This window comes from Aeromonas aquatilis, assembly GCF_054052405.1.
Genome location: NZ_JBSTYP010000008.1, coordinates 1 through 57,671 on the forward strand (window position 1 = coordinate 1; position 57,671 = coordinate 57,671).

Below are 57,671 nucleotides of genomic sequence, written 5' to 3' on the forward strand. Positions count from 1 at the left end.
CCCGGCGTCCGCGGGCGTCCCTTTCCCCCCACACCCCCGCCGGCCCCGCCGGCGGCCCCCCTCTTCTTTAACACCGAGCTCAATGCCGGTTAACGCTGACGCTTCTTGGCGTACTTGCGACGGGCCCGCGCCTGGCGCTCCTCTTCCCGCTCCGCTTTCTCTTTGGCTTTCTGCTCAGCCTCGGCATCAGCCTCCATGATTTCAACGCTCACCATCTCCGGCGTCTCCAGCGAGATGAGGCCCAGCAGGCCGGAGCGGAACTCGTTGATCAGGATCTCGGACGCCTTGTGCAGGTCGGCCAGCCCCCCTTTGCGCATAAACGCCCGCTGGCGGGCGATCATCTCCAGCAGCTCGATCTCGGTCTCGGGCAGCTCGTCAATCTGGTAGCGCGCCTTGATCCGCTCCGGATAGGCCTTGATGAAGTAGTCAGCGGCGAACATGGCGATATCGGCATAGTCGAACACAGTGTCTTTAATGGCCGCGGTGATGGCCAGACGATAACCGCAGGAGGGCGGATTGAGCTTGGGCCAGAGGAAACCCGGGGTATCGGTCAGGATGACGTTGTTATCCAGCTTGATCCGCTGCTGGGACTTGGTTACCCCCGCCTCGTTGCCGGTGCGGGCGATGATGCGCCCGGCCAGGGTGTTGATCAGGGTGGATTTGCCCACGTTGGGAATACCCATGATCATCGCCCGCACGCCGCGCAGCTCCAGATTGCGCTCTGGCAGCATCTCGTGACAGAGGGTCAGCAGTTGCTTGATCTTCTCCGGCTCTTGTTGCGTCAGCGGCAGCGCCTTGATCCCCTTCTCTTTTTCCATGTGCGCCACCCACAGATCGGTGATCGCCGGATCGGCGAGGTCCGCCTTGTTCAACACCTTGATCACCGGGGTATCACCACGCAGCTCGGGCACCAGCGGGTTTTCGCTGGAGAAGGGGATGCGGGCATCGAGCATCTCGATGATCACATCGACCTGGGGCATGACCTCGGCAATCTCTTTGCGGGCCTTGTGCATGTGACCGGGGAACCAGTTGATGGACATATCCGTTACTCTCTGTGGGGGCTGCGGGCGCGCGCATGAAACAACAGGCGCTCTGCCGCGGGCATCGAACGAAGGGGGCGCATTTTACCTGCTGCGGGCCTCTTTTGACAGGTCATTCTAACCATCACCTCATCAAATCAGCAAACCGCCGAGGCGAAGCAACCTTGCCGGAAACAACCGGGCCAACTTGCTCAATTGATAGATAACACATTGATATAGTGTAACATTTTTATCATCTTTTCACACAACCGTCACCGATAGTCAGTAAAAGTGTCATCTGCCCCCTCTAGGCTGCGCTCAGGTTTTACAAGGAGCGAACCCCAATGAGAAAAATGGCAGGACTTGCAGTGATGATCGGCGCCGCCCTGGCTGCCGGCTGCAAATCAGACAATGACACGGTGGCGACCAAGCCCGCAGCCCAACCCACCAACGTCATCTTCTTCCTCGGTGACGGCATGGGCCTCAACACCCTGACGGCCGCCCGCATCTACGGTGTCGGCGAAGAGGGTGATCTCACCATCGATACTCTGCCAGAGACGGCCTTTATCAAGACCTTCTCCCACGATGCTCAGGTCACTGACTCGGCCCCCTCCATGGCGGCCTACATGACCGGGGTCAAGAGCAACAACGGCGTCATCAGCATGGACGGCGACGCCACCTATGAAAGCGACTGCAGCAAGAGCGCCGGCAAGCCGGTGACTACCCTGCTGGAGCTGGCCAAAGCCGATGGCCGCGGTACCGGCGTGGTAACCAGTACCCGGGTGACCCACGCCACCCCTGCGGCTACCTATGCCCATATCTGCAACCGGGATCTGGAGGCCGATATCGCCGTCCAGCTGGTGCCGGGCGGCAAAGGCTACAACAGCACCCTCAAGGAGGGGCTGGATGTGGTGCTCGGTGGCGGCAGCAGCTTCTTCCTGCCCAAAGCTGACAAGGGCAAGCGGGAAGATGGCCGCAACCTCATCAGCGAAATGCAGGCCAAGGGCTACCAGTTTGCCAGCAATCTGGATGAGCTGAACAAGGCCGATGCGGGCAAACCGCTGCTGGGTCTGTTTGGTTCCAGCCACATGAAATATGACCTGGACCGCCCTGCCAGCGAGCCGTCACTGGCCCAGATGACCCTGGCTGCCATCAAGCAGCTCAAGGGCAAAGAGAAGGGTTACTTCCTGATGGTGGAAGGGGGCCGCATCGACCACGCCCTGCACGACACCAACGCCAAGCGGGCGCTGCAGGACACCATCGCCTTCGACAACGCCATCAAGGCCGCCATCGACGAGGTGAAAAAGAGCGACCCCGAGCTGAAAAACACCCTGATCGTGGTCACCGCCGACCACGACCACACGCTCGTGCTCAACGGCTATGCCAAGCGCACCGGCAAGACCACCGCCGACAACCCCGGCGTACTCGGGCTGGTGAAGAACTACGAGACGGGCGAGCCAAGCAAGGATAGCGAGGGCATGCCCTACACCATCATCGGTTTTGGCAACGGCTACAACCGGGTGGATGGCCCGCGCAGCAGCGTCGCTCCGCTCGACGATGCCACCGTCTCCGCCAATGACTACCACCAGGAAGTGGTGGTCAAGGTGGGCGAGATCGGCAACGAGACCCACGGTGGCACCGATGTCTTCCTCGGCGCCATCGGCAAGGGGGCTGACAGCTTCCATGGCTCACTCGATAACACCGCCGTGTTCGGCAAGATCAAGGCTGCGGCCAAGCTGTAAGGAGCACTTTCATGAGCAAACAGATGAACACATCCATCAAGTACACGCTGGTCTGCGCCGCCCTGTTCAGTGCGCTGGGCTCAACCTCCCAGGCACAGGCCGGTGATGCCAAAAACGTCATTCTCTTTATCGGTGATGGCATGGGCCCCACCGTGCTCACCGCCACCCGCCTGTTCAAGGTGGGGGAAGAGGGCAATCTGGAGATGATGAAGCTGACTCGCAGCGCTCGCATCAAGACCTTCTCCAACGATGCCCAGACCACCGACTCGGCCCCCTCCATGGCGGCCTACACCACCGGGGTCAAGATGAACAACGAGGTGATCGCCATGAGCAGCGACACCAAAGCCGTCGCCCCCGGCAAAGACGTCAATGGCAACAAAACCGTCAACAATTGCAGCAGCGATAACGGCAAACCTGTGCCCACCATCCTGGAGCTGGCCAAGGCGGCAGGCAAATCGGTTGGCGCCGTCACCACCACAGAGCTGACCCACGCCACCCCGGCAGCCACCTACGCCCATATCTGCCATCGGGATGCCGCCTATGCCATCGCCGCCCAGGCTGTACCGGGGGGCGCAGGCTTCAACCAGGCGCTTGGGGATGGGGTCGATGTGCTGATGGGCGGTGGTGCCAACCACTGGACCCCCTACAGCGCCAGCAACAAGGGCGGTCGCAATGACAACCGCGACCTGACCGCCGAGATGAAGGCGCAGGGATACAGCTATGTCACCACCCAAAGTGAACTGGCCAAGGTCACCAGCGGCAAGGTGCTCGGTCTGTTCAGCAGCAAATCCCACCTCGACTACGAGCTGGATCGGGTCGCCAAGGGGGCTGCCAATACCCAGCCGTCCCTCTCCGAAATGACCGCCAAGGCGATCGACCTGCTGAGCAAGAACAGTCAGGGTTATTTCCTGATGGTAGAAGGCGGCCGGATCGATCATGCCCTGCACGGCACCAACGCCAAGCGCTCGCTCACCGACGCGGTGGCACTGGATGAGGCGGTCAAGACGGCGCTGGGTAAAGTGGATCTCAATAATACCCTGATCGTGGTCACCGCCGACCATGACCACACCATGACCATTAACGGCTACTCCGCCAAGGGTAATCCGGTGCTGGATCTGGTGAAAAATGGCGACGGCTCGACCCAGAACGACGTGGATGGCAAGCCCTTCACCACCCTGGTGTTCGGTAACGGCCCCAATCGTGCGGCCGTGCGCCCGGTCCTCACCAGCGATCAGGTGATGGCCAATGACTACCTGCAGGAGACCGGCGTCAAGCTGGCATCGGAAACCCACGGCGGCGGCGATGTGATGCTGTTTGCCGATGGCGCCGGCAGCAACCGCTTCAAAGGCACGCTGGATAACACCAAGGTGTTTGGCAAACTGCGGGAGGCGCTCGGCCTGTAAGCAACAGGGGCCCGGGTGCATCTGAGCAATCGACTCAGCGGCCCGGGCCCCGCTCTTTCGAGCGACAGATGATGATGCGACTTTTGCTTTCGTTATGGCTGCTTGGCAGCACCCTCGCCTTCCCCCTGCATGCTGACGACACGCCCCCGGATCTCGCCGCCCGGATCAGCTATCACGACCGGAACACCGGCAGCGATGGCATCGCCAGAGAGAGCGTCTGGCAAGAGAAGTGGCTGCGGGTGGGCAATCAGGTGTGGAGCCAGCGGCTCATTCCCCTCCCCCTTGCCCGTGCCTATCACGCCACTCACGACGCCCCCCCCGGCCACAAACACTTTACCCACCAGATGGCGGCCCGCTGGGTCAGCCGCAGTGATGAAGGTGAGCTGCAACTGCGTTATGCCGACAGCTGGCACAACCAGCTGGTTGAGGTGCCGGTGGAAGAGTATGGCCAGGTGGCCTTCAAACCCGACTGGCTGCGGATCCGCCATCTCGTCAACCCGGCGCTGATCGAGGGAATGACCCCGCTGGATGAGGCCGCCCCCGAGCAGGCCCGCTGGTATGAAAAGCGCGAAGGGCAGCAACGAACCCGGATTCTCTGGTCGAGTCAGTGGCATATCCCGCTGGTGGTCGAGTCGGCCAGCCTCGATGGTTATCGCAGCTACCGGATGGAGGTGACCCTGCGCAAGCTACCCGCTCAGCTCCCCTGGCAACAGCTCGCTGATTACGAAGTGCGCGATCTGCGGGATTTCTTCGACTGAGATCCCAACCCTTCATCGGGCACAACGACAACACAGGCAGGAATGTTACACTCTGACCATTCGACTCTGGCTCACGATCTTGATGCGCGTTCTCTGCCTGCCCTTTTTTACCCTGCTGTTATTGCTGGTACACACCGGCGCGCAGGCTATTGTGCTGGTGGCGGCCGATCTGCCCCCCTATATCATTCGTACCGCCCACGGCAAGCCAGGCGGGATCGCCATCGAAATCATGGAAGAGGCCGCCCGTCGCCTTAAAGAGCCGCTGACCATCGAGCTGATGCCACTGGCCCGGGCCCTCACGCAGACCACCCATCGCAAGGATGTACTACTGATCCCGCCAGTGCGCAGCTCCCAGCGGGAGCACCTCTACTACTGGGTGACCCCGATCCTCGATGAAGAGTTCGTCATCGTCAGTGATCGCCGCTTTCACCCCATCCCGCTCAGGGTGAAGGATCTTCCTGCACTCAGGGTCGGCACCCTGCGCTACTCCTTCGGGCAATACTTATTGCAACAGCGGGTCAATCTGGCCAGCCAAACGGTAGCGACCGAAGATCTCAATGCCCACAAGCTGCAACGGGGACGCATCGATGCCTGGGCGGCCGCCTGGAATGCCATTCTCTATAGCCAGCAGCAAGAGGGCTTCTCTCCGACGCTGCTTGTACCCGGTGAAACCCTGATGCGTACCCAGCTATTTGTCGCTGCCCACAAGGATTTCCCCTTCCAGCAGGCGCAGCGCTGGCAAGCCGCCATCGACGAGATGCGCCGTGACGGTACCCTGGCGCGGATCATCCGTCAGAACAATTATCAGGCTCCTGAGTAGTCACTCAATCACGGTTGCCAAGGCTGGCCAGAATAGTTATGGTAGGCCTATGAAAATACTCGCTATTTCCTCGCATTTGCTCACACCCTGCTGAGCCCCCGCCTCGCTCCTTCGGCCGCGAGTCGCTTGGGGGCATGGCATTTTCAATCGATTGAACCTGTTGAATCCATTTTTGTAACACTTTGCGTGATGGCCAACCTGCACCCGCCGGTATGGGCCTATCCGCTATTGATAAGGAATATCTTATGAAACAACCTCATCTGGTTATCTCCAGCCTTGATCTGGATCGTATCGAACAACTGCTCGGCAACCACCCGCAGCATCTGGCCCTGCAAGAGGAGCTGGACCGCGCCGAGATCCGCGAACCGGCCGATATGCCGCCCGATGTCGTCACCATGAACAGCAAGGTGCGCTTCAAGATGCAGAACAGCGGCACCGAGTTCTGCCTCACCCTGGTCTACCCGCGCGATGCCAAGGGTGACGAGAGCAACATCTCGGTACTGGCACCGGTGGGTAGCGCCCTGCTCGGTCTGAAAGTGGGCGACAGCATCGCCTGGCCGGGCCCGGCCGGTCGCACCATCGAGGTCGAAATTCTGGAAGTGGTCTATCAGCCGGAGCGCGCCGGCGAGCTGCACCGCTGAGTCCCCCGGGCTGGTCATCCCCTGTTGATCAGCCCGCTTGCTCGCCCTTGCCAGCTGATCCCGATCAAGCTTTGCGCACCTTGCCCCCCGGTTTTTAGCCCCTTTTCCTGCTGCTGCTTGAGCCTGACTCGGGGGGCAGGTATCTTGTTGGCCGCGTCATGGTCATGACGCACCGAATTTCAGGCTGACATCATGATAAAAATTGCCCTCATCGACGATCACCAGATCGTCCGTTCCGGTTTTGCCCAACTGCTCAATCTGGAGCCCGATCTGCAGGTGGTTGCCGAATTCGGCTCCGCCAGCGACGCCCTTGCCGGTCTACCCGGCAGTGGCGCTCGGGTCTGCGTCTGCGACATCTCGATGCCCGACCAGTCGGGGCTGGATCTGCTCAAACAGCTCCCCTCCGGCCTTGCGGTGGTGATGCTCTCGGTTCACGACAGTCCGGCCCTCATCGAGCAGGCACTGCAGACCGGTGCCAAGGGGTTTCTCTCCAAACGCTGCAGTCCGGACGAGCTGATCGCCGCCGTGCGTACCGCCGCCCAGGGGGGGTGTTATCTGACACCGGACATCGCCCAGAAACTGGCCAGCAGCAGCCGGGATCCCCTCACCAATCGGGAACGGGAGATTGCCCAGTTACTGGCGCAGGGGCTGGAGGTGAAGGCCATCGCCGAGCAGCTCGGCCTCTCCCCCAAGACGGTTCACGTCCATCGTGCCAACCTGATGGACAAGCTCAAGGTCAGCAACAACGTCGAGCTGGCCCACCGCATGCTGGATAGCTGGTGATCTCCCGTGTTGCCAGCTATGTCGCCATCGCGCTGGCGGCCTGCTTCATCTTTGCCGCCGGCTGGTTTTGCCTCTGGAGCATCAGCCTGCATCTGGCGGGCGGCCCGGCGCTGGCGGTGCTGCTGTTCCCCTTCGGCCTGCGCCTCGGCTTGCTGCTGCAAAGTCCCGGCCACTACTGGCCGCCGCTGTTGCTGTGCGAAGGACTGCTGCTCTACTGGCTCAATCTGGAGGTGGGGCTGCCCCACTGGCCGTGGCTGGTCGCGGGCAGTCTGCTGACCCTGTTGCCGCTGCTGATTGCCCGTCGCCAGCAGGTGCGCAACGACTGGCAGCAACTGTTGCTGCTGCTCGCCACCGTCACGGCGGCGGCGCTGCTGCAAGCCCTGCTCTGGCATCTGGCGGGGGAAGATGGCCTCTCGGCCCTGCTGCTAAGCCTCACCGGCGGGCTGACGCTGACCTCCACCTGCATGCTGATCTGGCACTACCTCACCCGCGCCACCTGGGTGCCGCTCGGTCCTGCACTGGTGGATCAGCCGGTAGAGTGGCGCTTTCGCCATCTGGTCTGGTATCTGCTGCTGTTCGTATTGAGCCTCTGGCTGCAACTGGGATTGCCCAACTCGCTGGTACGCTTCACCCCGTTTTGTCTGGCCATCCCCATCATCGCCATGGCGTGGCGCTACGGCTGGCAAGGGGCGCTGCTCGCCACCCTAATGAACACCATCGCCCTGCTGGCCAGTCAGGCCTGGCACGATCACCCGCTGGATCTGCTGCTCTCCCTGCTGGCCCAGAGCCTCACCGGCCTGCTGCTCGGCGCCGGGATCCAGCGCCAGCGCGAACTCAATCAGGCGCTGACCCGCCAGCTCGCCCACAATCGCCAGCTCACCGAGCGGCTGCTGGAGACCGAGGAGAGCATCCGCAAGGAGGTGGCGCGCGAGCTGCACGATGACATCGGCCAGACCATCACAGCCATTCGTACCCAGGCCGGCATAGTGCGCCGCCTCGCCCCCGACAATACCGGGGTGGTCCAGAGCAGCGCTCTGATCGACACACTGTCGCTCGGGATCTACGACGCGGTGCGCGGTCTGCTCGGGCGGCTGCGCCCGCGCCAGCTCGACGACATGACTCTGGAGCAGGCGGTACGGGCGCTACTCAGAGAACTGGAGTTGGAGCGTCACGGCATCGTCACCCGGCTGGAATGGCAACTGGCAGATGGGGATCTCTCGGATGCCCAGCGGGTCACCCTGTTTCGGGTCTGTCAGGAGGGGCTCAACAACGTGGTCAAACATGCCAACGCCCACTCGGTCACCATTCGCGCCCGGGCCAGCGGCGAGCAGTTGCAACTGGTGCTGGAAGATGATGGCCGCGGTCTACCGGAAAGCCGCCCGCAACAGGGCTATGGCCTGCTCGGTATTCGCGAGCGGGTACAGGCCCTCGGGGGCAGTCTGCAACTCTCCTGCATCCACGGCACCCAGCTGACGGTCAACCTGCCCAGTCGCAGACGGGAAGAAAGTCATGGCTAATCACCACCAGAGGGCCTGCCTGTGCTGAGTTTTATGAGAAGCGCGCCGCCCCGGCCCCTTATCCGGGATCAGGCCGAGATCGATGCCACCTATCGCCACTGGCGGCTGCACCTGCTGCTGACCATGTATCTGGGCTACGCGGTCTTCTACTTCACCCGCAAGAGCTTCAACTTCGCCATGCCTGACATGCTGGCGAGCGGCATGCTGGACAAGTCCGACATCGGCATGCTCTGGACCCTGTTCTACATCACCTACGGCTGCTCCAAGTTCTTCTCCGGCATCATCAGTGACCGCGCCAACCCGCGCTACTTTATGGGTGTCGGACTGATGGCCACCGGCGTTATCAACATACTGTTCGGCCTCTCGTCGGCACTCTGGATGTTTGCCGCCCTCTGGGTCGCCAACGCCTTCTTCCAGGGCTGGGGCTGGCCCCCCTGCTCCAAGCTGCTCACAAGCTGGTATTCGCGTACCGAGCGCGGAGTCTGGTGGTCGGCCTGGAACACAGCTCACAACGTCGGCGGCGCGCTCATCCCCCTTATCGTCAGCACCATCGCCCTGCAACATGGCTGGCGCTACGGCATGATAGTGCCCGGCCTTATCGCCATCATCGCGGGATTGTTCCTCTGCTGGCGGCTGCGCGATACCCCGAGTGCCATGGGACTACCGACAGTGGGTGAGTGGCGCAAGGATGCCATGGAGCTGGCCCAGCAGACTCAGGATGCGGGGCTATCCCATCGCCAGATCCTGCGCAAATATGTACTGGGCAACCCCTATATCTGGCTGCTGGCCTGCTGTTACGTGCTGGTCTATGTGGTTCGCACCGCCATCAATGACTGGGGCAATCTCTACATGACCGAGCAACGCGGCTTCAATCTGATGAGCGCCAACTCGGCCATCTCCATGTTCGAGGTGGGGGGCTTTATCGGTGCTCTGGTGGCGGGCTGGGGATCGGACAAGCTGTTCAACGGCAACCGCGGCCCGATGAACCTCATCTTTGCGGTGGGGATCCTGCTGGCGGTGGGATCGCTCTGGCTGATGCCCTTTTTCAGCTATGTGATGCAGGCGGCCTGCTTCTTCACCATCGGCTTTTTCGTGTTTGGCCCCCAGATGCTGATCGGCATGGCGGCGGCGGAGTGCTCCCACAAAAATTCGGCGGGGGCGGCCACCGGCTTTGTCGGTCTCTTTGCCTATATGGGGGCGGCGCTGTCGGGCTATCCGCTGGCCAAGGTGATGGAGATCTGGCACTGGAACGGCTTCTTCGTGGTGATCTCGGTGGCGGCGGGTGTCTCGGCCCTGCTGCTGCTCCCCTTTCTCAAGGCGCAGGCACCGAGAACAGCTCAAGCAAATTCAGAGTAACGGATGGCATCTGACACGTCATAGCCGGCAAGCAGAAGCAGCAGGGCGCGGATCATCGCGCCCTGCTGTTATCCCTGAACCTATCCCTGCCTCAGGCAGCCTGACAGACCCGGTTCTTTCCTTCCCGCTTGGCCCGATAGAGGGCGTCATCCGCACAGCTGAACAGGCTGTCAAAGTGCCACTCCCCCTGCCAGTGAGCAATACCCATGCTGACGGTGATATGGATCCCCTCTACCTCGCTGGCCGCAAGCTGAACCCGCAGTGACTGACAACGGGCGATCGCCTCCTCTGCGGTGGCATGGCGAAACAGCAGCACAAACTCCTCTCCCCCAAAGCGACTGGCCAATACTCCCTCCAGCTCGCGCAGTGCCAACCCGACCCGCTCCAGCACCCGATCACCTACCTCATGACCATGCCGATCGTTGATCTGCTTGAAGTCATCCAGATCGAGCACCACCAACGCCCCCTGCTCTGCAGGGCGTCCCCGGGCCAGACGCTCCATAAAACCACGGCGATTGAACAAGCCGGTCAGCGGGTCATGACTGGCCTGATAGCGCAGCTCCAACGCCCGGTGCTGGTTACAGAGCAGCAACACCCCGAAGGTGAGCATGGAGCTACCCACCAGCATGGAGACATAGGGCAGCACGTTGAACAGCTGACGCTGGAACGGGCTTTCGATCACCTCGCCCCACACGGTAAACATCCGCATCAGGGTCATGGCAATCAGCACCAGATTGAGACCAATCAGCACCCAGACCGCCACCTGATAATCGGGTCGGCCGTGACGCCAGAGCTGCCAGATGATAAGCGTACTGAGCACGAGGAAGGTGGCGCTGCTGATCATCACCCGCACCGCAATCCGGCCATCGATGGCGACCGACCAGGTCATGATGATGGCAAACAACAGAATGGTGCCACAGCAGGCACGCCAGCCAGGCGATTGACCGAAGAAAGATCGTTGGGCAACCAGCAGCAACGACACATGAAAAATCAGGAAGACATTGCCCACCCAGGAGCCGTAGGGAGTGGGGGTCAGCAGCAGACTGACAAATCCCGCCTGACCCAGCATGGCAAACAGGCTGGACCACCACCAGACCCCGACGCCGGGAATATCGTTGTGGGTAACACGAATGATGGTGAGCGTGAGGAAACCGAGACAATAGCCACACAAGGCCATGATCATCAAGGTAAAAATATCCAGCTTAAGCAGTAGTGAGGCGTCCATACCAAAGCCATGCAGAGAGGGTAACTGAGTATATGAGAAGCCTTTGCCAAGACCCAGTGGGAATTGATGGTTTTCACAATAAAGCCCGTTCATTTGCTGTCAAACAGAGCAATAAGTGTTATATCCCACCAATGCATATTCGTATCAGCCCCACGAAAAGCCTCTTACGGAGCCCACTAGCACAATGAGAGCTGCAAGCGGCACCCAGGCTTTGTAACAAAATGTCTTGGGGATAATTTGGGCTTGAACCCACCCCATTAGATAGATATGTTGTTTTCGTGTGATTTTATGAATGAAGCCATGAGCAATAAATGTCTCTAACCTGTTGAGTCTTCTGACACAATCTGTTTTTGGTACATTTTTCACTCAACCACTATTCATAGCATCTCATATGGGGCTTTTGTCCCGCTCAAGACATTCATCCTGTCTTGCCTGTTGCCGGATGCAGCAGTCTCTTGTGCCACGGAGTCGCACGGGATCAGGTTCAAGGCCGAACACACCACCGACAGAGACGTCACTTATGATCAAAAAACTGATTCTTTCTACCCTGCTGTTTTGCGGGATCGCCACGGCGGCCCCGACACCTGCACCCACGTCCACCCTGGATGCCGTGCTCGAACGCGGCGTGCTGCGAGTCGGCTTCGACGCCGGCTATCAACCCTTCGAGATGACCAACAAGCAGGGCCAGTACATCGGCTTTGACGTGGATCTCGCCAAGATGGTCGCCAAAGAGATGGGCGTGAAGGTCGAGTTCGTCAATACCGCCTGGGATGGCATCATTCCGGCACTCTTGACCAACAAGTTCGACGTCATCATGGGCGGCATGACCGTCACTCCCCAGCGCAACCTGCGGGTCAACTTCGCCGATCCTTACATCGTGGTCGGGCAGACCATCGTCCTGCGCAAAGAGAAGGCCGGCGAAATCAAATCCTTCAGCGATCTCAACGATCCCAAGTACAAGATCGCGGTCAAGCTCGGCACCACTGGCGAGCAGGCAGTCAAGCGCCTGATCCCCAAAGCGACCCTGCTGCAGTTTGAAACTCAGGATGACGCCAAGCTGGAAGTGATCAACGGCAAGGTCGATGCGTTCGTCTATGACCTGCCCTACAACGCTATTTTTGCCTCCCAGAATCAGGGCGCCGTGGTGCACCTCGACCAGCCGTTCACCTTCGAGCCGCTGGCTTGGGCCATCCGCAAAGGGGATCAGGACACCCTCAACTGGTTCAACAACTACCTGCGCCAGATCAAGGGCGATGGCAGCTACGACCGTCTCTACAAGAAGTGGTTCGAATCCAACGCCTGGCTGAACCAGCTCAAATAACCTCAAAAGGGGGCGCCTTGCCGCCCCCTCTCGCAACACCCCACACAATAACGAGAAGAGGTTGTGACTGTGCACACACCCAAACCGACAAGACAGATGGAAAAACAGCCTAATCAGCTCCTCTGGCAGGGCGTCTTCCTGCTGATGCTGCTGGTTGCCGTATTTGGCATCTACAAGGCGGTCCAATCCGTGGATTACACCTGGCGCTGGGAACGTATCCCCCAATACATCGCCTATCAGGCCGAACAGAAGAATTACGCCGAGTTTGACGGCACCGTGATGGCGGGCACCAGCGAGGCCGAGAAGGGCAAGCTGTTCCTGCAAGACGATCTCGACCCCAATGTGCGGCAAGCCATCGCCAGCACCGGCGTACAAGTCGCCGAAGGGGATACCGTTTTTCGTGGCGATACCCTCGACACCCAACTGAGCTGGACCGCAGGCCCCATCGCCTGGGGCGTCTGGGTCACCGTCAAGCTCTCGCTGGTGGCGGGCATCTTCGCCATCCTGCTCGGCACCCTGGCCGGGCTGGCGCGTCTCTCCCCCAATCCCGCCCTGCGCAATCTGGCGGTCACCTACGTTGAGCTGATCCGCGGCACGCCGCTGCTGGTGCAGATCTTCATCGTCTACTTCTTTATCGGCACCGTGCTGAACCTCGACCGCTTCACCGCCGGGGTCGCCGCGCTGGCGGTCTTTACCGGCGCCTATGTGGCGGAAATCGTCCGCGCCGGTATCAGCTCCATCCACAAGGGGCAGATGGAGGCGGGCCGCAGCCTGGGTATGACGTCCGCCCAGACCATGCGCTATGTCATCCTGCCGCAGGCGTTCAAGCGGGTGCTGCCACCGCTGGCAGGCCAGTTCATCAACCTGATCAAGGACTCCTCGCTAGTCTCGGTCATCTCCATCACCGATCTGACCAAGGCGGGGCGCGAGGTGGTGAGCTCCACCTTCAGCCCGTTCGAGGTATGGTTCACCGTGGCCCTGCTCTATCTGGTGCTGACCGGCACCCTCTCTTTCCTGGTACGCCGTCTCGAGGTGAAATATGCACGCAGCAACTGATCCCATCATCAAAGCGACCGGCGTTGAGAAGTTCTACGGCAGCGAAGTGCATGCCCTGAAAAATGTCAGCACCGAGGTAGCCGAAGGGGAAGTAGTGGTGATCGTCGGCCCCAGTGGCTCGGGCAAGTCCACCTTCCTGCGCACCCTCAACCAGCTGGAGACCATCAACGACGGCAATATCGTGGTCGACGGCATCTGCCTGACCGAGCCGGGCGATGTCAACAAGCTGCGGGAAGAGGTGGGCATGGTGTTCCAGTCCTTCAACCTCTTCCCCCACCTGACGGTGTTGGATAATATCTGCCTCGCTCCGCAGAAGGTGCGGGGGCTATCGCGCAAAGAGGCCGAAGACAGAGCCAAGGCACTGCTGCTGAAAGTGGGGCTGTCGGTGAAAGCGGCCAGCTATCCGTCCCAGCTCTCCGGCGGTCAGCAACAGCGGGTAGCCATTGCCCGGGCGCTCGCCATGCAGCCACGCATCATGCTGTTTGACGAGCCCACCAGTGCGCTCGACCCCGAAATGGTGGGCGAAGTGCTGGATGTGATGAAGGGGCTCGCCCGCGAGGGGATGACCATGGTGGTGGTGACCCACGAGATGGGCTTTGCCCGGGAAGTGGCGGATCGGGTGCTCTTTATGGAGAGTGGTGAGCTGCTGGTGGACGAGAAGCCAACGGAGTTTTTCGACAATCCCCCCTCCCCCCGCCTGCGCCAGTTCCTGAGTCAGGTGCTATAGCCAACACTCACAGTCGGATAAACAAAGAGGGATGCCCAGATCCCTCTTTTTGTGCGCCACGCGAGAGCAGACTCAACCCTGCTGAATCCTAGCACTCACTTTATCGGCTCAGCGCGGGGTCTTTCCCAGATAGCGTTCCACGATCACCTTCACCCCGTCACGCTTTTTGAGCTGATAGAGTCCCTTGTCAAACTGTTCGATGAAGTCTTGCTTGTAGGAAAACTCCCCCTTGCGGCTATAGCCGATAAACCCCTGCTCCTTGCTGAGCACAGGCCCCTGTTTGAGCAGTGACATATCGGCCACCGCCAACTGCTCTCCCTTGAGCATGCTGAGGAGCTCATAGAGCAGGGAGAGGCGATCGTTGATGGTGCAATCCACCCGCCCCCGCACAATTTTGAGCAGATTTTCCCGATTGCTCTTGACCTCTTCCACATCGATCTTCTTCTCTTTCACCGCCTGCCAGAAGGCATCGCCACCGATGGCAAAACCGGCATTCATACCAAAACGCAGGCCGCCATAGTCGGCTGGGAAGTTGGCCTGCGGCGTATTGGCTGCCACCGCGGTGCCACACATCACCACCAGCTCTTCATCGAGCATCGGCTGGGAGTAGGGCCAGATATAAGGGCGGGTATCGGGCAGGTAGTAGGGTGGAAAAATGGCGAAGGCACGGCCCTGCTCCACCATGCTGAGGCCGCGGCGCCATGGCATCGGTTTAAGCACTACCTCATAGTCAGACATAGCAGAGGTTACCTCGCGGATGATGTCAGCATAGATCCCCCTGACCTCCTCCCCCTCCTGCCAGGAGTAGGGGGGGTAGGCGGCATCCGCCACTATCTCCACCCGGGTTTTGGCCTGTGCCAGCAGGCAGAATCCCAGCAACAGATAAACACAGATACGCATCGTCGAATCCTCTGACAGTCAATCTGCATCAAGCATAGTCTGCGGCCACCATCCATCGGATTGAATTGCGGCCTCACTGTAAACCCGCCAGCAGCCATCGGGTAAGAGGCTTGAAAATGTTAATGAAATATTGCTTTCATCCTTTATGCTGGAGAGCAATTGCTCTGAATGGATGGCCGCATATGGATGTGCAACTGCTTTTGCTTTACCTCTCCCCGATTTTTCTGGCCTTTATCGGCTGGGAGATGCTCTACCTGCGCAAACATGGCGCTGCCTTTCCCACTGCCACCTACCAGTGGAAAGATCTGCTGGCCAACGCCACCCTGGCTCTGATGCATCAGGGGGGCGATGCATTGGCAGCCATCACCATCGCTTACCTCTACGACACCCTCTGGGGCTGGCGACTGTTCTACATCGAGCTCACCTTCTGGAGCGTGCTGCTGCTCTTCCTGTTGCAGGATCTCTGTTACTGGCTGTTCCACTTCACCAGCCACCATGTGCGCTGGCTCTGGGCCTCCCACGTGGTGCATCACAGCTCGGAGCGACTCAACCTCTCCACCGCCTTTCGCCAGAGCCTGATGTATCCTATCTCCGGCATGTGGCTGTTCTGGATCCCGATGATTGTCATCGGCTTCCCGCCCGAGGCGGTGGTCGCCACCGTGCTGCTGAGCCTGGGCTTCCAGTTTTTCGTCCACACCCAGGTGGTGGGCAAACTCGGCCGGCTGGAGTGGATCTTCAACACCCCCTCCCACCACAGGGTGCACCACGCCAGCAACGCCAAATACATAGACCGCAACTTCGCCGGGGTGCTGATCATCTGGGATCGGCTGTTTGGCACCTTTGTCGAGGAAGACCCGGCCGAGCCGTGTCGCTTTGGCATCACCAAGCCGATCCACAGCTTCAACCCCCTCACTCTCACCTTCCACGAGTGGCGCGATATGCTGCGCGACGCCCGTGGCTTGCCGTGGCGACAAAAGCTCGCAGTGCTGTTTGGCAAACCGGCCGGGCCCGCCAGCCGTTGACCCCCAGCCCCGGATAGCAAGGCGGCAATCAGTATCCATAGAAATCCGCATGCAAAAGCAGAAATGCAAGAGGCCACCCGAAGGTGGCCTCATCACTATCTTGATCCGCTGGCAACTTAACGCCCGGCCAGCACTCGCTTGATCTGCTTGACCCAGTCGGAGACCCGACCCTGCTGCGGCAGGCCACGCCAGATCTGCTCCCACTGGGCAGGGCTGAGCGGACGACCGAGGCGACGCTGTACGCCGGCATAGAGGTAATCATGGGCCGTGGTGGCCGCATGCTCGGAGGTGAGGAATTTGGAGACCGGATCGGTCAACCGCACATCCCGCATGCCGAGCAGCGGATAGTCGTTGTGCACCGCCGCCAGCATGGTCTCGCGCATGGCGGACTCGATATAACCACGGGCAAACAGAGCGGTCACCGACTCCAGCGAACCCTGATCCGGGCCGTGATACTGCTCGTCAAAGACCGGGCTCGGCTCGGCCATGCCACTTTGTACCACCGCATCTGGATCCGGCTGCGGCACGACCACGGCAGGCTTGGGGGCAACCGGCTTGGCTGCCACTGTGGCTTTGCGCGGCGCACTCTGACTACAGGCACCCAGTGCCAGGGCGAGCGCGACACAGGCCAGCGCACGGGAATGAGACTGCATCTTCATGACTCTTATGTCGCTCCTTTTACGATTCCTGAGCTGGCTTCTCGGCCATAGCCGGTTCGACCCGGGTAACCAGCAGCTGATCAATTTTGTAACTGTCGATATCCACCACTTCGAACTTGTAACCGGCGTATTTGACCGAGTCAGTGCGCTTGGGGATCTTGCGCAGCATATACATGATAAAGCCGGCGATGGTCTCGTAGTTCTGGTTCTCGGGGAACTCTTCGATATCGAAGGCGCGCATCACGTCGGAGATGGGGGTGACCCCGTCCACCAGCCAGGAGTTCTCGTCGCGCTGGACGATCTGCTCTTCCACCACGTGGGTCGCCCACTCGCCCATGACGGTGCTCATCAGGTCGTTCATGGTGACAATCCCCACCACCAGCGCGTACTCGTTCATCACCACGGCAAAGTCGCCACGATGATTCTTGAAGTACTCCATCGCCTCATAGAGGTTCAGGGTATCGGGGATGATGATGACGTTCTGCACCAGGTTGCCACCGATAAGGTCAATGCTCTGGCCGCCGATAACGCGGATCAGCAACTCTTTGGCATCGACAAAGCCCTTGATGCTGTCGAGGTTGTGGTCACAGACCAGAAACTTGTTGTGGGGATGTTCGGCGATCTTCGCCTTGATGCTCTCTTCACTCTCTTGCAGGGTGAAGTAGATGAGGCTCTCGCGGGCCGTCATGGCAGAGGTGACACCAAGGGACTGCAACTCGAATACGTTCTCGATGAGCTGATGCTCCTCGCGCTGGATAACCCCCGCCTCGGCACCGGCATCCATCACCGCATAGATATCGTCGGAGGTGATCTCGTCGTTGCGCACCGTGGAGACACGCATCAGACGGAACAGGGAGTTCGCCAATCCGTTGAAGACCCACACCAGCGGCATCAACACGGTGACGAAGAAGAGCATGGGGCGCACCACCACCACGGCAATCTGCTCGGGCATGGTCATGGCCAGACGCTTGGGCATCAGGTCGGCGATCAGGATAAACATACCGGTGACGAACACGAAGGAGGCACCGGAGCTGATCTCGCCAAGCCAGGGGCCCTGGTAGAACTGGGAGACAATCCCCTTGATGGCGGGGTTGAGGGCAGACTCACCCAGGATACCGCCCAGAATGGCGACGGTATTGAGGCCAATCTGCACCACGGTGAAAAAGTTGCCCGGCTGGGCCTGCAGGGCCAGCACCTTTTCGGCCTGGCGATTACCTTCATCCGCCATCACCTGCAATTTGATTTTGCGAGACGCGGCGAGAGAGATCTCGGAGAGGGAGAAGAACACACTGCCGCCAACCAGCAGCATTAAAAAGAACAAACTATCGGCAAAACTCATGATTAACCTATTGCTACACCCGCCTTAGCACAAGACGGCAAACTGGGCCCGGGAGACCGGACCGTGAGCCCATCCGGGACTCACACAGGGGGAGTATTCTATCAGAAAACAGCCAGTTGGGGGCTTTATCTTACTCCGACCAGTTATGCAACAAAAAAGGCGCTTCACGCGCCTTTTTATTCACTTCCGGTTAGCCCTTGCCCAGCAAGGTGCCCAGATCATCCGCCTTGGTGTGGCGCACATCCTTGCCTTTCACGTAGTAGACGATGTACTCGCAGATGTGCTGGCAGCGATCGCCAACCCGCTCGATAGCCCGCGCCGCCCACAGCACGTTGAGGACCTGGGGGATGGTACGGGGATCTTCCATCATATAGGTCATCAGCTCGCGAATGATGGACTCGTATTCGCGGTCCACCTTGTCATCTTCCTTGTAGACCGCCAGCGCCGCATCCAGATCCATCCGGGCGAAGGCGTCGAGCACATCGTGCAGCATCTTGATGGTGCGACGGCCCATGTTCTCCAGCGACACCAGCGGCGGCTGCGGCTTGTTGGCGTTGTCGGTGAGCATGCGGGCGATCTTGTCGGCCACGTCGCCAATGCGCTCCAGATCAGTGATGGTCTTGATGATGGCCATCACCAGTCGCAGGTCGGAGGCGGTCGGCTGACGCTTGGCGATGATGCGGGTGCACTCCTCATCGATCGCCACTTCCATCGCGTTGACCTTGTGGTCGTTGGCCACGATCTTGCGCGCCGCATCGAGATCCTGATCGTGGATCGCCGCGATGGCGTCGGTGAGCTGCTGCTCCACCATGCCGCCCATCACCAGCACCTGGTTGCGCACGCTCTCTAGCTCGGCATTGAATTGACCGGAGATGTGTTTATTGAGGTTCATATTGTCCATACAAATAATCCTTGATTGCTCCGATTATGCCTTAGCCGTAACGACCGGTAATGTAATCTTCGGTCTTTTTCTTGGCCGGGGTGGTGAAAATGGTGTTGGTATCCGAGTACTCGATAAGCTCGCCCATATACATAAAGGCGGTCTGATCCGACACCCGCGCGGCCTGTTGCATGTTGTGGGTCACGATCACCACGGTGAACTGGCTCTTGAGCTCATTGATCAGCTCCTCGATGGTGAGGGTGGAGATGGGGTCGAGCGCCGAGGTCGGCTCATCGAGCAGCAACACTTCCGGCTCGATGGCAATGGCGCGGGCAATCACCAGACGCTGCTGCTGACCACCGGAGAGACCGAAGGCGTTGTCGTGCAGACGATCCTTCACCTCGTCCCACAGGGCCGCACCGCGCAGGGAGCGCTCGGCCGCTTCATCCAGAGTGCGACGATCGTTGATCCCCTGCAGGCGCAGACCATAGACCACGTTTTCGTAGATGGACTTGGGGAAGGGGTTCGGGCGCTGGAACACCATGCCCACCTGACGGCGCAGGGCGGAAACATCGACGCTCTTGTCATAGATGTTATGGCCGTGCAGTTGGATTTCTCCCTCGATGCGGCAGATCTCCACCAGATCGTTCATCCGGTTGATGCAGCGCAGCAGGGTCGATTTGCCACAGCCTGACGGGCCGATAAAGGCGGTCACCTGCCCTTTGGGGATCTTCATGTTGACGTTGAACAACGCCTGCTTGCTGCCGTAGTACAGGTTGAGATCCTTCACCTCCAGCGCGGTCTGCTCCGGGGTCAGGTTGAGCAGGTCCAGCGCGGTGTGCTGGGTAGACGTGGTCGTTACGTTGATCATCTGTTACCTCAAAATCTATCTGGAGTGGCCGGACAGCTGCCGGCGCCCCTCACGTATTGGTGCAGAGAGATGGCGGCTCGCGCTCGGCCGCCCCTCTGTTATCTCACTCTTGTATCACTCATGCGGTGCCGGATTAATGCTCCAGCGACCGGAATTTCTCGCGCAAGTGGTTACGAATACCGATAGCGGTCAGGTTCAGACCCACGATCACCGTCACCAGCAGGAAGGAGGTGGCGTAGACCAGCGGGCGGGCCGCCTCGACGTTGGGGCTCTGGAAGCCGACGTCATAGATGTGGAAGCCCAGGTGCATGAACTTGCGCTCCACATGCAGATACGGGAAGTTGCCATCCATCGGCAAGGTCGGTGCCAGTTTCACCACCCCCACCAGCATCAGCGGCGCCACTTCACCGGCTGCACGGGCAATCGCCAGAATAAGGCCGGTCATGATGGCCGGGCTCGCCATCGGCAGCACGATGCGCCACAGGGTCTCGGCCTGGGTGGCACCCAGTGCCAACGAGCCCTGACGGATGGTGCTCGGTATCCGCGCCAGCCCCTCTTCGGTGGAGACGATCACCACCGGCAGGGTCAGGATAGCCAGGGTCAGCGCCGACCAGATCACGCCGGGTGAGCCAAAGGTCGGGCTCGGCAGCGCTTCCGGGTAGAACAGCTGGTCTAACGAGCCACCGAGTGTGTAGACGAAGAAGCCCAGACCAAACACGCCGTATACGATGGAGGGCACGCCCGCCAGGTTGATCACCGCGATGCGGATGATCTTGGTCAGGCTGTTCTTGCCCGCGTATTCGTGCAGGTAGACTGCCGCCACCACCCCCAGCGGGGTCACGATGATCGCCATCAGGAACACCATGAACACGGTGCCGAAGATGGCCGGGAACACCCCGCCCTCGGTGTTGGCTTCACGGGGATCGTCAGAGACGAACTTGCCGATCTGGTGGAACCAGTGACCCACCTTGGCCAGCAGGCTCATGTCGTTGGGCCATACCACGTCCAGTACCTTGGACATCGGCATGGTCACCAGCTCGCCACGCATATCCTTGACGGTGATGGCGTCGCGATCGGCTTGGCTACGCAGGGAGAAGAGCTCTTTTTCCAGCACCTGATAGCGATCGTTGAGGGCCTGACGCTCGCTGGCCAGTTCGGCTTTGAGCTGATCGGTCAGCTTGTCATCCAGCTCGGCCTTGCGCTCTTTCAGGCGCAGCCGCTCCAGTTGATAGTTGATGCTGCCGATGTCCCCTTTTTGCAGATCGTTGGCCTGTTCGGAGAGGGCATTGGCTCGCGCCAGCACCCGCTGCAGGGCAGGATGCAGATCAGAGGTGAGCTCGCGGCCATCCTCTTTCACCCCGACGATATAGCCATAGAAGTTGCCGTTGGTGGCACGCTCAACCATGGCCAGCTCGGCTGGCTGGCTCTGGGACTTGATGTCCGTCTCCAGCACCCAGCGAAAATCGAGGTCAACGAACTCGCGGTTGCCGGTCTTGACCAGGTAGCGAGTCAGCAGCTCGCGCTCTTCCCCTTCCAGCGCCAGACCTGCGGCGCGTAGTCGCTCCACCGGTACCTGCTCGCGATCGTTGATTTCGCCGATCAGTACGCTCTTGTTGCCGCTGGCATCTTCCAGCTGCCACTCATAGATGGGGTGCGGCCAGAAGTAGACCAGACCACGCCAGCCGATCAGCAGCAGCAGACCCAGTACCGCCACCAGACTCAGGCTGACGGCACCGCCGGTCATCCAGATCCAGGGGGCCCCTGATTTAAACCACTTACCCATTGTCGATTCCTTGTCCATTACAGAGTAGCCCCTTACATCGAGCTGTATTTTTCACGCAACCGCTGACGGACAAACTCGGCCAGGGTGTTGAACAAAAAGGTGAACACAAACAGGACGAAGGCCGCGAGGAACAGTACCCGATAGTGGGAGCTGCCCACTTCCGATTCCGGCATCTCCACCGCGATGTTGGCGGCGAGGGTGCGCAGCCCCTGGAACATGGAGAAGTCCATGATGGGGGTGTTGCCGGTAGCCATCAGCACGATCATGGTCTCGCCCACGGCGCGGCCAAGACCCATCATCACCGCAGAGAAGATGCCCGGGCTCGCGGTGAGGATCACCACCCGGCTCAGGGTCTGCCACGGGGTGGCCCCCAGCGCCAGCGAGCCCTGGGTCAGGTGCTTGGGCACCGAGAAGACCGCATCTTCAGCGATGGAGAAGATGGTGGGGATGACCGCAAAGCCCATGGCGATACCAACCACCAGCGAGTTGCGCTGGTCAAACTTGATGCCCATTTCGTGAGTCAGCCAGATGCGCGAATCGCCGTGCATAAAGGCATTCTCGATGAGCGGGCTCAGGGCGAAGGCACCCCAGCCAATCAGCAGCAGCATCGGGATCAGCAGGATGGCGTGCCACCCCTCCGGCAGCCAGGACTTGCCGCGCTCCGGCAGATAGTTCCAGAGCAATGCAGTCAGCAACATTCCCATCGGCAGCAATATCAGCAGCAGGATCACCCCGGGCAACGCACCCTCGATGATGGGCGCCAGCCACAGACCCGCCAGGAAGCCCAGGATAACGGTCGGCAGCGCCGCCATGATCTCGACCGTCGGCTTGACGTATTTGCGCAGCCCCGCCGACATGAAGTAGGCGGTATAGATGGCACCGGCCACGCCGAGCGGCACAGCAAATACCATGGCGTAGAAAGAGGCTTTCAGCGTACCGAAGACCAGCGGCACCAAACTCAGCTTGGCTTCAAAGTCGTTGCTGGCGGAGGTGGATTGCCACACATACTGGGGCTCCGGATACCCTTCGTACCACACCTGTTGCCAGAGGGCAGACCAGGTCACTTCGGGGTGTTCGTTCTCCACCGAGAAGAGCTTGAAGGTATTCCCTTGCTGCATCAGCAACAGATTGTGACGGGGGGATATGGCCAGGGCAGAGAGTTCGCCACCTTCCACCGTCTCGGTCAGCAGCTTGGTCTCGCCGGTGGCGTGGAAGAAGCTGATGATGCCATCCTTGTCGGCACTGATGAAGCCTTTGCGAAAGTGCTCGGGAGTCAGCAGATCTACCGCACCATCACCCTTGAAGTCACGAATTTGGGTGAACTGGCGTTTGCCATCCTTCGCCACTTCGAACCACTGGGAAATCACGCCGTTGTCATTACCCACCAGCAGTGAAGAGGCGCCGGAGAGCAGCTGAACCCGGGTCACATTGGCGTTGGGGGCATTGATCTCCAGCACGTTGCGCAGGGAGATTTCACTCAGGTTATGAATGTCATAGACGGAGAGGCGATTGCCCTCGCGCACGAACAGGATCCGCAGATTGGGGGTCAGCAACATCTGATCCACATGGCGCGGCAGGGAGGGAATCGTGTAGTTTTCACTGCTCCACTCAATCTCCCCGGAGATGAAGTTCTCCTCACCGCTCATCACCGTCATCACACCACGACCATCTTCGGTCACGGCGGCGGTCGCCATCTTGTCCTTGGTGGCTTCGAACACCATCAGTTGCAGCGCCTTCCCTTGCGGGTCGATCACCACAGGTTCTTCGCCGAAGGGATATTGCAGGCTGGGCTCAATCACCCGAACATCGTTGGGATAGGAGACCTTGAATGCTGGCTGGACGACCTGCGCCTTGCCATCGGCAAAGCCGTAGGCGATCAGCCGCTGGCCCGGTGCCGGGGTCGCTACCGTGGTGATGTCACCAGCAACCTGGGCCTGACCCAGTGACTGGCCGACCTTGATCTTGTCATCTCTCTGCACCGCAAAGAAGTTGACCTGCCCTTTATCGCTGAAGCGATAGCCGATCTCGTTCTGCTCTTCCACGCCGAGCCAGGCGGTCTTCCCTGCGGCAGGCAGGGTAAACGAGGCGGTCGGCTCCATGGAGGCGCCATTGAAGATGGGTTTCACCACATAGAGCAGATAAAAGAAGATAAGCAGCAGCGCCACCAGTACCAGGGCTCCGCCTGTGGTGACGCCATATTTGGCCAATTTATCCTTGATCCGGCGTTTTCTACTGCCCGCCATGACCAGGTTTAACGATTCCGATGACATGCAAGACCTCAATGTAAGCTAGGCTTCGCGGCATTATATGGCGGTTGCATGACAGTTTTGTTACATCGAGAACGCTTTAACAGCGGTTGTTAGCGGAAAAAAGAACGGGGATTCCTTCGAAGGCAGACGAGCGTAATATATTGTTTATAAAGGGATATTTATGCTGACAATCTGCAAGGGCAGCCTGCGCTGCCCCCGAATGATTCAGGAAAGGGTATCGTTTGATTGTTGCAATGCCAGTTTGACCGCCTTTTTCTCGGCGCGGCGACGCTTGAAGAAGGCCGACAACTGGGCCGAGCAGGCATCGGCCAGCACACCGCCGGTCAGCTCGACACTGTGGTTGTGGCGCGGGTCCTGCAAGATCTCGAACACCGACCCCGCAGCACCGGTCTTGAAATCACGTGCGCCGTAAACCACCCGCTTGACCCGGCTATGGATCAGCGCACCGGCACACATACAGCAGGGCTCCAGCGTCACATAAAGAGTGGTGTCGAGCAGGCGGTAGTTCGCCAGCTGTTTGCCCGCCGCCCGGATCGCCATCACCTCGGCATGGGCACAGGCATCGTGTTCGCTGATGGAACGGTTCCACCCCTCGCCCACTACCTGACCATCCAGCACCAGTACGGCACCGACCGGGATCTCGCCAATCCCTTCGGCCCGGGCAGCCAATGTCATGGCATGGCGCATCCACTGTTCGTCCTGCTCGGTTTGACTCGATATATCTGGGACCTCTGATGGTTTCACGCCCATCCCCTCTTTATATTGTTCAATTGTGCTTTTTACATTCCAGCTATCCATACCTGTCAGATGAATCCATAGATAGCAGGCATGATAGCTCGCGGTGACAGGGCGGCGATTATGCCAAATCTGCACGTCAGACCCAAGCCACATCCCGACTGAGCAATAAAGAAGCAATCGGCATCTCTATGATAAAAAAGGAGTTGCACCCGTTTGGCCATGCTATTAGACTTCCTCCCCGTCAGCCGAGTCTGACTCCGTCGGTGTGTAGCGCAGCCAGGTAGCGCATCTGCATGGGGTGTAGAGGGTCGGAGGTTCGAATCCTCTCACACCGACCATTTTCCCCGAGAATAGCCCAGTCAAACGACTGGGCTATTTTTTGCCTCCGATTTATCCTCCTGATGCGGCCTGCCCATCAAGCACAAAAAACACTCAGAACCACTTGAATCCTTTTGCCGAACTCATTAAGATGCGCAACTTTCCGCCGGTAGACAACACAGGGAGGTGGACACACGAGTGAAGGGATCACTGTCCGGCTTGCGTGCAACACAGGACCAGGCATGAACCAGAACACCGATTTCGCACCCGCCATTACGCTTTATTCCGTTCCTCACGACACCCCTTGCCACACCGAAAGCGAAAATGAACAGGTCATCCAGCTGGATGTGATCGATCTTGCCGAACCGGATGATGACTATTGAGCCCGCTCAGATGGCCGCTCAATCACTGGGGCATCGCCTGTTCAACACACTCAGTTTCAGGCCCTTGGCGAGAAATCTGCAAAAAACGACAAACTGCTAATTCTATCAAGGATGGCAGTATTATTGACTGATGCGTCTCCCCCTTCCCTCTCTGGCATCCCCCCCGACAATTGATACAAACCTACGTTATTGCGCTTCACTTTCCATCGTTGTAACCGCTGGTGCCAACAGAGCCTGCATCACCACGCCAAGTTTAAAACGCACGTTCACTAACTAGGTCTAGCAATAGCAAAACATTCATTGCCACATTCAAACGCACTTTATACGGCTGTTTTGGCAAAGCCTGGAGTTAGGTCGGGATTTGTTTTTGCATTTGTAATTTTATTACGTAATAAGTTACAAAATAAGGGTCAGGGTAACGGCCCAAATTAGCCGTTGTCCGATGGGAAAAAGCAGGAGCATAACCATCTGCGTAGAGCTTTTATACCAACCCAATAAAGCAATAAAAAACATCAACTTAACCACACCCAAAAAACAGGTGTTTAAAAAAAACTGTTGACGTAATCAACAATATTTCGCACCTTATCAATCGTGTTACCCCGTTGTTGCGTGAACGTTTCAGGAACAGGGATTCGACTTTAGTCGTAGTTAGTAAGTTCAAAATGTAATTCTCAAAGGAGTAAACCTTATGTCGGCACCGGCTCAGACCCACTGCAGCGCCCGCCTTCGCATCCAGGGCGAGATGCAACCCGAATACGCGCAAATTCTGACGCCGGACGCGGTGGCTCTGGTCTCCGAACTGGTGGAACGTTTTGCTCCCCAAAGAGGGGAATTGCTGAAACAACGTGTGGCACGCCAGGCCCGTATCGATGGCGGCGAGCTGCCGGACTTCCTGCCGGAAACCGCCCACATCCGTGAAGGTGACTGGACCATTCGCGGCATTCCCGCCGACCTGCAAGACCGCCGTGTGGAGATCACCGGCCCGGTCGAGCGCAAGATGGTGATCAACGCCCTCAACGCCAACGTCAAGGTGTTCATGGCGGATTTCGAGGATTCACTGGCCCCTGCCTGGAACAAGGTGATCGAGGGTCAAATCAACCTGCGCGATGCGGTCAACGAGACCATTTCTTACACCAGTCCGGAAGGAAAGGCTTATACCCTGAACGCCGATCCGGCCGTCCTCATCTGCCGGGTGCGCGGTCTGCACCTGCCGGAAAAACATGTCACCTTCGATGGCGAGCCCATCCCCGGCGGTCTGTTCGATTTTGCTCTCTACTTCCTGCACAACTATCAGGCGCTGCTGGCCAAAGGCTCGGGCCCCTACTTCTACGTGCCCAAGTTGCAGAGCCATCTGGAAGGGCGCTGGTGGAGCGAGGTGTTCGCCTGGACCGAGGACAAGTTCGGTCTGCCCCGTGGCACCATCAAGGCCACCGTGCTGATTGAAACCCTGCCAGCCGTATTCGAGATGGATGAGCTGCTCTATCAGATGAAGGATCACATCGTTGCGCTGAACTGCGGCCGCTGGGACTACATCTTCAGCTACATCAAGACCTTGAAGAACCACCCGGATCGGGTACTGCCTGATCGCCAGGTGGTGACCATGGACAAGCCGTTCCTCTCCGCCTACTCGCGGCTGCTGATCAAGACCTGTCACAAGCGCGGTGCGCTGGCGATGGGTGGCATGGCCGCCTTTATTCCGGCCAAGGACGCTGCCGTCAACGAGCAGGTCTTCGCCAAGGTCAAGGCCGACAAGGAGCGCGAAGCCAATAACGGCCACGACGGTACCTGGGTCGCCCACCCTGGCCTCGCCGATACCGCCATGGCGGTGTTCAATGCCACCATTGCGGCGAGTGCCAAGAACCAGATCGGCGTGCTGCGCGAGCAGGATGCCCCCATCACCGCCGCTGATCTGCTGGCCCCCTGTGAGGGCGAGCGCACCGAGGCGGGCATGCGCACCAACATCCGGGTTGCCCTGCAATATCTGGAGGCCTGGATAAACGGCAACGGCTGCGTCCCCATCTACGGCCTGATGGAAGATGCCGCCACTGCCGAGATCTCCCGCACCTCCATCTGGCAGTGGATCCGCCATGGCAAGAGCCTCGCCAACGGCAAGGTGGTGACCAAGGCGCTGTTCCGCCAGATGCTGGCCGAGGAGCTGGAGGTGGTCAAAGCCGAGGTGGGCACCGCACGCTGGCTGGCAGGACGCTTTGCCGAAGCGAGCGAACTGATGGAAGAGATCACCTGCGCCGACACCCTGATCGATTTTCTGACGCTGCCCGGTTACGAGCGGCTCTGAATAACGGGCCCCCAGCGGGGCTCGCCAATAACAAGTCAATGGAAACGTGAAATCAATGAAAGAGGGAACTGATATGGCACTGACCCGTGAGCAACAGATCCAGGCTATCGAGAAAGACTGGGCGGAAAACCCCCGCTGGAAAGGGATCAAGCGCGGCTACAGCGCCGAAGATGTGGTGAACCTGCGCGGCAGCTTGCAGCCGGTGCACACTCTGGCCCAGCGTGGTGCCGACAAGCTGTGGGGTCTGATCCACGGCGACGCCAAGAAAGGCTACGTCAACTGCCTCGGCGCCCTGACCGGCGGTCAGGCGGTGCAGCAGGCCAAGGCGGGGATCGAGGCGATCTACCTCTCCGGCTGGCAGGTGGCGGCGGACAACAACTTGTCCTCCACCATGTATCCGGATCAGTCCCTCTACCCGGCCAACTCGGTACCGTCCGTGGTGGAGCGCATCAACAACTCCTTCGCCCGTGCCGACCAGATCCAGTGGGCCAACAAGGTTGGGCCGCAGGATGAGGGCTTTATCGACTATTTCCTGCCGATCGTGGCCGATGCGGAAGCCGGTTTCGGCGGTGTGCTGAACGCCTTCGAACTGATGAAGGGGATGATTGAAGCGGGCGCCGCTGGCGTGCACTTCGAAGATCAGCTGGCTTCCGTCAAGAAGTGCGGCCATATGGGCGGCAAGGTGCTGGTACCGACTCAGGAAGCGGTGCAGAAGCTGGTTGCTGCCCGTCTGGCAGCCGATGTGTGCGGCACCACCACTCTGGTGATAGCCCGTACCGACGCCAACGCAGCTGACCTGTTGACCACCGACGCTGACCCATACGATGCAGACTTCCTGACTGGCGAGCGCACAGCTGAAGGGTTCTATAAGGTGCGTGCCGGTATCGATCAGGCCATCGCTCGCGGTCTGGCTTACGCCCCCTACGCCGACATGGTGTGGTGTGAAACCGCCAAGCCGGATCTGGACGAAGCGCGTAAATTTGCCGAAGCAATCAAGGCCAAGTTCCCGGATCGCATCCTGGCCTACAACTGCTCCCCGAGCTTCAACTGGAAGAAGAATCTGGACGATGCCACCATCGCCCGCTTCCAGCAGGCGCTCTCCGACATGGGCTACAAGTACCAGTTCATCACCCTCGCGGGTATCCACAACATGTGGTTCCACATGTACGAACTGGCCTACCAGTACGCCCGTGGCGAAGGGATGAAGCACTACGTCGAGATGGTGCAGGAGCCAGAATTTGCCGCCGCCAGCCGTGGCTACACCTTCGTGGCACACCAGCAGGAGGTCGGTACCGGTTACTTCGACAAGGTGACCACCGTCATTCAGGGTGGCCAATCCTCGGTCACCGCGCTGACCGGCTCCACCGAAGAAGATCAGTTCCACTAATAAGAGAGCTGCCTTGAAATAGCAAAACCCCGGCCTGATGCCGGGGTTTCTTTTTATCTGTAATTCAAGCGAAAGTCAGGCCACAACCGCAGACCGCAGACCGCAGAGAGGATCAGAGCTCGAGGATCTCTTTGACAAAGGGGATGGTGAGCTTGCGCTTGGCGCGAAATGAGGCGTTGTCGAGCTGATTAAGAGTGGTAAGCAGAGTGCGCATATCGCGGGAGAGTCGGTTGAGCAGGAAGCGGCCCACATCGATGGGCAGTTTGAAGCCCCGTAGCTCGGCACGCAGTTGCAGGGCACTGAGCTTGCCTTCATCATCCAGCTCTTCGAGATGGAAACTCACCCCCCAGTCGAGGCGCGAGGCGAGATCCGGCAGCTGCAGCCCCAGTTTGCGCGGCGCGCTGCAACCGGTGACGATCAGCGTCCCTTCGCCTTTCTCCTGCCAGCGATTGTAAAAATCAAACAGCGCCCGCTCCCACACGGCATTGCCGGCGATGGCCTCAATGCTGTCGAGGCAGACCAGCGGCAGACTTTCGAGGGCATCAAGCATGCTGGGGTCTAGCTGTTCAAACTGATCGAGGGAGAGATAGGCCGCCGCTGCATCGCGGGCATTGACCTCGGCACAGGTGGCATGGAGCAGATGAGAGCGTCCGGATCCCTTGGCTCCCCAGAAATAGAGGAAAGGCGATCCCTGACCGATGGCCGCATTCTTGAGGGCGGTGATCAGATGAGCATTGGTGCCGGGATAAAAACTGACGAAGGTTTCATCATCCGGTAGTTGTACGGCTAGGGACAGTTGGGCCGGTTGCTTCACTCGTTGGGCTTTGACTGTGACATTTGTGGCTAAGTGTATCATCGCAAAGGCAGATAGAGAACCGCCCGGTCAAGCCGGGCGGTAGACAAAAGCCTTATAAAATCAGGGCTGCGACCATTGGTAACGCAAACCGCTGCCATTATCGTCAACCTTGTGCAGACGACTCTCGAGCTGCAGCGCCCGCACAAGTTCGGCCTGATCCCCTTGCAGGGTAAAGTTGAAGGTAACCTGATCCCCTTCCAGCTTACCGATCGCCACCTTGCTGACGTTGGCCATCCCCTGCAGCATCTTCTGCACGGCGATCATGCTATCCACTTCGGAGAGGCCATCTACCACCAGGATCTGGCTGGTTGCCGGACCAGAAATGCGAGCACCGTAGTTTTTCACCAGCCAGGCCGCCAGGGTATCAGCAAACCCTTGCGCCACTTCGGCCTGAGTGCCGGTGCTATTGCCACGAGTCAGCTCGGTCACTTCACCAGCGGCCTTAGGGCCGTAGAGTCCCCAATCGATGCTCCACTTGTCACCTTCCGGAGTCAGCTTGCCCAACACCACCATCTCGGCGCCATAGCGCTGGCTTGCCTGCAAAATCGGGTCGGCAAAGCGTCCCCAGACGTCGGTGGCACTGACCGCCATGTTGTCATCGAGATCCATCAGCGGAATGCTGATGGGCAGCCCCAGCATCTGGGCCTGCTCACGCAAGGCTTGCGCCCAACCATCGCTGGATTGATCCGCCAGCAGGCGGCGCTCACCCTGATCCACCACCAGCCAGATGGCCATTTGGGGACGCGCCGGGCCAAGCAGGGCAAACTGGCTCTCGGAGACCAGGCTGTTGACCTTGTCACTCTTGAACTCGGCTTTCAGATACTTGACGGAGTCCTGATCCTGATAGCCATAGCTTTTGACATAGTCGCCCGGGGCCGCCAGCGCCTTGACCACCACCGGCTGGGTGAGGATCTCGCGCTTGCCGGTGACCTTGATCAGCACCTGGCCCAGAGCCTGCCCTTGAGCGGCCACCATATCGCCACTGGTCGGGGCCTTGCCCTGATAGAGGTCGGTCACCTGAGCGGCCGAGGCCATGAATGACAAGCCGCAGCAGAGGGCGGTCACAACACGTTTGAACATGAACAGAGTCTCGAAATGGGAGAGTGTGCTTATGGTAGCGGCAAGGCGCATCCTGCGGCAAGGCTGGCACAAGCAGCCACAAACAGCAGAGCCGGCGCATCGCCGGCTCCGATCACCCTTTCCACATGGGAAGCAGGTTAAAGCATTAAGTTACTTGGTACCGAAGATCTTGTCGCCTGCATCGCCCAGACCCGGCACGATGTAGCCTTTCTCGTTCAGCCCCTGGTCGACAGAAGCACAGTAGAGCTCTACGTCAGGGTGAGCGGCTTCCAGCGCCTTGATCCCTTCCGGCGCGGCAACCAGTACCAACACCTTGATGGATTGGCAGCCTTTCTTCTTCAGCAGATCGATGGTGGCGATCATGGAGCCGCCGGTGGCCAGCATCGGATCGATGACCAGCGCCAGACGCTCTTCGATGTTGCTGACGATCTTCTCGAAATAGGGAACCGGTTGCAGGGTCTCTTCATCGCGGTAGATACCGACCACGCTGACGCGGGCACTCGGCATGTGCTCCAGCACGCCATCCATCATGCCAAGGCCGGCACGCAGGATAGGTACGACGGTTACCTTCTTGCCTTTGATCTGGTCAACTTCTACTGGCCCATTCCAGCCATCGATGATAACCTTCTCGGTTTCGAAGTCAGAGGTCGCTTCATAGGTCAACAAACTGCCCACTTCTTTGGCCAGTTCACGGAAACGCTTGGTGCTGATATCGCCTTCACGCATCAGACCGATCTTATGTTTGACCAGGGGGTGTTTGACTTCAACGACTTTCATTATTATCTCCTCTAACCTGCCGCAAAAAAAATCGCGGAATCATACAACAAAAGCCACCGCTTGTAGAGCATTTCCGCGCAAAAACGCGCAAACGATTTCCTTTCTGGTTTTTCACCGCCACTGTTAGAATACGCCCCGAATTTTACCCTCCACTTCTTTACATGACGGGGAATACGCGTGACTGACAAAACCTCACTGAGCTACAAGGATGCTGGCGTAGATATCGATGCCGGCAATGCACTGGTTGAACGTATCAAGGGCGTGTCAAAGCGCACTCGTCGTCCTGAAGTCCTTGGTGGTCTTGGCGGCTTTGGGGCCTTGTGTCAAATCCCTGCGGGCTACAAGGAGCCGGTACTGGTCTCCGGTACCGATGGTGTGGGCACCAAGCTGCGGCTGGCCATCGACCTGAAGAAGCACGACACCGTGGGCATCGATCTGGTGGCCATGTGCGTCAATGATCTGATCGTACAGGGCGCCGAACCGCTGTTCTTCCTCGACTACTATGCAACCGGCAAGCTGGACGTGGACACCGCAGCCGCGGTAGTCACCGGGATCGGTGCCGGTTGCGAGCAATCCGGCTGTGCCCTGGTGGGCGGCGAGACCGCCGAGATGCCGGGTATGTATGAAGGGGAAGACTACGACATCGCCGGTTTCTGCGTCGGTGTGGTGGAGAAGAGCGAAATCATCGACGGCAGCAAGGTCGGTGAAGGGGATGCCCTGATCGCGCTGGCCGCCAGCGGCCCTCACTCCAACGGCTTCTCCCTGATCCGTAAAATTCTGGAAGTCTCCAAAGCCGACGTGCATCAGCCGCTGGGTGACACCACCCTGGCCAACGCCCTGCTGGAGCCGACCCGCATCTATGTGAAACCAGTGCTCAAGCTCATCAAGGAGTGCGAGATCCACGCCCTGTCCCACATCACCGGCGGTGGCTTCTGGGAAAACATCCCCCGCGTATTGCCTGCCAATACTCAAGCGGTGATCGACGAGCAGAGCTGGCAGTGGCCGGCGGTGTTCAGCTGGCTGCAGCAGGCTGGCAACGTCACCCATCACGAGATGTATCGCACCTTCAACTGCGGTGTCGGCATGATCATCGCCCTGCCCGCCAACCAGCTGGAGAAGGCGCTGACCCTGCTCAAGGCGGAAGGTGAAAACGCATGGCACATCGGTCATATCGCCAAGGCAGCAGACGGTGAGGAGCAGGTCATCATTCAATGAATGACCGGATCAACAGCCAAATGACCGCCCCCATGAAGCACATCCTGGTGCTGATCTCCGGCAACGGCAGCAACCTGCAGGCGATCCTCGACCACTGCGCAAGCGGCAAGATTGCCGGTGAAGTGATCGGCATTATCAGCAACAAGGCCGATGCCTATGGTCTGGTTCGCGCCAAAGAAGCGGGGGTGGCGACCTCCATTCTGGCCCAGCAGCAGTTTGCCAGCCGGGAGGAGTATGACGCCGCCCTGCTGGCGCTGATGGCAGACTATCAGCCGGATCTGGTGGTGCTGGCGGGGTTTATGCGGATATTGAGCAGCGATCTGGTGCGCCATTTCGCCGGGCGGATGATCAATATCCACCCCTCCCTGCTGCCCAAGTATCAGGGCTTGCACACTCACCAACGCGCTATCGATGCCGGTGATAGTGAGCATGGCGCCAGCGTCCACTTCGTCACCGAAGAGCTGGACGGAGGCCCGGTGATCCTGCAGGCCCGTGTGCCCATCTTTGCAGGGGACACGGCGGACGAGGTGGCGGCACGGGTACAGGCGCAGGAGCACAGCATCTATCCGCTGGTGGTACGCTGGTTCTGCGAAGGCCGACTGCAGATGGTGGATGGCGCCGTGCAACTGGATGGCGCCCTGCTGGGCCCCGCGGGTTACGCCTGCGAGTAACCGCTAACAACTGCATGTCAGATACAACAAGGGAGGCTTAGGCCTCCCTTGTCATTTCTACCTACCACACGATGGCTTAGGTCAGGTCCGATTACGCCGCTACGCGGCCAAGCGACCCTACACCGGATTGTCGATATCGATAAAGGTAACATCCAACCCATGCACGGTCGCCAGCCACTCCCCCAGCGCCTTGATGCCATAACGCTCGGTGGCGTGATGGCCAGCGGCGTAGAAGTGCATCCCCATCTCGCGGGCGGTGTGAATGGTCTGCTCGGAGGCTTCACCGGAGATAAAGGCATCGATCCCCTGCTCCGCCGCCAGATTGATGTAGCTCTGACCGCCGCCGGTGCACCAGGCCACGGAGCGAATTAGCTCGGGGCCGGTATCGCCCCAATAGAGTGGTTCGCGGCCAAGGCGCTCGGCAATCAGCTTGGCAAAGTCGGCGCCGCTCATGGGCTGCTCCAGCTTGCCCACCATGGCGACGCTCTTGCTGTTCCACGGCTCCAGACCACGGCGCACCTTGATGTCGAGCAGCTTGGCGAGCTGGGCGTTGTTACCCACCTCGGGGTGAACATCCAGCGGCAAATGATAGGCAAACAGGTTGATATCGTGGGTCAGCAGGGTCTTGAGCCGACGCTGCTTCATGCCGGTGATCTGGGCCGGTTCACCGCTCCAGAAGTAGCCGTGATGGACCAGAATGGCATCAGCCTCGGCAGCCACCGCCGCGTCGATAAGCGCCTGACTGGCGGTGACACCGGTCACCACCTTGCGAATGCGCTCGCGCCCCTCCACTTGCAAACCGTTGGGGCAGTAATCCTTGATGGCGTGCGGTTCGAGCAGATGATTCAGTACGGTTTCGAGTTTTCGATGAGAGATCATAGGGGTCCCTTATTAAGGCTCGGCCCCCTGCTTTACCAATAAAAACAGGGCCCAGGCTCAAAGCGCCAAGGGCCCCATGATAATCGAGCCGGGCCGTCAAGACCATGACCGCCCCCACACAGTGCAGTTTCCCTCCCGGCCTCAGGCTGGCAGGTCGATCCCCGCCTCCCGCATCTGGGCCAGCTTGTAGCGCAGGGTGCGCGGGCTGATGCCGAGCCGGTCGGCCACCGCCTTGCGGCTGCCGTTACAATCTTGCAGGGTGTCGAGGATGATCTGGTGCTCCTGCTGCTTGAGCTCGCTGCCGAGGCGATCGCCGCCATAGCTGCGCTCCACGCTGACAAACTCCATCTCCTGCTCGTCCAGCTCCTCCAGAATGAGGTGGTCACAATCAATGATCCCGTCCGGGCTAAGGATCAGGGCACGCTGTACCACGTTGTCCAGCTCCCGCACGTTGCCGGGCCAAGGGTGGGCCAGCAGCCGCTCTCGCGAGGCATCCGTCAACTGCGGTGTCGGTAACCCCTGCTGACTGGCATGAAGTGCCAGCAGGTGTTCCGCCAGTGGCAGAATGTCGCCGGGCCGCTCACACAGGGCAGACCAGCGCAGCGGGAAGACGTTGAGGCGATAGTAGAGATCTTCGCGAAACAGGCCATCCTGCACCGCTTTTTTCAAATCCCGGTTGCTGGTGGCGATGACCCGCACATCCAGCGGGATCATCTTGCGACTACCGAGCCGCTCCACCTCTTTCTCCTGCAACACCCGCAGTAATTTGGCTTGCAACCCCTGATCCATCTCGGTGATCTCATCGAGCAGCAGGGTGCCCCCCTGCGCCTGCTCGAACTTGCCGGGACACCCCTGCACCGCGCCGGTAAACGCCCCCTTCTCGTAGCCAAACAGGGTCGCCTCCAGCATGTTTTCCGGAATGGCGGCGCAGTTGATGGCGACGAAGGGCTGCTCGGCGCGGCTGGAGTTATCGTGAATGTAACGGGCCAGCACCTCTTTCCCCGTCCCACTCGGGCCGGTCACCATCACGGTCGCTTCGCTTCTGGCCACCCGGGTCGCCAGCTGGAACAGCTCGGCAGTTTTGGGATCCCCGTAGACCACGGCGCGCTTCTCCACCTTCTGGGCGGGCACATAGCGGCTAACCTGATTAAGCAGCACCTCCGGCGAAAAGGGCTTGGCCAGATAGTCGATGGCCCCTTCACGCATGGCGCGCACCGCACCGTCGATATTGGCGTAGGCGGTCATCAGCAGCACGGGTATCTGCGGATATTGCTGGCGGATGGTGGCCAGCAGGGTGAGGCCGTCCATCCCCCCCATCTGGATATCGGAGATCACCATGTCAAACGGCTGACGGGAGAGGGCCAGCAGAGCCCGCTCGCCGCTGTCTGCTTCACGGCACTCATAACCGCCGAGCAAAAGGGTATCTACCAGCGCTTCGCGCAGGCCATTGTCATCTTCAACTACCAGGATCCTGGCCTGTGTCATGCTACACCTCCCACAGCCAACAGCTCTAGCTCATTGACATGAACCGCCAACGGCCAGCAGGCCCCGGCTAACAACCTGGATCCGATATGAGTCATGCTACACCTCCAAGCTGCACCGGTTGCTGGTGCAGGGGGAACGACAGAGTAAAGCAGGTGCCTTCACCAGGAACCGAGGCCACACCGACCTCCCCCTGATGGGCACGCACTACAGATTGCACCACCGCCAGCCCGAGACCAGTGCCCTGGGAGCGAGTGGTAAAGAAGGGTTCGAATACCTGACCGAGCTGATGGGAAGGGATCCCCTTGCCATTATCGATGACCCGCATCTCCACCCGGGCACCGCTGCGCACCGCGCTGACCAAGAGTGACGTGGCCCCTGCCTGCTGGGCATTGGCAATCAGGTTGTTGATGGCTCCCGCCAACGCACTGCTGTTGGCCAGCAGACAGAGATCGGGCTCCGGCGCCTCCATGTGCAACTCGCAGCCCTGCTGCTGGCAAAAGGCCTCGGCACCAGCCTGCACTTCAGCCAGCAAGCCCTGTACCGAGATGGGGGTGACCACCTGATTGTCACCGTTGCGGGCGAACAGCAGGATGTCGTTGATCTGCTTCTCCAGATCCTGCAAACGGGCCATCAGCTTTTGCTGAAACTGATTGCGAGATTCCGGTTTGAGGGTGCGGTTGGCCAGATTGGCGGCATAGAGCATGGCGGCAGAGAGCGGCGTGCGGATCTGGTGGGCGAGCGAGGCCGCCATATTGCCCAGCGCCGACAGTCGCTTCATGTGGTTGATGCGGTCTTGCAGTTTACGGGTTTCGGTCAGGTCATTGATAAAGACCAGCTGGCCGGGCTGATCCGGCAGCGGTTGGGTCGAGAGCTGCACCCGACGTCCGTCACGCAAGGAGATCTCGTGGCCATCATCTTCGCGCGGCTCGAAGCAGCGGGCAATGATGTGGCGCCAGAGCTCCCCTTCCAGCGGCTCCCCCAGCAGGGAGATGGCCGCCGGATTCGCGCGGGTGACCACCCCTGCCCCATCAAGCAGCAACACCCCGGTGGGGAGCGCCTTGAAGATGGCATAGAGCTGGCTCACTTCGTGGGACTGGAGTGGCATGTCCTGCTGCTGGATTGTCATAAACCTGACCTCAAACTGGCTATTGGGTCAGGTTATTCAATTTCCATGCCACTAAATTATATGAATTAAAACAATAAATTGCGCATTAGCGTCAAGGCTTTGACCCTTAGACGTCCTTGCTCATTCCGTACTTTTTCATCTTCTCCACCAAAGTGGTACGCCGCATGCCGAGCAGATCGGCGGCGCGGGCCACCACCCCGTCCTGAGACTCCAGCGCCTGACGGATCAGCTCCACTTCGAGGTCGGCCAGCATCTCTTTGAGGTTGACCCCCTCCTCCGGCAACTGCATGGTGCGGGCCGAGGCGAGGGAGTGATCCAGCTCGGGCGGGTCCTGAAACACCGCCGCCAGCGCATCCCGTTCATCCATCTCGGTCAGCCGCTCATCCCGCGGCTCGCTCGGCAGCAGGCGATAACGGCTCGGCAGATCGGCCACATCGACGATCTGGTGCGGGTAGAGGATCAACAGCCGCTCCAGCAGGTTGGATAGCTCGCGCACGTTACCGGGCCAGGGGTACTGCATAAGCGACTCCAGCGCCCGCTGGGTCAGCCGGATAAAGCCATGGTGCTGCTCGGCATGGCGGTTGAGCAGCTCCTGCAGCAGCAGCGGGATGTCGTCGATGCGATCCCGCAGCGGCGGCGTCTCAATGGGGAAGACGTTGAGGCGGTAGTAGAGATCTTCACGAAAACCCTGGGTGCGGATCATCGCCTCCAGATCCCGGTGGGTAGCCGCTATGATGCGCACATCGGCCTGAATGGGCTTGCCGCCTCCGACCCGGTCGAACAGCCGCTCCTGCAATACCCGCAGCAATTTGACCTGCATCGGCATCGGCATATCGCCGATCTCGTCGAGAAACAGGGTGCCCCCCTGCGCCAGCTCGAAGCGACCGCGACGAGCCGCGATGGCGCCGGTAAACGCCCCCTTCTCGTGGCCGAACAGTTCGCTCTCCAGCAATTCGGCCGGAATAGCGCCGCAGTTGATGGGCACGAAGGGGCCTTGACTTCGGGAAGAGAGTTCGTGGATAGCACGAGCCACCACCTCTTTACCGGTGCCGGACTCCCCGAGGATCAGCACGTTGGCATCGGTCTCGGCCACCTGGCCAATCAGGCGGCGTACCTCCTGGATCCCCTTCCCTTTGCCCACCAGCAAGCGCAGCAGGGCCTGACCCTTGTCATGGGTCTGCTGACGAGGATGCAAGGAGACGAACGCCTGACAGAAGTGCAGATGACGGGTGAGGGATTCATAGGTAAAAGGCGAGAGCGCGACCCCGATAAAGTTGCTGTTGGGCAGATCGGCCTCAACCAGCGAGAGGAAGGGGGTACGGGGGAAAGCAGCCAGCAGCTCTGACAAGGGACGGTCGGTCAGCTCACCCACCAGCACCCCTTGCAGCGGGCCGGAGGATTCGATGGCCACATCCAGATCGCCTTGTGCCACCTCTTGCCACGGGATCCCCATAAACGAGAGCACGGTTCCCAACTGTTGGCGCCGCTGCGCATCGGCATCAACAATCAACACGCCCATCTCCACCATATCCATTCCTCGCGATGTCCTGATCTAACTTATTGTTTTATTTGGTCATAAAACGCGGTTGGGCGATGTCATGACCGGCACAAAGTGCCAAAATTCCGACACATTGTCAAAAATTGTCGTATTCAGGCTAAGTGTATCGACAGAAACGGGAGATTAGATAAATTTTGCCGAGGAATTTTCTGCATGCAGCGCCGCCCATAAACGCCGCCTATCGCAGAAAGAAAACTGCCCTCGTCAGAGGGCAGCATGCAATACGATGAAGGGAACTCAGTGATGGTTATGGTGGTGCGGCGCCGCGTAACGACACTCGGGAAAACGGCTGCAGGCCAGAAAAAGGCGACCGGCGTGCGGGCCTTTTTTCGCCTCCCGCTCCACCAGCGGCGCATCGCAACGGGGGCAGTGCTGTACCTCGTGATCCTCATCCTCCTCCACGTCGGCGAACAAGCCATCGACCAGCTCACCCTCACTCTGTGGCGCCTCCACCATCCCCTTGGCCTGAATGGCGGGCTCGTGGAGCGACGCAGGCGAGATCGCCTCGGCATGGGCAGTGCGGCCACGCATCCCGGCACCGACATCCACGCCATCCAGCAGCAGGGGGTTGAAGGTCGGCTCGCGGCGCGCCCCGTGCGGCAGATCCTCTACCAGCGGTTCGCTGGTTTTGACCAGCAGTGGCAGGATCTGTTCGCGCAGCTCTTCCACCAGATAGCTGGCACTTGCCGGGATCTGCAGCAACGGCAGTCCGGCGCTGTCGCAGGCGGTTTTCAGAAAGAGATCCCGCGCCTTGCGCTTCTGGTGACGGTGGGAGCTGTCATCCAGCTCGATGGCACAGATAAAGGAGAGATCCGCGGGGTGGCAAAGCAGATAGTCGAAATGCTTGGCACTGATCTTGTTGAAGTGCTGCTGCCATTTGCTTTTGCCGATCCCGGCCTGCGGCGTCAGCACATCAGCCACCCGCACCTTGGCAAAGACCCGGGCCTTGTCACCCACCGCCAGATCCAGTACCCCGAGGAAGGATCGCTCAGCGGGACTGAACAGGGTCTCCTGCACATCATAGGGCAGGCGCTTTTGCTGTCTGCCTCTGCTCCAGAAGATCGCCAGCACAAGCAGCGCCAGCAACAACAATCCCGATAGGACAAGGGTATTCATGAGAGCACGATCCAGTTCACGACACGAAAGGGGAATTACTTTACCACAGCCGCCACGGAGCAAGGCAGCAGACCCGTGTATAGAAAGTGAAAAGTTCCGTCTTTTTATCTATTTGTCAGCAGGCGGGGGTTCATATGACCAGCCCCAGCAGGCACAATAGGCACAATAGGCACAATAGGCACAATAGGCACAATAGGCACAATAGGCACAATAGGCACAATAGGCACAATAGGCTCAATAGGAACAATAGGAACAATAGGCACAATAGGCATAGAGTAAGAAATCCCATTTCAAGGAGAGCAGGATGCAAAAGCAATTGGTGGTCACCGTGATCGGTGCAGACAAACCCGGGATCGTCGAGAGTCTGGCTGCAGTCATCAGCCGCGAGCAGGGCAACTGGCTGGGCAGCGCCATGAGCGAACTGGCGGGACAGTTTGCCGGTATCCTCCATGTCTCCGTGCCCGATGAGCACTATCGCAGCCTGTGCGAAGCGCTTGCCCTGCTGCCGGGTCTGACCATCAGCTTTGCCGAAGGGACACCGACCGCCGAACCGGCTCATCAGGTGATGATGACGGTGACCGGCAACGACCGCCCCGGTATCGTCCACGAAGTGGCCAGCATCCTGCGCCAGCTCGAGATCAACGTGGCCGATCTCACCACCGGCTGTGAACCGGCCCCCCACTCCGGCGCCCCGCTCTTTTACGCCCATGCGCTGGTTGCCCTGCCCGACGGGCTCGCCATGGATGTGCTTATCACCGCGCTGGAATCCCTTTTCGACGATCTGGTGGTCGACATCGACGAGGCGTTCAGCGAGCAGTAACCATCTTGTCATTTATTTGTCATATATTAACGCCATAACTGCCGCGCAGACGCGACCTGAAACAGAGGCACAAGATGAGCACCGACAAGCAGTATGAAGAGAAAGAGCTGAGCTGGCTCTCATTCAATGAACGGGTGTTGCAAGAGGCAATGGACAAGACGGTGCCCCTCATCGAGCGGGTTCGTTTTCTGGGGATCTTCTCTTCCAACCAGGATGAGTTCTTCAAGGTGCGGGTGTCGGACGTCAAGCGTCGCATCCTCATCAATGAAGTACATGGTGGCGACGATGAAGCGAAAGTGCTGCTGCGTGCCATCCAGCAAAAAGTGATGGCGCTCGGTGAAGCGTTCGACAACACCTATAAAGAGCTGTTGATTGCGCTCGCTCGCCACAACATCTTTCTGGTCAACGAGAACCAGCTCTCCGATGCCATTCAGAAGTGGCTGCGGGTCTTCTTCAAGGAGAAGGTGCTGCGTCACATCATCCCGATCCTGCTTAACAAGGAGGTCAATCCGGTCAAATTCCTCAAGGATGAGTACACCTATCTGGCCATCGAGATGAAGAAGAATGGTCAGGTGATCCAGTACGCCCTGGTGGAAGTGCCGACCGACGACCTCCCCCGCTTCTTCCAGCTGCCGCCGGAAGGGACCCGCCGCAAGAAGCAGATCATCATTCTGGATAACGTCATCCGCTTCTGCCTCGACGAGATCTTCAAAGGCTTCTTCGACTACGACGAGATTGCCGCCTATGCGGTGAAGCTGACCCGGGATGCCGAATACGATCTCTCCGACCAGCTGGACTTGAGCCTGGTGGACAAGATGAGTGACGGCTTGAAGCAGCGCCTCACCGCCATGCCAGTGCGCTTCGTCTACGAACGGGAGATGCCCGCTGCCATGATCAGCTTCCTCAAGCTCAAGCTGCAGATCAGCTCCTACGACGCCATCATGCCGGGCGGGCGCTATCACAACTTCAAGGATTTCATCGGCTTCCCCAACGTGGGTCGTGACTATCTGGAAAACCCCAAGCTGCCGGCGCTGGATTGCCGCGATTTTGACGGCTTCGTCAACGCCTTCGATGCGATTACCAAGCAGGATATCCTGCTCTACTACCCGTACCACAAGTTCCACCACTTCACCGAGCTGGTGCGCCAGGCGGCGTTCGATCCGGCGGTCAGCGCCATTCGCATCAACATTTATCGGGTGGCCAAGAAGTCGCGGATCATCCACTCCCTCATCGATGCTGCCAACAATGGCAAGAAGGTGACCGTGGTGGTCGAACTGCGCGCCCGTTTCGACGAAGCGGCCAACATCGACTGGGCCAACATCCTCACCGATGCCGGGGTCAAGGTGGTGTTCGGGGTACCGAGCCTCAAGATCCACTCCAAGCTCTGCCTTATCACCCGGCATGAGAACGGGGAAGCGGTGCGCTATGCCCACATCGGCACCGGTAACTTCAACGAGAAGACCGCCAAGATCTACACCGACTTCTCGCTGCTGACCCGCAATCCGGATATCACCGCCGAAGTGGAAGGGGTGTTTGAATACATCGAGTACCCCTATAAGCGATACAAATTCAACCACCTGCTGGTCTCCCCCATCAACAGCCGCCGTCAGCTCTATCGCCTCATCGACAACGAGCTCTCCAACGCCAAGGCGGGCCAGCCGAGCGGTATCATCCTCAAGATCAACAATCTGGTGGACAAGGATCTCATCAACCGCCTCTATGCCGCCGGTCAGGCCGGGGTGCCGATCCAGATGATCATCCGTGGCATGTGCGCCCTGCGCCCGGGCGTACCGGGTCTCAGTGACAACATCAAGGTGATCAGCATCATCGACCGCTTCCTCGAGCACCCGCGGGTGATGGTGTTCCACAACAAGGGCAATCCCCAGCTCTATATCTCCAGCGCCGACTGGATGAGCCGCAATATCGACGGCCGGATCGAGGTGGGCACCCCCATTTATGACGAGCGTCTCAAGCAGCGCATCATGGACATTCTCGAGCTACAACTGAGTGATACCTGCAAGGCGCGGGTCATTGATGCCGACCAGCAGAACGAATATGTGAAGCGGGGCAACCGCCGCAAGATCCGCTCTCAGGTGGCGATTTACGACTATCTCAAACGTATCGAGTCAAACAATGGACAATAGTCTCTATGCCGCCGTGGATCTCGGCTCCAACAGTTTTCATATGGTGATCGCCCATCTGAGCGAAGGGCGTTTTCGCATCGTCGATCGCATCAAGGAGCGAGTCCGGCTGGCGGAAGGGATGGATGAGCAGAAACGAATGAGCCCGGAGGCGATGGAACGCGGCCTCGCCTGTCTGTCACTCTTTGCCGAGCGGCTCACCAACATCAAACCGGATCAGATCCGCATCGCAGGTACCTATACCCTGCGCCGTGCCAGCAACGCCCGCGAATTTGTGAGTGAAGCAGCCAAGGTGCTCAACCACCCCATCGAGATCATCAGCGGGCAGGAAGAAGCACGGCTCATCTATCAGGGGGTCGCCCATACCCAGCATATCGAAGGCCAGGTACTGGTGATCGATATCGGTGGCGGCAGCACCGAGCTCATCATCGGCGAAGGGTTTGAGCACAAGGCCCTCACCAGTCGCAAGATGGGCTGCGTCAGCTTTACCCAGAGCTTCTTTGCCAGCGGCAAGCTGAGCGACAAGCACTTCACCAATGCCGTGCTGGAGGCGCAGCACCAGCTCGCCCCCATCGTCAACCAGTACCGCAAGCTGGGCTGGCAGAGCTGTCTTGGCAGCTCCGGTTCCATTCGTACGGTACGGGATGTACTGCAAGGCGAAGGGCTGACTGACGGCAGCATCACGCTGGAGGGGCTGGAGCGGCTCAAGGCGCTGATGATTGAGCGCAAGCGAGTCGATAACCTCAAGCTGACAGGGCTTACCGAGGAGCGCCAGGAGGTGTTTGCCGCTGCAGTCGCCATCCTGCTCGGGCTGTTTACCTCGCTGCCCATCGAGCGGCTCGACTACTCCGACGGTGCCCTGCGCGAAGGGTTGCTGTATGAGTTCGAGGAGCGCTTGCAACACCACGATATTCGCGAACGGACGGCACAGGCGCTCGGCACCCACTACCGGATGGACCGCAAACAAGCCGCCCGGGTGGAGCAGAGCGTGCTGACACTGTTTGATGCCTTGCAAGAGCCCTGGCAGATGGAGATAGAGCCCTATCGCGCCATCCTCGGCTGGGCGGCGCGGCTGCATGAAATTGGCCTTGCCATCAACTACAGCGGCATTCATCGCCACTCCGCCTATATCCTGCAACACACCGACCTGCCCGGCTTCAACCAGGACGATCAGGCCCTGCTGGCGGCGCTGGTGCGCTTTCAGCGCAAGGGGCTCAAGCTATCCGAACTGCCGCCCCTGCCCAACCACGACATGCAAACGGTGCTGCGCTGCATCCGCATTTTGCGCCTCGCGGTGGCCGCTCACCACAAGCGCCAGGACAACCTGCTGCCTGAGTGGAGAGTCGCAGTACAAGGCGATCAGCTGGTCGTGACCCTGCCGATCGACTGGTGCGAGGATAACCGCCTGCTGATGCAGAATCTGGAGAAGGAGCATCGTTATTGCCAGGAGCAGGGCTGGCCACTGTTATTCCAGCTCGGCTAAACCGGAAAGATAAATGCAAAAGGCAGCCCACTGGCTGCCTTTTGCATATCAATCCACCCGTTACTGCAACTCGGGCAGCAACCACTTGGCCATCTCGAAGTAGATGATAAGGCCGGTGCCATCAACCAGTGTCGCGATGAATGGCGCAGACACCACCGCCGGATCGATGCGAAAACGGCGCAGCACCATGGGAATAATGGACGCGACCGTGGCACTCCAGAGCACGATAGCGATGATGGTAAAGGTCACCACCATGCCAATCTGGGGGCCGACGCCAAGGCTCCATGCCCGCACCCAGGCCGCCATGGCAATGGCCCCCGAGATGAGCAGACCGGTGGAGAGCTCCTTTTTCAGCACGGTGCCGAGATTGCGCAGGCTCACCTCCCCGACCGCCATGGCACGTACTATGGTGGTGGTGATCTGGGTGCCGCTGTTACCGCCAGTACCGATCAGGAGCGGAATGAAGAAGGCCAGCGCAATGGCCGCTTCCAGCTGCTCCTCAAATGCCCGCAACACGGTGCCGGTGTAGGCTTCTGCCACAAACAGAATGAGCAGCCAGCCCACCCGCTTGCGCCACAGCTGCCAGGGTGTTGCCTGCAGGTAGGGAGTATCGAGCGGGGATGAGCCCCCCTGCATCTCGGCATCCTCGGTGGACTCGAGCTCCAGAATATCGGCCGCGTCATCGACGTGGAAAATACCGACCAGTCGTCCCTGATCCTCGACCGGCAGAACCGAGAGATCGCGGTCGATCAGCAGACGTGCGGCCAGCTCCTGATCCGCCCGGGCGTTGATCCGCACCGTCTCCCGGTTCATCAGGCTTGCCACACAAGCCAGCGGGTCGGCAATTAGCAACGTCTTGAGGGAGAGGCTCCCTTGCAGGCGACCATCCCCGTTGACCACATAAATGTGGCGAAACAGCTGGGCATTGTCCCAGGCATCGTGGATCAGCTGTTTGGCGTGACCGACCGTGTCCTCCTCCCGCACCGCCAGATACTCGTGGCGCATGTTGGCCCCCACCGATTCGCTGGGCCAATCCAGCAGGGAGTAGTACATGGCCTGAGCCTGGGTCGGGAAGCGGGCCAGCAACATGGTGCGATCCTGACGGCTGAGTTTGCGCAGGATAGCGACCATCTCGCGACGGGGAATGGCCTCCTGCAACACACTGACGATGCTGCCATGGAGCCGCTGCAACAGGCGACCGGCACTCTCTGCCGAGAGCGAGCCAAGCAGTTCGGCCCCTTGCGGGATGGGCAGGGTGTCAAAGATGCAATTGAGCTCTTCCGGACGCAGAGTCAGCAGCTGATCGGCGCGCTGAACCGGATCCAGATTATGTTCCAGCCAACCCTGCAGGGCAGCCAGATCGAGCAGTTGGTGACGGTTAAGAATGGTATGTGTTTTCTTCATCACAGATATCCTCATGTGATTTCAGGCAAGCCTGAATGCCTCCGGAAATAGCCGGATGCAACGACAAGAAAACAGCAATTTGATTGACGAGTAATAGGCAGGAAATGACGCCGTTCGGCGTGTCATCATCCCCACGTACCAGCTTTAGCACTGTATAACGTATCCGGCATGCCGGAAGCCACTTGGGTTTACACCTTAATCCGATGAAAACTGTCCTGATCTTGGGCGTCTCTGGACGTCGTGAGATCAGTGGCCTGTGTTTATACAGGAGCCTCGCCTAACGAGATGCTGCAAATAATTCGCACAACCCTCTGTTGTGCGGGCGGCATGATTATCCAATCCCGCAGGGAGGTCAACCCCGCAGTAACCATTAAATCGGGGATGGCAACAGCTTGTTACAATTGGCAGGAAATAGCGCGGAACAGGTTTGCAGAGCGGAGATAACAGAAAAGGCCCAAAAGGGCCCCTTTATTAGCGAATATAGTCAAATAGCGTCAGGCGACTTATTTTGCTGAAAGAGAGTTGCGAGGCACTCAATGCCGCATCCTCTTTGGAGAGCGTCGAAATAACCTCATAGAGATCCGCCTCCGATACCTTGGCCCTTGCCTCTGAGTTGAGGGTGCTGAGCCCTTCATTGGAGCCCATGACCTGTTCCAGACTGTTCATCCGACCACCCAGCTCACCCAACCCATGATCGATATTCAGGCGAGCATTCTTCATATGGACGGTAGCATCGGCTACTTTTTGCTCGAAGGTATTGGCAGTAATAGTAGGATCACGCAAGGCAGTGATAAAATCCGACATGCCGTTCAATATGTTGTCATTCTTCGGTGGATTGAGAGCAAACTGCTGAGCCGCGCCACCTGCTGGCAGATCAAGGGTCAACTCCAGACCATTGAAAGGGATCTTGGAGCCCGGAGTATAGTTACCCGTTAGCAAGGTATTGCCACCGGCATCCTTGATATCATAGGTATCAGGCGGACCGATGGTTGTCGATACGGTATAGGTGTTGCTGGGCAGTGCCGAGTTGTAATTGGATTTAAAAAAGTTATCAACGTTGCCTTGATCGCCGATCCCCAACTTGATATTCGCAGTGGTGGCACTGGCAGTTCTCCTGGTCGCCACAATCTCAAACAAATCCTGCCCGGAGTCATTGGCAGCAATTTGTACTGTGGGTGACACCTGAATATTCCGCTGGCCTGGATCACCCTGATATATATATTTCCCGTTGGCATCTTTGATATAGGGCTGGGTCTTGCTTTGATTGCCACCAAATATAAACTCACCCGAGGAGTTCTTGCTATTCATCAGGTCAAACATTTGCTGCTGCAACCCTTCCAGCTCGCTGGCGATAGCCTTGCGATCATCCTCACTGACTGAGCCGTTATTTGATTTCTGGATCAGGGTCTGGGCACTCAGCATCGCGGTATTCAAAGAGTCCAATACTGTCTCTTCATGACCGAGACTGTTCTCCAGCAGGCTACCGTTGACCCCATACTGCTTAAAGAGATCGATCTCCTTGGTCAGTGCCATTTTTTGGCTCATACCCGCGGGATCTTCGCCGGCAGTCTGAAATTTATTACCGGTTTGCAACTGTTGATAGGCAGTATTCAGCCGCTCATTGGCACTGTTGAGGGAATAAATATTCCGGTCGTAGATCATGTTGGTGGTGATGCGCATGACGTTACCTCACGGACGAGAGCAGTGTATCGAAAATCGTTTTGGCCGTACTGACGATTTGCGCAGAAGCGGCATAGGATTGCTGGAAGCGGATTAGATTGGCTGCCTCCTCCTCCAGATTGACCCCTGACACGCTTTCATAGATGCCGGTGCTCTGGATCAGTTTGGATTCATTGGCCTTGAGCAAGGTTTTTGCCTGACTGGTATTGTTGCCCACTTCCATCACCAATCCGGAATAAGCCTCGTTAAAGGTCATTTTGTCATTGGTAGTGCCACCATTGGTGCTCTTGCGCACCAGATCCTTGTTTTGCAGCTCGGCCAGTGCCAGACCATTGCTGTTATCGGCAAAGCCATTGCTGTTGTAGCTGAGCTTGAAGCTGTCGTTAGCCTTCACGGTTCCGGTGATACTGAACTCGTAGCCAGGCGCCTGTTTCGGGTTGCTATAGACTGCGGCTCCGGCGGGGAACGGGTTGACGATAGCCGACATCAGGTTTTGCCCCTTGCTGCTCGCGGGCGCCGTGCCAACCAAGGTAGTACCATCGGCTTGAAAGACCTGATAGTTACCGCTGGCATCGATTTTGACCACCTGAGGTGCCGTCGGGCTCAGGGTATTGGTGCCAAAACCCGACCCAGCTCCGGTATTGAATACGCCTCCCAGTTTGATCTCTGCACCGCCACCATTATTGGTGGTCTTTTCCGCTTTAAGCGGAGAGGCCAACGCCAAATCTTCCGGTCGGGTGATCAGTTGCCCCAGTCCGGAGGCCGCGCTTTTGGTCGGTTGCAGCAACAATTTGTCACCCGCAGCCGGCGTACCGGTGAGATCGATTGAAATACCGTGACCCGTGAGCTCAAACGTTGCAGGAGGTGTCGTACCGGTCGCCACAGAAGTGCGATTGCCCGACTTGTCCAGCGAGAACACCTCATAACCGGTGGCGCTGCTAAAACGTACTTCGTAATCCAACGGGGTGACTGATGTTCCCTTGCCCGGCACGAAGCTGACATTCGCCCCGACCGTCCCGGTGTTACTGCCGTATGGCAATCCCTTGCTGGTGGGCAGGGTGAAGATATCGCCGCCTATCTCGTTATCCAGATCCATCCCGAGGCGATTTTGTTGGTTCATGGCATCAGCCATCGCGACAGCCAACTGCCCCAGCTCACGCTTGGTAGGCTCAAGGTCGGTTCGCGCCTTGAACAGCCCACCCATGGCCCCACCAAATGTATCGTGATCGATGGTTGCCTGATTATCCCCCAAGGTCAGCTGCAGCTCCTGATCCCGAGAGTCAGGATCCCCCGCAATCAGCTTGAACTGGGCGACGCCCCCATCGAGGATCAGCGAATGGCCAGTGCTCATATTGACCAGCATGCTGCCGTTGGGTTGGGCTACGGTGCGAATATCCATCTTCTCCGACAGCTGGCGGATCGCCTCATCCCGCTGATCAAACAGCATCAGGTTCTCTTCGGGTGACCCCTGGGTGCGGATGATGGCCTGATTAAGATCATTGATGCTGGTGAGCAGGCTGTTGACCTGCTTGGTTTCATCTTCAATACGGGTGTTGAGGGTATCGCTCTGCTTGTCGAGCTGCGCCGAGAGGGTATGAAAACGGTTGACCATGCCACTCAACTCCGTCATCACCACCTTGCGCCCACCGATCTCGGCAGGCGATTCATTGGCTGAGTGAAATGACTTGAAGTAGGAGGTGATGGCCGCCCCCACGCTGTTGCTGGTATCCCCAAGCAAGCTGTCAACGCCAGCCAGCTGTTCATAATGGGTCAGGGAGGCATGATAGGCGGAGGTATCACGGCGCACCTCCCCCTGCATATAGTCGTTGATTACCCGCTCGGTCTTGATGTCACCGGTCCCCAGACCGATGGTATTGGTATACACCAGCGTCCGCTCACGCACATAGCCCTGGCTATTGACGTTCACTATGTTGTTACTGGTGGTCTGCAGCAGGCGTTGCTGTGCCAGCACACCCGATGAACCAATCCCAAGCAGGTCGCTTGCCATACGTTACAGCTCCATCTCGTTGTATTGGGCAATGGCGTCACTGCGCAATACCTGTTTCAATTTTCTGGCGTAGTGCGGGTCGGTGGCATAACCCGCCTGTTGCAGCGCCTCGAAGTAGCGATCGGGACTATCCACCTTCGCCAGGGCGCCCTTGTAGCGAGAGCCGGAAGTGAGGAAGTCCACATAGTCGTTGAAGCTCTCTTCAAACGACTCATAAGAACGAAACGCCGCTTTCTGACGGGAGGCAACGCCTTGCTCATACTCGAGCGTGCTGACCACCGCCTTGGGCCCTTCCCAGCGCGGATCGGCCTTGATGCCAAACAGGTTATGGGTCACCTGCCCCTCGCCATCCTTGATCACCCGCTTGCCCCAACCACTCTCCAGTGCCGCCTGAGCGACCAGTACCGCCGGGCTTAACCCCAGCTTGTCGGCCGCTTTCTTGGCCAGCGGCATCAGGCGATTGACGAACTCTTCCGGCGTATCGAACTCTTTGCCCCCACTACCGGCGACACTGCCCTCTTCGCTGGCCATGCGCCCCATGGGCGGAATGCTGCGGTGCGGTCGACGGGGCATAGTGAGTGCGTGGCTCTCCTTGCCCCCCTCGGTCATCTCTTTTTCAGCAAAATCTTTGCCAACTTTGGATGCCGCGATCAAATCATCGGCCGCCGCCGTGGGTGGCTGATAGGGTTTGTAGGTCCGTTCGGTGCGCTGCGGCATCTTGAGCACCCGTCCATCCTGATGGGTAAAGGTCTCGGGAGAGAGCTGCTTGGCCACCATGTCAGCCAATCCCAGTCCCCCCTTGCTGGACATGTCAGCAACCCGCTGCTCATCCAGCATCCCTTCATAGAACTGGGTATAGCTGCTGTTCATCGGGTTGTCCTGAGTCAACACCCCGTTGGCCTGACGCATGCTCTGAAACAGCATCTGGGTAAAGATTGACTCGAACTGGCGTGACGCACTCTTGAGCGCTTCGGCCTGTCCCTCTTTGCTTTGGCTCATCTGGCGCAGACGGTCCAGGTTCTTGATGTCCTGTACCATCCCGAGATTCATGCCGCTGTTGCTGTCAAACTCCGCCATTTTGCTTACCTCATTGCCACCCGTGGCAACCACTTGCCGCTTGTTACAATATGACCAGTTGCCCCTCGATGGCGCCTGCCTGCTGCAGCGCCTCAAGGATGGCCATCAAATCACCGGGGGCAACCCCGACCTGATTGACCGCCCGGACCAGATCGTCCAGGGTCGCACCGGTATCAAACTTGAACATCCGCCCCGGCTCCTGCTGGACATTGATGGTCGAGTTGTTGGTCACCGTCGTCTCTCCTCCCGCCAACGGGTTGGGCTGGGAGACCTGCTGGTTTTCGGCGATGGTCACCGTCAACCCGCCATGGCTGATGGCCGCCGGTTTGAGCTTGACCTGACTGCCGATCACTATGGTGCCGGTGCGGGAGTTGACGATGATCTTGGCCGCCTCGTTGGCCGGATCCACCTCCAGATTCTCGATAGTGGCGAGATAGGAGACGCGCTGACCCGGATCCCGCGGGGCATAGACCTTGACCGAGGTAGCATCGAGCGCCTGAGCGGTATTGGGCCCCACCAGATCGTTGACCACATCGGCCAGACGGCGCGCCGTAGTAAAGTCGGGTCGGTTAAGGTTGAAGGTGATAGTGTCACCCTGACTGAAGGAGTTGGGCACCTCCCGCTCCACGGTCGCACCGTTGGCAATTCGCCCGACGGTCGGGGTATTGACCACGACCTTGGAGCCATCAGCCCCCTCGGCCCCCAAACCACCGACCACCAGACTGCCCTGTGCAACCGCATAGACCCGGCCATCGAGCCCTTTCAGGAAGCTCTGCAGCAAAGTACCTCCCCGCAGGCTCTTGGCCTCGCCAATGGCAGAGACCGTTACGTCGATGGTCTGGCCCGGTTTGGAAAAAGGGGGCAGGTCGGCATGAATCGCCACCGGCGCCACATCCTTGATCTTGGACTTGATGTTATCCGGCACCTTGATGCCAAAGTTGTTGAGCATGGTACGGAAGGTCTGCTCGGTGAAGGCGTTGTTCTTCTCGCCGGTACCGGGCAAACCGACCACCAGGCCGTAACCAATCAGCTGGTTGCTGCGCACCCCTTCAACCGAGCTGATGTCCTTGATCCGGGCAGCATTCGCCACGTCCAACGGCAGCAGACAGCAGAGCAGAGTGACAAGACGGAGTGACTTCATAACATCTCCTAGAGCGGCCACCAGGGGCCATTGAAAAAGCTGGTCAGCCACCCTTGCTCTTGGGTATTGGCCAGATCACCGGTACCACCGTAGTAAATGCGGGCATTGGCTACTTTCTGGGACGAAACGCTGTTATCCGATGTCACATCCTCCGGGCGAATCAGGCCGATGATCCGGATATATTCATTGCCATTGTTAAGCATGATCCACTTCTCGCCACGCACCAGCAGATTGCCGTTGGGCAGCACCTTGGCCACGCTGACCGAAATACTGCCCTGCAGGCTGTTACTCTGATCCGCCTTGGCCTGCCCCTTGAACGCGCTGTCTTGCGCAATGGAGGCTGAGAGATCATAGGGGCTGGCGGTCACGGGAACGCCACCCAACTTGACCGGATCCAGATTGAACTTATTGTCCTTGCCACTCTGGGTATTGGCCTTTTTCGAGGCGGAGGTGGATTCAGACAGCTCGATGGTGATGATGTCACCCACCTTGTGCGCCTTGATATCCGAATAGATGCCATTGACCTGATCCGGCTGGAAAATCGCCCCTGTCGGCCGCACCGACACCGGCTCCGACTCTCCGTAGACGGGGGAAAACTCGGGATCATCAGGCTTGGGCGTATTGGGAGTGCTGCTACACCCTCCCAGCACCAGCAATCCCAGCATCCATACGGCTTTCATCATGCACCTCCTAATTAGGTACGCTGGATCAGGAAGGACATCATGCCGTCCACGGCGGAGAGCACCTTGGAGTTCATCTCGTAGACCCGCTGAGCCTGAATGAGGTTTACCAGCTCTTCGGTCACGTTGACGTTGGAAGTCTCCAGCATCCCCTGCTTGATCACCCCCAAACCATCGGCACCGGCAGTCCCCTGAGCGGCAGCACCGCTGGACTGGGTCTCGACAAACATGTTCTCCCCCATCGGCTGCAAGCCGCTGGCGTTGACGAAGTCGGAGATGTTGATCTGACCGACGACCTGAGAAGCGCCATCGCCCTTGAGCTGCACCGAGACCTGGCCATCTTCACCCACCGTAACGCTCTGGGCGTTTTCCGGGATCTGGATTTCCGGTTGCAGCGGGTAGCCATTACCCGGGGTCACTATGGTCCCTTCATCGTTGAGGGTGAACTGACCGTTACGGGTATAGGCCGCACTGCCATCCGGCAGCTGAATTTCAAAGTAGCCACGACCACTGATCATCAAATCGAGCGAGTTGTCAGTGGTTTGTACGTTACCCTGACTGTGGTTTTTCTGGGTCGCCACCACCTTGGCACCCGCCCCCAGCATCAAGCCGGAGGGGAGCTCGGTATCGGCAGAGGAGCGGCCACCGGGCTGATTGATGTTTTGATACAGCAGATCTTCAAAGATGGCCCGTGACTTTTTGAAGCCCACGGTGCTGGCGTTCGCCAGGTTGTTCGAGGTGACCGAAATATTGGTCTGCTGTGCATCCAACCCGGTCTTGCTGATCCAGAGTGCAGGATTCATAGTGTAACTCCTTGATTAGCTGATTCGCAGCAGTTGGGTTTGAGCTTCATCATTCTCTTCGGCCGTCTTCATGATTTTGACCTGGGTTTCGAACTGGCGTTGCAGCCGGATCAGGTTGGTCATCTCATCCACCACATTGACGTTGCTCCCCTCCAGGGAGCCGGCAATCAGGCCAACATTGGCCGCGGCAGGTTCCTTCTGGCCATCCTTGCGGCGAAACAGACCATCTTGCCCCTTCTCCACCGCATCGGCGGCCGGGTTAACCAGCTTGATCCGCTGAAAATCTTCCGGCAAGTTGGCGGCGGCCCCCTCCGGTCGACCACTGATAGTGCCATCCCGATTGATCTCGAGTTTTTCCATCGGCATCGGTAGCACGATAGGCTTACCGCCATCGTCCACTACGTTCAGACCGGTCGAGGTTTGCAAGTTGCCGGTCGCATTGACCTGCAAATTCCCCATGCGGGTATAGGCCTCACCCCCTTTGGGGTCCTGCACGGTAATCCAGCCCGGACCATCCACCGCCACGTCCAGATCCCGTCCGGTGGTCATCAACATGCCATGCTGCAGGTTCTGACCCGGGCGCTCAGCCATGGCAAACACCCGGCTTGGCAAGCCCTCTCCGAATGCCTGCATGCTTCTGGCCTGCTCAAAATCGGACTTGAAACCGGTGGTATTGGCATTGGCGAGGTTGTTGCCCCGAACAGCCAAGCTGTTCATGGTCTCTTTGGCCCCGGACATGGCGATATAAAGCAGGTGATCCATGGAATTCTCCGTCAAACAGATGACTCTGACAGGAGAAATGCAATTAGAGTGCCAACAGCGGAAATATGGGAGGATAAGGAGGATGGGAATACGACAGAAACAGAGAGGGGGCCAAGCCCCCTCTCATTATCATGTATTGCGCAATTAACGGATCTGCAGGATGGTCTGCTGCAGCGAACTGTTGACCTCCAGAGAACGCGAGTTGGCCTGGAAGTTACGCTGGGCAGTGATCAGGTCCACCAGCTCCGAGGTCAAATCCACGTTGGACTGCTCCAGGGAGGATGATTTGATGGTGCCAAATGTTCCTGAGTTTGGCGTCCCCGGCAAGGCATCGCCAGAGAGCAGAGACTGACGCCAGGAGGTATCGCCAACCTGAGTCAATCCTTGCGAGTTGGCAAACTTGGCCATGGCGACCATGGCCACCTTGATGGTGGTTGCGTTACTGTAAGTCGCGGACACGATGCCATCCGGAGTGATCTCCACCTTGGTCAACCGGCCGACAGTGGAGCCATCCTGAGTCAACTTGTTGACTTCAAACGGTGAGGCGTATTGGGTCACGGTTCCAAAATTGATATCCACCTGCTGGGTGGGATCTGCGCCGTTAGTAATGATACCTGCGCCAGCTGCGCCCACGGTTCCCAGTTGCTCTGTCTTGATGGTCGCCGGTGTAGTCGGAGTAATCATCTTGCCATCAGCCCCGAAGGTAATTCTTGCACCAGCAGGCGCCTGGCTCAAACCTGCCGTCATGGTAGGCGTTACACCACCAACAATATCAATAGGCTTATCCCCTTGGTAAAGATACATACGCCAAGCTGTTGGATTGGCCGGTTTGGTCAGATCTGCTGGGTCAGCTTCTTTAACAAAATATTGCGTGATGGTATGCGGCTCACCCAATGAGTCATAAATCACCACGGAGGTAGAAGATGAGTAGGTTTTCGAATTTTTTGGATCAAAGGTTGATGCATCACCGGCACCGGCGCCAGCAGGCAACGGCGACGCTGTAGACGGCAGGTTGAAACTGGCGTCAATTTTGGATGTCTTGATTGGTTCACCAGCCTTGTCAGGGATCTGAATAGGCTTGGTAGCATTGATACTCACTGCTTTGGGCGTGCCATCGGCGTTAATTTCATAACCTTGCAGATAATGGCCCTGATTATTGACCATATAACTGTTTTCATTGAGCTTGAAGGCCCCGGCACGGGTATAGGTGCGATCCAGGTTGGTCAGGCCATCAGAGGTCACGAAAAAGCCGTTGCCCTGAATCGCCAGATCCAGCGCGTTATTGGTAAATTGCAGCGCCCCTTGATGGAACTGCTGGGCCACCGCACCGGTCGCCACACCGTTACCAACCTGGGTCTTTGCATTGACAAAGATCGAGTTGGCGTAGACATCCGCAAACTCGGCACGGGACTCTTTAAAGCCCGTTGTATTGACGTTAGCAATGTTGTTGGCGGTGACGTTCAAGTCTTTTTGTGCCGCGTTGACACCGCTCAAGGCATTGTTAAATGACATATCCAGCTCCTTAGATCGATGCTGTCACGAGGTTGTTGACGGTGTAACCGTCGGATTTGAATTGGTGCCTGAAATTTGCAGAATATTATTCAGATATTCGCTACCCAGTCCTCTCAGATTGAGGCGCGTCGGGTTAGTGGCGTTACCCAAGGCAACGCTATCCACTTTGGCATAAGCAAAGGTGGCAATACTTTCCGACTTCCCATTGAGCGCGCCACTGGCTTTGATAACATATTTACCTGCAGCGACCCGCTTACCAGCTTTGTCTGTACCATCCCAAGCGACTTCAACATTACCTTTTTGGTCTCCTTCGAGAGGGAACTCCTTGATAACCTGTCCCTTTTCATCCTCAACGGTAATTTTGACGTTCGCATATTTATTCGTTGTGCCTACAGCAACGACCGCAGACAAAGAACCATCTTTATCTAAAAATCCGGTATTACCCTGGAGCAGCACATTTTGTCCCACCAGAGAAGAGGCTTGCAGGGCCTGGCTGGAGATCATCTGATCGTTGAGCTTACCCATCTGATTGGACAAACTGCTGATCCCCTCCGACGTAGACATGGAGGCCATCTGGGAAAGCATCTGGGCATTGTCGACCGGCTTGAAGGGATCCTGATATGACAACTGCATAGTCAGCAGCTTCATAAATGAAGCCTGATCCAGCTCTTTCTTCGGTGCCGGGGGAGTGCCCCCCATCTGAGTCGAGGTCCGGTTGATGCCGTTCATATTGTTGGTTTTATCGACCATCTTGCATCCCCCTATCAGGATTTGCCGAGCTGGAGCGTCTGCTGCAGCATCTTCTTGGCCGAATCTGCAACTTGTACGTTGGTCTGGTAGCTGCGCGAGGCATTGATCATGTCAGCCATCTCTTCAACCATGTTGACGTTTGGCTTGAAGATAAAACCGTCTTTGTCCGCCATCGGGTGGTTGGGGTTGTACTCCTTGAGCAGTGGCGCCTTGCTCTCGACAATGCCCTTCACTTCCACCCCGACCGAGCCCTGCTTGTCAGACATCGCCTGATCGAGCTGGGCGGCAAAGACTGGCCGCCTGGCGTGGTAAGTATTTTCCACACTGGAGCTGACGCTGTCCGCGTTGGCCATGTTGCTGGCAACCGTGTTGAGCCGCACTGACTGTGCGCTCATAGCCGAGCCTGCTATGTCAAAGACCTTGAACAAACTCATCACTGCTCTCCTTTCAGGGCCTTCAGCAGGCCACTGATCTTGCTATTCATAAATTCAAGGGAGGTTTGGTACTCGAGGCTATTGCGCAGAAATTCACTACGCTCCTGTTGCACATCAACCGTATTGCCGTCACCGGTATCCGGTTGCAGCGGGTTGCGATATTGCACGGTACCCGGAGCATCCATATTCAAGGCAAAGTGCTTTTCGCTGGTCGTTGCCAGACCAAAACCTTGATGCGACTGGGCCTCCTGCAACGCCTGCGCGAAATTGATATCCCTGGCCTTGAAGCCCGGCGTATCCGCGTTGGCGATATTGCTGGACAGCACCTCAGCACGCTTGGCGCGAACGCTTATCGTGTGTTGATGAACACCGAATGCCTTGTCAAATGAAAGAGCCATAACACACCTCCTACTTGGTATATTTTGTCTGCAAGAGATGTGCCATAAGCGAATAGCTCAAATCGATGGCCTGGGTATGAGCACACGTCTGAACGGACACAGCAGCATCTCGCCCCCCCAGCAAGGTAACGTCTGGCCACCACAGGTTTTGAACCATAGTTGCAGTGGCGAGAAATGGCAGCTGAATAGAGAAATTGAGCGGTAGATAAAGAAAGAGGGAAGCTCGTCGCTTCCCTCGTTACAGTAACTGGTAATATCTGGGAGAACCCCGACTATCAAGGCCATCAGACCTATTTGACCTTGTAGACGATCCCCGGATTGCAGCGGATCATCTCGAACCGGTCGGTCAATCCGGCCAGCGACTCGGAAGCCCCTAGCATCAGGTAGCCGCCGGGATTGAGGCTGGCAGCAAACTGGTTGAGGATCTTTGACTTCACTTCCGGCGCGAAATAGATGAGCACGTTGCGGCAGAAAATAATGTCAAATTTTCCGAGCAGACTGTAACTCTCCAGCAAATTTATCGGCCGGAAGGTGGTCAATTTTCTGACTCGCTCCACCACCCGCATCTTGTTGTCGCCGTATGGCTCAAAAAACATCTTTT

General features: G+C 58.5%; 51 protein-coding genes, 1 tRNA gene and 1 riboswitch (1 of these 53 running past the window's edge). Of the genes, 21 read left to right on the plus strand and 31 right to left on the minus strand.

From position 1 onward, the window contains the following. Nucleotides 1-89: 89 nt before the first annotated feature. Nucleotides 90-1,040, minus strand: a complete 951-nt coding sequence (gene ylqF / locus ACW5W8_RS04285; protein ID WP_498626562.1) for a ribosome biogenesis GTPase YlqF — start codon at nt 1,038-1,040, stop codon at nt 90-92. A 323-nt stretch (nt 1,041-1,363) separates the two neighbouring features. Between ylqF and ACW5W8_RS04290 the strand changes: the two genes are divergently transcribed. The 8 genes from ACW5W8_RS04290 (at nt 1,364) to ACW5W8_RS04325 (ending at nt 10,039) form a co-directional block, all read left to right on the plus strand. Further along, complete coding sequence (locus ACW5W8_RS04290; protein ID WP_498626563.1) at nt 1,364-2,761, plus strand: alkaline phosphatase; 1,398 nt, start codon at nt 1,364-1,366, stop codon at nt 2,759-2,761. An 11-nt stretch (nt 2,762-2,772) separates the two neighbouring features. Continuing rightward, nucleotides 2,773-4,164 carry an alkaline phosphatase gene (locus tag ACW5W8_RS04295; protein WP_498626564.1) on the plus strand — a complete coding sequence of 464 codons (1,392 nt, stop codon included), beginning with the start codon at nt 2,773-2,775 and terminating at the stop codon, nt 4,162-4,164. 71 nt (nt 4,165-4,235) lie between these two features. Then, nucleotides 4,236-4,922, plus strand: a complete 687-nt coding sequence (locus tag ACW5W8_RS04300; RefSeq protein ID WP_498626661.1) for a hypothetical protein — start codon at nt 4,236-4,238, stop codon at nt 4,920-4,922. 82 nt (nt 4,923-5,004) lie between these two features. Further along, complete coding sequence (locus ACW5W8_RS04305; protein ID WP_498626566.1) at nt 5,005-5,742, plus strand: substrate-binding periplasmic protein; 738 nt, start codon at nt 5,005-5,007, stop codon at nt 5,740-5,742. Nucleotides 5,743-5,987: 245 nt separating this feature from the next. Continuing rightward, nucleotides 5,988-6,383: a nucleoside diphosphate kinase regulator gene (gene rnk, locus ACW5W8_RS04310; RefSeq protein WP_498626567.1), complete on the plus strand. Its 396-nt coding sequence runs from the start codon at nt 5,988-5,990 to the stop codon at nt 6,381-6,383. Nucleotides 6,384-6,575: 192 nt separating this feature from the next. Beyond that, nucleotides 6,576-7,166 (plus strand): response regulator transcription factor UhpA, encoded by a 591-nt coding sequence (uhpA, locus tag ACW5W8_RS04315; protein ID WP_005334071.1) that lies wholly within the window; start codon nt 6,576-6,578, stop codon nt 7,164-7,166. Continuing rightward, on the plus strand, nt 7,163-8,683 hold the full coding sequence (gene uhpB, locus ACW5W8_RS04320) for a signal transduction histidine-protein kinase/phosphatase UhpB (protein WP_498626568.1): 1,521 nt from the start codon (nt 7,163-7,165) through the stop codon (nt 8,681-8,683). The genes uhpA and uhpB overlap by 4 nt, the downstream gene beginning before the upstream one ends. Nucleotides 8,684-8,704: 21 nt before the next feature. Then, entirely contained in the window at nt 8,705-10,039 is a 1,335-nt protein-coding gene (locus ACW5W8_RS04325) for an MFS transporter (protein ID WP_498626569.1), read from the plus strand. Between the two features lie 91 nt (nt 10,040-10,130). On the opposite strand, the gene ACW5W8_RS04330 is transcribed toward ACW5W8_RS04325, so the two are convergent. Beyond that, on the minus strand, nt 10,131-11,264 hold the full coding sequence (locus ACW5W8_RS04330) for a GGDEF domain-containing protein (RefSeq protein WP_498626570.1): 1,134 nt from the start codon (nt 11,262-11,264) through the stop codon (nt 10,131-10,133). Nucleotides 11,265-11,784: 520 nt separating this feature from the next. Here ACW5W8_RS04330 and ACW5W8_RS04335 point away from each other — a divergent pair. The 3 genes from ACW5W8_RS04335 to ACW5W8_RS04345 all read left to right on the plus strand — a co-directional run bounded on the left by ACW5W8_RS04335 (nt 11,785) and on the right by ACW5W8_RS04345 (nt 14,368). Then, nucleotides 11,785-12,585: a transporter substrate-binding domain-containing protein gene (locus ACW5W8_RS04335; RefSeq protein WP_498626571.1), complete on the plus strand. Its 801-nt coding sequence runs from the start codon at nt 11,785-11,787 to the stop codon at nt 12,583-12,585. A gap of 96 nt (nt 12,586-12,681) precedes the next feature. Beyond that, complete coding sequence (locus ACW5W8_RS04340; protein ID WP_498626573.1) at nt 12,682-13,641, plus strand: amino acid ABC transporter permease; 960 nt, start codon at nt 12,682-12,684, stop codon at nt 13,639-13,641. Beyond that, complete coding sequence (locus ACW5W8_RS04345) at nt 13,625-14,368, plus strand: amino acid ABC transporter ATP-binding protein (protein ID WP_498626575.1); 744 nt, start codon at nt 13,625-13,627, stop codon at nt 14,366-14,368. Before ACW5W8_RS04340 ends, ACW5W8_RS04345 begins: the two co-directional genes overlap by 17 nt. Nucleotides 14,369-14,476: 108 nt before the next feature. On the opposite strand, the gene ACW5W8_RS04350 is transcribed toward ACW5W8_RS04345, so the two are convergent. Next, complete coding sequence (locus tag ACW5W8_RS04350; protein WP_498626576.1) at nt 14,477-15,268, minus strand: substrate-binding periplasmic protein; 792 nt, start codon at nt 15,266-15,268, stop codon at nt 14,477-14,479. 182 nt (nt 15,269-15,450) lie between these two features. Between ACW5W8_RS04350 and ACW5W8_RS04355 the strand changes: the two genes are divergently transcribed. Continuing rightward, nucleotides 15,451-16,290 carry a sterol desaturase family protein gene (locus tag ACW5W8_RS04355; RefSeq protein ID WP_498626577.1) on the plus strand — a complete coding sequence of 280 codons (840 nt, stop codon included), beginning with the start codon at nt 15,451-15,453 and terminating at the stop codon, nt 16,288-16,290. Between the two features lie 116 nt (nt 16,291-16,406). Here the strand turns inward: ACW5W8_RS04355 and ACW5W8_RS04360 are convergent, their stop codons facing one another. The 7 genes from ACW5W8_RS04360 to tadA form a co-directional block, all read right to left on the minus strand. Then, on the minus strand, nt 16,407-16,949 hold the full coding sequence (locus tag ACW5W8_RS04360; protein ID WP_069555291.1) for a hypothetical protein: 543 nt from the start codon (nt 16,947-16,949) through the stop codon (nt 16,407-16,409). 19 nt (nt 16,950-16,968) lie between these two features. Then, nucleotides 16,969-18,288, minus strand: coding sequence for a polyamine export protein PaeA (paeA, locus tag ACW5W8_RS04365; protein ID WP_139406437.1), 1,320 nt, complete (start codon nt 18,286-18,288; stop codon nt 16,969-16,971). 190 nt (nt 18,289-18,478) lie between these two features. Further along, nucleotides 18,479-19,189 (minus strand): phosphate signaling complex protein PhoU, encoded by a 711-nt coding sequence (phoU, locus tag ACW5W8_RS04370; protein WP_236346667.1) that lies wholly within the window; start codon nt 19,187-19,189, stop codon nt 18,479-18,481. Between the two features lie 31 nt (nt 19,190-19,220). Further along, nucleotides 19,221-20,039 (minus strand): phosphate ABC transporter ATP-binding protein PstB, encoded by an 819-nt coding sequence (gene pstB, locus ACW5W8_RS04375; protein WP_005334102.1) that lies wholly within the window; start codon nt 20,037-20,039, stop codon nt 19,221-19,223. Between the two features lie 133 nt (nt 20,040-20,172). Further along, the gene (gene pstA / locus ACW5W8_RS04380; RefSeq protein WP_005359546.1) at nt 20,173-21,822 is read right to left on the minus strand and encodes a phosphate ABC transporter permease PstA; all 1,650 of its coding nucleotides are present in this window, start codon (nt 21,820-21,822) and stop codon (nt 20,173-20,175) included. Between the two features lie 32 nt (nt 21,823-21,854). Beyond that, nucleotides 21,855-24,092: a phosphate ABC transporter permease gene (locus ACW5W8_RS04385; protein ID WP_498626581.1), complete on the minus strand. Its 2,238-nt coding sequence runs from the start codon at nt 24,090-24,092 to the stop codon at nt 21,855-21,857. A gap of 204 nt (nt 24,093-24,296) precedes the next feature. Further along, nucleotides 24,297-24,842 (minus strand): tRNA adenosine(34) deaminase TadA, encoded by a 546-nt coding sequence (gene tadA / locus ACW5W8_RS04390; RefSeq protein ID WP_498626583.1) that lies wholly within the window; start codon nt 24,840-24,842, stop codon nt 24,297-24,299. A gap of 249 nt (nt 24,843-25,091) precedes the next feature. Between tadA and ACW5W8_RS04395 the strand changes: the two genes are divergently transcribed. The 4 genes from ACW5W8_RS04395 to aceA all read left to right on the plus strand — a co-directional run bounded on the left by ACW5W8_RS04395 (nt 25,092) and on the right by aceA (nt 29,214). After that, nucleotides 25,092-25,168: transfer RNA gene (locus tag ACW5W8_RS04395), tRNA-Pro, on the plus strand. Between the two features lie 222 nt (nt 25,169-25,390). Then, complete coding sequence (locus tag ACW5W8_RS04400) at nt 25,391-25,531, plus strand: hypothetical protein (protein ID WP_005334106.1); 141 nt, start codon at nt 25,391-25,393, stop codon at nt 25,529-25,531. Nucleotides 25,532-26,219: 688 nt separating this feature from the next. After that, nucleotides 26,220-27,827: a malate synthase A gene (gene aceB, locus ACW5W8_RS04405; RefSeq protein ID WP_498626585.1), complete on the plus strand. Its 1,608-nt coding sequence runs from the start codon at nt 26,220-26,222 to the stop codon at nt 27,825-27,827. A gap of 73 nt (nt 27,828-27,900) precedes the next feature. Then, nucleotides 27,901-29,214 carry an isocitrate lyase gene (aceA, locus tag ACW5W8_RS04410; protein WP_088869417.1) on the plus strand — a complete coding sequence of 438 codons (1,314 nt, stop codon included), beginning with the start codon at nt 27,901-27,903 and terminating at the stop codon, nt 29,212-29,214. A gap of 112 nt (nt 29,215-29,326) precedes the next feature. Here aceA and hda read toward each other — a convergent pair whose 3' ends face one another. The 3 genes from hda to upp form a co-directional block, all read right to left on the minus strand. Then, nucleotides 29,327-30,028, minus strand: coding sequence for a DnaA inactivator Hda (gene hda, locus ACW5W8_RS04415; protein ID WP_033114378.1), 702 nt, complete (start codon nt 30,026-30,028; stop codon nt 29,327-29,329). Nucleotides 30,029-30,130: 102 nt separating this feature from the next. Then, complete coding sequence (locus ACW5W8_RS04420) at nt 30,131-31,150, minus strand: DUF2066 domain-containing protein (protein WP_498626586.1); 1,020 nt, start codon at nt 31,148-31,150, stop codon at nt 30,131-30,133. 150 nt (nt 31,151-31,300) lie between these two features. Then, nucleotides 31,301-31,927, minus strand: a complete 627-nt coding sequence (gene upp / locus ACW5W8_RS04425) for a uracil phosphoribosyltransferase (RefSeq protein ID WP_005334115.1) — start codon at nt 31,925-31,927, stop codon at nt 31,301-31,303. 177 nt (nt 31,928-32,104) lie between these two features. On the opposite strand from upp, the gene purM reads away from it, so the two are divergent. Beyond that, a complete protein-coding gene (gene purM / locus ACW5W8_RS04430) occupies nt 32,105-33,142 on the plus strand; it encodes a phosphoribosylformylglycinamidine cyclo-ligase (RefSeq protein ID WP_498626588.1) in 1,038 nt (345 codons plus the stop codon). Nucleotides 33,143-33,174: 32 nt separating this feature from the next. Further along, complete coding sequence (gene purN / locus ACW5W8_RS04435) at nt 33,175-33,813, plus strand: phosphoribosylglycinamide formyltransferase (protein WP_498626589.1); 639 nt, start codon at nt 33,175-33,177, stop codon at nt 33,811-33,813. Between the two features lie 117 nt (nt 33,814-33,930). On the opposite strand, the gene ACW5W8_RS04440 is transcribed toward purN, so the two are convergent. The 5 genes from ACW5W8_RS04440 to ACW5W8_RS04460 form a co-directional block, all read right to left on the minus strand. Beyond that, entirely contained in the window at nt 33,931-34,692 is a 762-nt protein-coding gene (locus ACW5W8_RS04440; protein WP_498626591.1) for a Nif3-like dinuclear metal center hexameric protein, read from the minus strand. Between the two features lie 141 nt (nt 34,693-34,833). After that, on the minus strand, nt 34,834-36,177 hold the full coding sequence (locus tag ACW5W8_RS04445) for a sigma-54-dependent transcriptional regulator (protein WP_108614389.1): 1,344 nt from the start codon (nt 36,175-36,177) through the stop codon (nt 34,834-34,836). A 91-nt stretch (nt 36,178-36,268) separates the two neighbouring features. Next, nucleotides 36,269-37,303 (minus strand): sensor histidine kinase, encoded by a 1,035-nt coding sequence (locus tag ACW5W8_RS04450; RefSeq protein WP_498626592.1) that lies wholly within the window; start codon nt 37,301-37,303, stop codon nt 36,269-36,271. A gap of 106 nt (nt 37,304-37,409) precedes the next feature. After that, on the minus strand, nt 37,410-38,831 hold the full coding sequence (locus tag ACW5W8_RS04455) for a sigma-54 dependent transcriptional regulator (RefSeq protein WP_498626663.1): 1,422 nt from the start codon (nt 38,829-38,831) through the stop codon (nt 37,410-37,412). Between the two features lie 267 nt (nt 38,832-39,098). Continuing rightward, nucleotides 39,099-39,977 carry a DUF2726 domain-containing protein gene (locus ACW5W8_RS04460; protein WP_498626594.1) on the minus strand — a complete coding sequence of 293 codons (879 nt, stop codon included), beginning with the start codon at nt 39,975-39,977 and terminating at the stop codon, nt 39,099-39,101. Between the two features lie 304 nt (nt 39,978-40,281). On the opposite strand from ACW5W8_RS04460, the gene ACW5W8_RS04465 reads away from it, so the two are divergent. The 3 genes from ACW5W8_RS04465 to ppx all read left to right on the plus strand — a co-directional run bounded on the left by ACW5W8_RS04465 (nt 40,282) and on the right by ppx (nt 44,421). Further along, nucleotides 40,282-40,797 carry a glycine cleavage system transcriptional repressor gene (locus ACW5W8_RS04465; protein WP_498626595.1) on the plus strand — a complete coding sequence of 172 codons (516 nt, stop codon included), beginning with the start codon at nt 40,282-40,284 and terminating at the stop codon, nt 40,795-40,797. Between the two features lie 74 nt (nt 40,798-40,871). Then, the gene (ppk1, locus tag ACW5W8_RS04470) at nt 40,872-42,941 is read left to right on the plus strand and encodes a polyphosphate kinase 1 (protein ID WP_005350671.1); all 2,070 of its coding nucleotides are present in this window, start codon (nt 40,872-40,874) and stop codon (nt 42,939-42,941) included. Continuing rightward, on the plus strand, nt 42,931-44,421 hold the full coding sequence (gene ppx, locus ACW5W8_RS04475) for an exopolyphosphatase (RefSeq protein WP_498626596.1): 1,491 nt from the start codon (nt 42,931-42,933) through the stop codon (nt 44,419-44,421). The genes ppk1 and ppx overlap by 11 nt, the downstream gene beginning before the upstream one ends. A gap of 60 nt (nt 44,422-44,481) precedes the next feature. Here the strand turns inward: ppx and mgtE are convergent, their stop codons facing one another. From mgtE to ACW5W8_RS04540, 13 genes are all read right to left on the minus strand, one after another. Then, complete coding sequence (mgtE, locus tag ACW5W8_RS04480; protein ID WP_498626598.1) at nt 44,482-45,825, minus strand: magnesium transporter; 1,344 nt, start codon at nt 45,823-45,825, stop codon at nt 44,482-44,484. Nucleotides 45,826-45,947: 122 nt separating this feature from the next. Further along, nucleotides 45,948-46,117, minus strand: a riboswitch (M-box (ykoK) riboswitch). A 179-nt stretch (nt 46,118-46,296) separates the two neighbouring features. Further along, complete coding sequence (flgL, locus tag ACW5W8_RS04485; RefSeq protein WP_498626600.1) at nt 46,297-47,505, minus strand: flagellar hook-associated protein FlgL; 1,209 nt, start codon at nt 47,503-47,505, stop codon at nt 46,297-46,299. Nucleotides 47,506-47,509: 4 nt separating this feature from the next. Beyond that, the gene (flgK, locus tag ACW5W8_RS04490) at nt 47,510-49,513 is read right to left on the minus strand and encodes a flagellar hook-associated protein FlgK (RefSeq protein WP_498626602.1); all 2,004 of its coding nucleotides are present in this window, start codon (nt 49,511-49,513) and stop codon (nt 47,510-47,512) included. A 3-nt stretch (nt 49,514-49,516) separates the two neighbouring features. Then, nucleotides 49,517-50,590 (minus strand): flagellar assembly peptidoglycan hydrolase FlgJ, encoded by a 1,074-nt coding sequence (flgJ, locus tag ACW5W8_RS04495; RefSeq protein ID WP_498626603.1) that lies wholly within the window; start codon nt 50,588-50,590, stop codon nt 49,517-49,519. Between the two features lie 43 nt (nt 50,591-50,633). Next, nucleotides 50,634-51,731: a flagellar basal body P-ring protein FlgI gene (locus ACW5W8_RS04500; RefSeq protein ID WP_498626604.1), complete on the minus strand. Its 1,098-nt coding sequence runs from the start codon at nt 51,729-51,731 to the stop codon at nt 50,634-50,636. Between the two features lie 8 nt (nt 51,732-51,739). Further along, nucleotides 51,740-52,411 carry a flagellar basal body L-ring protein FlgH gene (gene flgH / locus ACW5W8_RS04505; protein ID WP_498626664.1) on the minus strand — a complete coding sequence of 224 codons (672 nt, stop codon included), beginning with the start codon at nt 52,409-52,411 and terminating at the stop codon, nt 51,740-51,742. A 14-nt stretch (nt 52,412-52,425) separates the two neighbouring features. Further along, a complete protein-coding gene (gene flgG / locus ACW5W8_RS04510; protein WP_005334158.1) occupies nt 52,426-53,214 on the minus strand; it encodes a flagellar basal-body rod protein FlgG in 789 nt (262 codons plus the stop codon). A 15-nt stretch (nt 53,215-53,229) separates the two neighbouring features. After that, a complete protein-coding gene (gene flgF, locus ACW5W8_RS04515; RefSeq protein ID WP_431362696.1) occupies nt 53,230-53,976 on the minus strand; it encodes a flagellar basal-body rod protein FlgF in 747 nt (248 codons plus the stop codon). A gap of 144 nt (nt 53,977-54,120) precedes the next feature. Further along, complete coding sequence (flgE, locus tag ACW5W8_RS04520; RefSeq protein WP_498626606.1) at nt 54,121-55,488, minus strand: flagellar hook protein FlgE; 1,368 nt, start codon at nt 55,486-55,488, stop codon at nt 54,121-54,123. 24 nt (nt 55,489-55,512) lie between these two features. Then, nucleotides 55,513-56,238, minus strand: a complete 726-nt coding sequence (locus tag ACW5W8_RS04525) for a flagellar hook assembly protein FlgD (RefSeq protein WP_498626608.1) — start codon at nt 56,236-56,238, stop codon at nt 55,513-55,515. A 14-nt stretch (nt 56,239-56,252) separates the two neighbouring features. After that, nucleotides 56,253-56,672: a flagellar basal body rod protein FlgC gene (flgC, locus tag ACW5W8_RS04530; protein WP_005350658.1), complete on the minus strand. Its 420-nt coding sequence runs from the start codon at nt 56,670-56,672 to the stop codon at nt 56,253-56,255. Continuing rightward, nucleotides 56,672-57,070: a flagellar basal body rod protein FlgB gene (flgB, locus tag ACW5W8_RS04535; RefSeq protein ID WP_005334169.1), complete on the minus strand. Its 399-nt coding sequence runs from the start codon at nt 57,068-57,070 to the stop codon at nt 56,672-56,674. Before flgB ends, flgC begins: the two co-directional genes overlap by 1 nt. A gap of 290 nt (nt 57,071-57,360) precedes the next feature. Continuing rightward, nucleotides 57,361-57,671, minus strand: the end of a protein-coding gene (locus tag ACW5W8_RS04540; protein ID WP_042657132.1) for a CheR family methyltransferase. 514 nt of this gene lie beyond the right edge of the window; 311 of the gene's 825 nt are visible here — the last part of the coding sequence; its start codon lies off the right edge, out of view; it ends in the stop codon at nt 57,361-57,363.

Coding starts and splice junctions, on each gene's coding strand:
- ylqF (WP_498626562.1), bottom strand. CDS start 1,040: ATGTCCATCAACTGGTTCCCCGGTCACATGCACAAGGCCCGCAAAGAG.
- ACW5W8_RS04290 (WP_498626563.1), top strand. CDS start 1,364: ATGAGAAAAATGGCAGGACTTGCAGTGATGATCGGCGCCGCCCTGGCT.
- ACW5W8_RS04295 (WP_498626564.1), top strand. CDS start 2,773: ATGAGCAAACAGATGAACACATCCATCAAGTACACGCTGGTCTGCGCC.
- ACW5W8_RS04300 (WP_498626661.1), top strand. CDS start 4,236: ATGATGCGACTTTTGCTTTCGTTATGGCTGCTTGGCAGCACCCTCGCC.
- ACW5W8_RS04305 (WP_498626566.1), top strand. CDS start 5,005: ATGCGCGTTCTCTGCCTGCCCTTTTTTACCCTGCTGTTATTGCTGGTA.
- rnk (WP_498626567.1), top strand. CDS start 5,988: ATGAAACAACCTCATCTGGTTATCTCCAGCCTTGATCTGGATCGTATC.
- uhpA (WP_005334071.1), top strand. CDS start 6,576: ATGATAAAAATTGCCCTCATCGACGATCACCAGATCGTCCGTTCCGGT.
- ACW5W8_RS04330 (WP_498626570.1), bottom strand. CDS start 11,264: ATGGACGCCTCACTACTGCTTAAGCTGGATATTTTTACCTTGATGATC.
- ACW5W8_RS04335 (WP_498626571.1), top strand. CDS start 11,785: ATGATCAAAAAACTGATTCTTTCTACCCTGCTGTTTTGCGGGATCGCC.
- ACW5W8_RS04340 (WP_498626573.1), top strand. CDS start 12,682: ATGGAAAAACAGCCTAATCAGCTCCTCTGGCAGGGCGTCTTCCTGCTG.
- ACW5W8_RS04345 (WP_498626575.1), top strand. CDS start 13,625: ATGCACGCAGCAACTGATCCCATCATCAAAGCGACCGGCGTTGAGAAG.
- ACW5W8_RS04350 (WP_498626576.1), bottom strand. CDS start 15,268: ATGCGTATCTGTGTTTATCTGTTGCTGGGATTCTGCCTGCTGGCACAG.
- ACW5W8_RS04355 (WP_498626577.1), top strand. CDS start 15,451: ATGGATGTGCAACTGCTTTTGCTTTACCTCTCCCCGATTTTTCTGGCC.
- ACW5W8_RS04360 (WP_069555291.1), bottom strand. CDS start 16,949: ATGAAGATGCAGTCTCATTCCCGTGCGCTGGCCTGTGTCGCGCTCGCC.
- paeA (WP_139406437.1), bottom strand. CDS start 18,288: ATGAGTTTTGCCGATAGTTTGTTCTTTTTAATGCTGCTGGTTGGCGGC.
- phoU (WP_236346667.1), bottom strand. CDS start 19,189: ATGGACAATATGAACCTCAATAAACACATCTCCGGTCAATTCAATGCC.
- pstB (WP_005334102.1), bottom strand. CDS start 20,039: ATGATCAACGTAACGACCACGTCTACCCAGCACACCGCGCTGGACCTG.
- pstA (WP_005359546.1), bottom strand. CDS start 21,822: ATGGGTAAGTGGTTTAAATCAGGGGCCCCCTGGATCTGGATGACCGGC.
- ACW5W8_RS04385 (WP_498626581.1), bottom strand. CDS start 24,092: ATGTCATCGGAATCGTTAAACCTGGTCATGGCGGGCAGTAGAAAACGC.
- tadA (WP_498626583.1), bottom strand. CDS start 24,842: ATGGGCGTGAAACCATCAGAGGTCCCAGATATATCGAGTCAAACCGAG.
- ACW5W8_RS04400 (WP_005334106.1), top strand. CDS start 25,391: ATGAACCAGAACACCGATTTCGCACCCGCCATTACGCTTTATTCCGTT.
- aceB (WP_498626585.1), top strand. CDS start 26,220: ATGTCGGCACCGGCTCAGACCCACTGCAGCGCCCGCCTTCGCATCCAG.
- aceA (WP_088869417.1), top strand. CDS start 27,901: ATGGCACTGACCCGTGAGCAACAGATCCAGGCTATCGAGAAAGACTGG.
- ACW5W8_RS04420 (WP_498626586.1), bottom strand. CDS start 31,150: ATGTTCAAACGTGTTGTGACCGCCCTCTGCTGCGGCTTGTCATTCATG.
- upp (WP_005334115.1), bottom strand. CDS start 31,927: ATGAAAGTCGTTGAAGTCAAACACCCCCTGGTCAAACATAAGATCGGT.
- purN (WP_498626589.1), top strand. CDS start 33,175: ATGAAGCACATCCTGGTGCTGATCTCCGGCAACGGCAGCAACCTGCAG.
- ACW5W8_RS04440 (WP_498626591.1), bottom strand. CDS start 34,692: ATGATCTCTCATCGAAAACTCGAAACCGTACTGAATCATCTGCTCGAA.
- ACW5W8_RS04445 (WP_108614389.1), bottom strand. CDS start 36,177: ATGACACAGGCCAGGATCCTGGTAGTTGAAGATGACAATGGCCTGCGC.
- ACW5W8_RS04450 (WP_498626592.1), bottom strand. CDS start 37,303: ATGACAATCCAGCAGCAGGACATGCCACTCCAGTCCCACGAAGTGAGC.
- ACW5W8_RS04455 (WP_498626663.1), bottom strand. CDS start 38,831: ATGGTGGAGATGGGCGTGTTGATTGTTGATGCCGATGCGCAGCGGCGC.
- ACW5W8_RS04460 (WP_498626594.1), bottom strand. CDS start 39,977: ATGAATACCCTTGTCCTATCGGGATTGTTGTTGCTGGCGCTGCTTGTG.
- ACW5W8_RS04465 (WP_498626595.1), top strand. CDS start 40,282: ATGCAAAAGCAATTGGTGGTCACCGTGATCGGTGCAGACAAACCCGGG.
- ppk1 (WP_005350671.1), top strand. CDS start 40,872: ATGAGCACCGACAAGCAGTATGAAGAGAAAGAGCTGAGCTGGCTCTCA.
- ppx (WP_498626596.1), top strand. CDS start 42,931: ATGGACAATAGTCTCTATGCCGCCGTGGATCTCGGCTCCAACAGTTTT.
- mgtE (WP_498626598.1), bottom strand. CDS start 45,825: ATGAAGAAAACACATACCATTCTTAACCGTCACCAACTGCTCGATCTG.
- flgL (WP_498626600.1), bottom strand. CDS start 47,505: ATGCGCATCACCACCAACATGATCTACGACCGGAATATTTATTCCCTC.
- flgK (WP_498626602.1), bottom strand. CDS start 49,513: ATGGCAAGCGACCTGCTTGGGATTGGTTCATCGGGTGTGCTGGCACAG.
- flgJ (WP_498626603.1), bottom strand. CDS start 50,590: ATGGCGGAGTTTGACAGCAACAGCGGCATGAATCTCGGGATGGTACAG.
- ACW5W8_RS04500 (WP_498626604.1), bottom strand. CDS start 51,731: ATGAAGTCACTCCGTCTTGTCACTCTGCTCTGCTGTCTGCTGCCGTTG.
- flgH (WP_498626664.1), bottom strand. CDS start 52,411: ATGAAAGCCGTATGGATGCTGGGATTGCTGGTGCTGGGAGGGTGTAGC.
- flgG (WP_005334158.1), bottom strand. CDS start 53,214: ATGAATCCTGCACTCTGGATCAGCAAGACCGGGTTGGATGCACAGCAG.
- flgF (WP_431362696.1), bottom strand. CDS start 53,976: ATGGATCACCTGCTTTATATCGCCATGTCCGGGGCCAAAGAGACCATG.
- flgE (WP_498626606.1), bottom strand. CDS start 55,488: ATGTCATTTAACAATGCCTTGAGCGGTGTCAACGCGGCACAAAAAGAC.
- ACW5W8_RS04525 (WP_498626608.1), bottom strand. CDS start 56,238: ATGGTCGATAAAACCAACAATATGAACGGCATCAACCGGACCTCGACT.
- flgC (WP_005350658.1), bottom strand. CDS start 56,672: ATGAGTTTGTTCAAGGTCTTTGACATAGCAGGCTCGGCTATGAGCGCA.
- flgB (WP_005334169.1), bottom strand. CDS start 57,070: ATGGCTCTTTCATTTGACAAGGCATTCGGTGTTCATCAACACACGATA.